The organism is Youngiibacter fragilis 232.1 (assembly GCF_000495435.3).
GTDB lineage: Bacteria > Bacillota > Clostridia > Clostridiales > Clostridiaceae > Youngiibacter > Youngiibacter fragilis.
This window is the reverse complement of sequence record NZ_AXUN02000231.1, coordinates 1-57,671: the sequence shown is the minus strand read 5'-3', so window position 1 is coordinate 57,671 and position 57,671 is coordinate 1. Positions and strand designations below refer to the sequence as shown.

General features: G+C 48.1%; 53 protein-coding genes and 1 riboswitch (1 of these 54 running past the window's edge). Of the genes, 6 read left to right on the top strand and 47 right to left on the bottom strand.

All coding sequences use genetic code 11. From position 1 onward, the window contains the following. The 6 genes from gltB to cytX form a co-directional block, all read right to left on the bottom strand. Positions 1-2,950, bottom strand: partial view of a glutamate synthase large subunit gene (gltB, locus tag T472_RS18305; RefSeq protein ID WP_040908229.1) — the 5' portion only. 1,631 nt of this gene lie to the left of the window's left edge; only the first 2,950 of its 4,581 coding nucleotides appear in the window; it begins with the start codon at positions 2,948-2,950; its stop codon lies beyond the left edge, outside the window. Between the two features lie 260 nt (positions 2,951-3,210). Further along, positions 3,211-4,017, bottom strand: coding sequence for a bifunctional hydroxymethylpyrimidine kinase/phosphomethylpyrimidine kinase (gene thiD / locus T472_RS18300; protein WP_040908200.1), 807 nt, complete (start codon positions 4,015-4,017; stop codon positions 3,211-3,213). A 1-nt stretch (position 4,018) separates the two neighbouring features. Next, positions 4,019-4,660 (bottom strand): HAD family hydrolase, encoded by a 642-nt coding sequence (locus tag T472_RS18295; protein WP_052011861.1) that lies wholly within the window; start codon positions 4,658-4,660, stop codon positions 4,019-4,021. Further along, on the bottom strand, positions 4,657-5,295 hold the full coding sequence (thiE, locus tag T472_RS18290; protein ID WP_023388198.1) for a thiamine phosphate synthase: 639 nt from the start codon (positions 5,293-5,295) through the stop codon (positions 4,657-4,659). Before thiE ends, T472_RS18295 begins: the two co-directional genes overlap by 4 nt. After that, positions 5,282-6,106 carry a hydroxyethylthiazole kinase gene (gene thiM, locus T472_RS18285; protein WP_023388197.1) on the bottom strand — a complete coding sequence of 275 codons (825 nt, stop codon included), beginning with the start codon at positions 6,104-6,106 and terminating at the stop codon, positions 5,282-5,284. Before thiM ends, thiE begins: the two co-directional genes overlap by 14 nt. Then, positions 6,072-7,268 carry a putative hydroxymethylpyrimidine transporter CytX gene (cytX, locus tag T472_RS18280; RefSeq protein WP_023388196.1) on the bottom strand — a complete coding sequence of 399 codons (1,197 nt, stop codon included), beginning with the start codon at positions 7,266-7,268 and terminating at the stop codon, positions 6,072-6,074. The genes thiM and cytX overlap by 35 nt, the downstream gene beginning before the upstream one ends. A 93-nt stretch (positions 7,269-7,361) precedes the next feature. After that, positions 7,362-7,467, bottom strand: a riboswitch (TPP riboswitch). A 437-nt stretch (positions 7,468-7,904) separates the two neighbouring features. Here cytX and T472_RS18275 point away from each other — a divergent pair. Beyond that, positions 7,905-9,275 carry a TrpB-like pyridoxal phosphate-dependent enzyme gene (locus T472_RS18275; protein WP_023388195.1) on the top strand — a complete coding sequence of 457 codons (1,371 nt, stop codon included), beginning with the start codon at positions 7,905-7,907 and terminating at the stop codon, positions 9,273-9,275. Positions 9,276-9,364: 89 nt separating this feature from the next. On the opposite strand, the gene T472_RS18270 is transcribed toward T472_RS18275, so the two are convergent. The 5 genes from T472_RS18270 to T472_RS18250 form a co-directional block, all read right to left on the bottom strand. Next, the gene (locus T472_RS18270) at positions 9,365-10,090 is read right to left on the bottom strand and encodes a 4Fe-4S binding protein (protein WP_023388194.1); all 726 of its coding nucleotides are present in this window, start codon (positions 10,088-10,090) and stop codon (positions 9,365-9,367) included. A 95-nt stretch (positions 10,091-10,185) separates the two neighbouring features. Then, positions 10,186-10,383, bottom strand: a complete 198-nt coding sequence (locus tag T472_RS18265; RefSeq protein ID WP_023388193.1) for a hypothetical protein — start codon at positions 10,381-10,383, stop codon at positions 10,186-10,188. Between the two features lie 126 nt (positions 10,384-10,509). Then, a complete protein-coding gene (locus T472_RS18260) occupies positions 10,510-12,063 on the bottom strand; it encodes a sodium/proline symporter (protein WP_023388192.1) in 1,554 nt (517 codons plus the stop codon). 191 nt (positions 12,064-12,254) lie between these two features. After that, on the bottom strand, positions 12,255-15,320 hold the full coding sequence (locus T472_RS18255; protein ID WP_023388191.1) for a choice-of-anchor I family protein: 3,066 nt from the start codon (positions 15,318-15,320) through the stop codon (positions 12,255-12,257). A 70-nt stretch (positions 15,321-15,390) separates the two neighbouring features. Beyond that, a complete protein-coding gene (locus tag T472_RS18250; RefSeq protein ID WP_023388190.1) occupies positions 15,391-16,386 on the bottom strand; it encodes a zinc-dependent alcohol dehydrogenase family protein in 996 nt (331 codons plus the stop codon). Between the two features lie 305 nt (positions 16,387-16,691). Here T472_RS18250 and T472_RS18245 point away from each other — a divergent pair, with 305 nt between their 5' ends. Beyond that, entirely contained in the window at positions 16,692-18,071 is a 1,380-nt protein-coding gene (locus T472_RS18245) for a citrate/2-methylcitrate synthase (RefSeq protein ID WP_023388189.1), read from the top strand. A gap of 5 nt (positions 18,072-18,076) precedes the next feature. Further along, the gene (locus T472_RS18240; protein WP_023388188.1) at positions 18,077-18,790 is read left to right on the top strand and encodes a DUF434 domain-containing protein; all 714 of its coding nucleotides are present in this window, start codon (positions 18,077-18,079) and stop codon (positions 18,788-18,790) included. Positions 18,791-18,875: 85 nt separating this feature from the next. Here the strand turns inward: T472_RS18240 and T472_RS18235 are convergent, their stop codons facing one another. After that, the gene (locus T472_RS18235; RefSeq protein ID WP_023388187.1) at positions 18,876-19,994 is read right to left on the bottom strand and encodes an NAD/NADP-dependent octopine/nopaline dehydrogenase family protein; all 1,119 of its coding nucleotides are present in this window, start codon (positions 19,992-19,994) and stop codon (positions 18,876-18,878) included. Between the two features lie 243 nt (positions 19,995-20,237). Here T472_RS18235 and T472_RS18230 point away from each other — a divergent pair, with 243 nt between their 5' ends. Further along, entirely contained in the window at positions 20,238-21,212 is a 975-nt protein-coding gene (locus T472_RS18230; RefSeq protein WP_023388186.1) for an MBL fold metallo-hydrolase, read from the top strand. Positions 21,213-21,266: 54 nt separating this feature from the next. Here the strand turns inward: T472_RS18230 and T472_RS18225 are convergent, their stop codons facing one another. From T472_RS18225 to T472_RS18135, 20 genes are all read right to left on the bottom strand, one after another. Further along, entirely contained in the window at positions 21,267-21,605 is a 339-nt protein-coding gene (locus tag T472_RS18225; protein ID WP_052011859.1) for a DUF1801 domain-containing protein, read from the bottom strand. A gap of 8 nt (positions 21,606-21,613) precedes the next feature. After that, positions 21,614-21,919: a DUF960 family protein gene (locus tag T472_RS18220; RefSeq protein WP_023388185.1), complete on the bottom strand. Its 306-nt coding sequence runs from the start codon at positions 21,917-21,919 to the stop codon at positions 21,614-21,616. Positions 21,920-21,979: 60 nt separating this feature from the next. Beyond that, complete coding sequence (locus T472_RS18215) at positions 21,980-24,871, bottom strand: DEAD/DEAH box helicase (protein ID WP_023388184.1); 2,892 nt, start codon at positions 24,869-24,871, stop codon at positions 21,980-21,982. Continuing rightward, on the bottom strand, positions 24,855-25,277 hold the full coding sequence (locus tag T472_RS18210; protein WP_023388183.1) for a (deoxy)nucleoside triphosphate pyrophosphohydrolase: 423 nt from the start codon (positions 25,275-25,277) through the stop codon (positions 24,855-24,857). The genes T472_RS18215 and T472_RS18210 overlap by 17 nt, the downstream gene beginning before the upstream one ends. A 186-nt stretch (positions 25,278-25,463) precedes the next feature. Next, complete coding sequence (locus T472_RS19845; RefSeq protein WP_023388182.1) at positions 25,464-25,613, bottom strand: hypothetical protein; 150 nt, start codon at positions 25,611-25,613, stop codon at positions 25,464-25,466. Positions 25,614-25,652: 39 nt separating this feature from the next. Beyond that, positions 25,653-26,015: a hypothetical protein gene (locus T472_RS18205; protein ID WP_023388181.1), complete on the bottom strand. Its 363-nt coding sequence runs from the start codon at positions 26,013-26,015 to the stop codon at positions 25,653-25,655. A gap of 336 nt (positions 26,016-26,351) precedes the next feature. Then, complete coding sequence (locus tag T472_RS18200; RefSeq protein ID WP_023388180.1) at positions 26,352-27,392, bottom strand: Gfo/Idh/MocA family protein; 1,041 nt, start codon at positions 27,390-27,392, stop codon at positions 26,352-26,354. 22 nt (positions 27,393-27,414) lie between these two features. After that, the gene (locus T472_RS18195; RefSeq protein ID WP_023388179.1) at positions 27,415-28,206 is read right to left on the bottom strand and encodes a sugar phosphate isomerase/epimerase family protein; all 792 of its coding nucleotides are present in this window, start codon (positions 28,204-28,206) and stop codon (positions 27,415-27,417) included. Next, on the bottom strand, positions 28,203-29,267 hold the full coding sequence (locus tag T472_RS18190) for a zinc-dependent alcohol dehydrogenase (protein ID WP_023388178.1): 1,065 nt from the start codon (positions 29,265-29,267) through the stop codon (positions 28,203-28,205). The genes T472_RS18195 and T472_RS18190 overlap by 4 nt, the downstream gene beginning before the upstream one ends. A gap of 29 nt (positions 29,268-29,296) precedes the next feature. Next, entirely contained in the window at positions 29,297-30,985 is a 1,689-nt protein-coding gene (locus tag T472_RS18185; RefSeq protein WP_023388177.1) for a right-handed parallel beta-helix repeat-containing protein, read from the bottom strand. A gap of 17 nt (positions 30,986-31,002) precedes the next feature. Further along, positions 31,003-31,644, bottom strand: a complete 642-nt coding sequence (locus tag T472_RS18180; protein WP_023388176.1) for an SGNH/GDSL hydrolase family protein — start codon at positions 31,642-31,644, stop codon at positions 31,003-31,005. After that, a complete protein-coding gene (locus T472_RS18175) occupies positions 31,634-32,560 on the bottom strand; it encodes an ROK family protein (protein ID WP_023388175.1) in 927 nt (308 codons plus the stop codon). The genes T472_RS18180 and T472_RS18175 overlap by 11 nt, the downstream gene beginning before the upstream one ends. Next, positions 32,557-34,350: a class I mannose-6-phosphate isomerase gene (locus tag T472_RS18170; RefSeq protein WP_242864832.1), complete on the bottom strand. Its 1,794-nt coding sequence runs from the start codon at positions 34,348-34,350 to the stop codon at positions 32,557-32,559. The genes T472_RS18175 and T472_RS18170 overlap by 4 nt, the downstream gene beginning before the upstream one ends. Then, entirely contained in the window at positions 34,304-35,965 is a 1,662-nt protein-coding gene (locus T472_RS18165) for an MGH1-like glycoside hydrolase domain-containing protein (protein ID WP_023388173.1), read from the bottom strand. The genes T472_RS18170 and T472_RS18165 overlap by 47 nt, the downstream gene beginning before the upstream one ends. Beyond that, the gene (locus T472_RS18160; RefSeq protein WP_023388172.1) at positions 35,965-37,653 is read right to left on the bottom strand and encodes a sugar phosphorylase; all 1,689 of its coding nucleotides are present in this window, start codon (positions 37,651-37,653) and stop codon (positions 35,965-35,967) included. Before T472_RS18160 ends, T472_RS18165 begins: the two co-directional genes overlap by 1 nt. A gap of 47 nt (positions 37,654-37,700) precedes the next feature. Next, a complete protein-coding gene (locus T472_RS18155; RefSeq protein WP_023388171.1) occupies positions 37,701-38,810 on the bottom strand; it encodes an ABC transporter ATP-binding protein in 1,110 nt (369 codons plus the stop codon). An 11-nt stretch (positions 38,811-38,821) separates the two neighbouring features. After that, positions 38,822-39,862: a carbohydrate ABC transporter permease gene (locus T472_RS18150; protein WP_023388170.1), complete on the bottom strand. Its 1,041-nt coding sequence runs from the start codon at positions 39,860-39,862 to the stop codon at positions 38,822-38,824. Continuing rightward, on the bottom strand, positions 39,862-40,794 hold the full coding sequence (locus T472_RS18145; RefSeq protein WP_023388169.1) for a carbohydrate ABC transporter permease: 933 nt from the start codon (positions 40,792-40,794) through the stop codon (positions 39,862-39,864). Before T472_RS18145 ends, T472_RS18150 begins: the two co-directional genes overlap by 1 nt. A gap of 77 nt (positions 40,795-40,871) precedes the next feature. Then, positions 40,872-42,170: an ABC transporter substrate-binding protein gene (locus tag T472_RS18140; RefSeq protein WP_023388168.1), complete on the bottom strand. Its 1,299-nt coding sequence runs from the start codon at positions 42,168-42,170 to the stop codon at positions 40,872-40,874. Positions 42,171-42,428: 258 nt separating this feature from the next. Beyond that, positions 42,429-43,436, bottom strand: coding sequence for a LacI family DNA-binding transcriptional regulator (locus T472_RS18135; protein ID WP_023388167.1), 1,008 nt, complete (start codon positions 43,434-43,436; stop codon positions 42,429-42,431). 305 nt (positions 43,437-43,741) lie between these two features. On the opposite strand from T472_RS18135, the gene T472_RS18130 reads away from it, so the two are divergent. After that, complete coding sequence (locus T472_RS18130; RefSeq protein ID WP_023388166.1) at positions 43,742-44,425, top strand: DNA alkylation repair protein; 684 nt, start codon at positions 43,742-43,744, stop codon at positions 44,423-44,425. Positions 44,426-44,492: 67 nt separating this feature from the next. Here T472_RS18130 and T472_RS18125 read toward each other — a convergent pair whose 3' ends face one another. From T472_RS18125 to T472_RS18110, 4 genes are all read right to left on the bottom strand, one after another. Then, a complete protein-coding gene (locus T472_RS18125; RefSeq protein WP_023388165.1) occupies positions 44,493-45,200 on the bottom strand; it encodes a hypothetical protein in 708 nt (235 codons plus the stop codon). A gap of 70 nt (positions 45,201-45,270) precedes the next feature. After that, positions 45,271-47,721, bottom strand: a complete 2,451-nt coding sequence (locus tag T472_RS18120) for a Lon protease family protein (RefSeq protein ID WP_023388164.1) — start codon at positions 47,719-47,721, stop codon at positions 45,271-45,273. Between the two features lie 151 nt (positions 47,722-47,872). Further along, on the bottom strand, positions 47,873-48,682 hold the full coding sequence (locus T472_RS18115; RefSeq protein WP_023388163.1) for a MerR family transcriptional regulator: 810 nt from the start codon (positions 48,680-48,682) through the stop codon (positions 47,873-47,875). 44 nt (positions 48,683-48,726) lie between these two features. Continuing rightward, a complete protein-coding gene (locus T472_RS18110; protein WP_023388162.1) occupies positions 48,727-49,419 on the bottom strand; it encodes a Crp/Fnr family transcriptional regulator in 693 nt (230 codons plus the stop codon). A gap of 123 nt (positions 49,420-49,542) precedes the next feature. Between T472_RS18110 and T472_RS18105 the strand changes: the two genes are divergently transcribed. Then, positions 49,543-49,869, top strand: a complete 327-nt coding sequence (locus T472_RS18105) for a cupin domain-containing protein (protein WP_023388161.1) — start codon at positions 49,543-49,545, stop codon at positions 49,867-49,869. An 89-nt stretch (positions 49,870-49,958) separates the two neighbouring features. Here T472_RS18105 and T472_RS18100 read toward each other — a convergent pair whose 3' ends face one another. The 11 genes from T472_RS18100 to T472_RS18050 all read right to left on the bottom strand — a co-directional run bounded on the left by T472_RS18100 (position 49,959) and on the right by T472_RS18050 (position 57,609). Continuing rightward, positions 49,959-50,555 carry a TetR/AcrR family transcriptional regulator gene (locus T472_RS18100; RefSeq protein ID WP_023388160.1) on the bottom strand — a complete coding sequence of 199 codons (597 nt, stop codon included), beginning with the start codon at positions 50,553-50,555 and terminating at the stop codon, positions 49,959-49,961. A 177-nt stretch (positions 50,556-50,732) separates the two neighbouring features. Then, a complete protein-coding gene (locus T472_RS18095) occupies positions 50,733-51,029 on the bottom strand; it encodes a hypothetical protein (protein WP_023388159.1) in 297 nt (98 codons plus the stop codon). A gap of 97 nt (positions 51,030-51,126) precedes the next feature. Continuing rightward, positions 51,127-51,429 carry a hypothetical protein gene (locus T472_RS18090; RefSeq protein WP_023388158.1) on the bottom strand — a complete coding sequence of 101 codons (303 nt, stop codon included), beginning with the start codon at positions 51,427-51,429 and terminating at the stop codon, positions 51,127-51,129. Then, positions 51,419-52,150, bottom strand: coding sequence for a prolipoprotein diacylglyceryl transferase (locus T472_RS18085; protein WP_023388157.1), 732 nt, complete (start codon positions 52,148-52,150; stop codon positions 51,419-51,421). Before T472_RS18085 ends, T472_RS18090 begins: the two co-directional genes overlap by 11 nt. After that, on the bottom strand, positions 52,143-52,604 hold the full coding sequence (locus tag T472_RS18080) for a DUF4395 family protein (protein ID WP_023388156.1): 462 nt from the start codon (positions 52,602-52,604) through the stop codon (positions 52,143-52,145). The genes T472_RS18085 and T472_RS18080 overlap by 8 nt, the downstream gene beginning before the upstream one ends. A 3-nt stretch (positions 52,605-52,607) precedes the next feature. Continuing rightward, complete coding sequence (locus tag T472_RS18075; RefSeq protein ID WP_023388155.1) at positions 52,608-53,198, bottom strand: methyltransferase family protein; 591 nt, start codon at positions 53,196-53,198, stop codon at positions 52,608-52,610. After that, positions 53,182-54,561: a radical SAM protein gene (locus tag T472_RS18070; protein ID WP_023388154.1), complete on the bottom strand. Its 1,380-nt coding sequence runs from the start codon at positions 54,559-54,561 to the stop codon at positions 53,182-53,184. Before T472_RS18070 ends, T472_RS18075 begins: the two co-directional genes overlap by 17 nt. A 105-nt stretch (positions 54,562-54,666) precedes the next feature. Beyond that, positions 54,667-55,497 carry a nitroreductase family protein gene (locus T472_RS18065; RefSeq protein WP_023388153.1) on the bottom strand — a complete coding sequence of 277 codons (831 nt, stop codon included), beginning with the start codon at positions 55,495-55,497 and terminating at the stop codon, positions 54,667-54,669. Positions 55,498-55,499: 2 nt separating this feature from the next. Further along, on the bottom strand, positions 55,500-56,468 hold the full coding sequence (locus tag T472_RS19650) for a hypothetical protein (protein WP_023388152.1): 969 nt from the start codon (positions 56,466-56,468) through the stop codon (positions 55,500-55,502). Between the two features lie 3 nt (positions 56,469-56,471). Continuing rightward, positions 56,472-56,912, bottom strand: a complete 441-nt coding sequence (locus T472_RS18055) for a SoxR reducing system RseC family protein (RefSeq protein WP_242864833.1) — start codon at positions 56,910-56,912, stop codon at positions 56,472-56,474. A 22-nt stretch (positions 56,913-56,934) separates the two neighbouring features. Continuing rightward, the gene (locus tag T472_RS18050; RefSeq protein ID WP_040908192.1) at positions 56,935-57,609 is read right to left on the bottom strand and encodes a molybdopterin-dependent oxidoreductase; all 675 of its coding nucleotides are present in this window, start codon (positions 57,607-57,609) and stop codon (positions 56,935-56,937) included. Positions 57,610-57,671: the final 62 nt, after the last annotated feature.

The following is a 57,671-nucleotide window of genomic DNA, read 5'->3' as shown; positions in this document are numbered from 1 at the left end:
GCCTTGTCTTGGCGATTGACGGGTAGACCTTCCTGCCAGGCAGCTGTCCGCCTTCACCAGGCTTCGCTCCCTGAGCCATCTTTATCTGTATCTCCCGCGCGTTGACAAGGTAGTTGCTGGTGACTCCGAACCTTCCTGAAGCAACCTGCTTTATCGCACTGTTCTTGCTGTCTCCGTTCTCCATGACGAGGAATCTCTCCTCATCCTCTCCGCCTTCACCTGTGTTGCTCTTTCCACCGAGCCTGTTCATGGCTATGGCAAGGCACTCGTGAGCCTCCTTGCTTATGGATCCGTAGGACATGGCCCCGGTCTTGAATCTCTTCACTATGGAATCAACGGATTCGACTTCCTCTATGGGGATCGTATCTCCCGGGTTTATCTTGAAGTCAAGGAGTCCTCTCAGCGTGTAGATCTCCTCATCGTTGATCTTTCTCGAGAAATCCTTGAACAGCCTGTAGTTTGACTCCCTTACGGCCCTCTGCAGAAGGTATATCGATTCTGGATTGTACATATGCACTTCTCCGTCGTCCTTTACCTGGAAGTGTCCACCTACCTCAAGGGTATCAGTGAATGGCGAATTAGGCGCATATGCGCTTTCATGCCTCATCTGGCTTTCCTGTGCTATATGCTCGAGTCCAATTCCCTCCACCCTGGATGGGGTATTGGCGAAATATCTGTCTACCAGGTCCTTCCTCAGGCCTACTGCCTCGAATATCTGTGAACCATGATAGCTCCTTGTGGTGGAGATACCCATTTTGGTTATGACCTTGAGAATTCCCTTGACCGAACCCTTTATGTAGTTCTTCTTTCCTTCCTCATAGGTGAGGCCGTCAAGCTGGTCCCTGCATGCAAGGTCCCTGATGGACTCATATGCCATATACGGATTGATGGCTGTGACGCCGTATCCGAGAAGGGTGCAGAAATGATGCACTTCCCTTGGTTCTCCGGACTCAAGCACGATTCCCATGTTGGTCCTTATCTCATTCCTTATCAGGTGGTTGTGAAGCCCTGCCGATGCCAGAAGCGCCGGTATCGGAGCATAGGTCTCGTTGACTCCCCTGTCAGAAAGGATGATTATCTTTGCTCCATCCTCAACCGCCTTGTCGACTGCCCTGAACATCCTGTCCAGCGCCTTCTCCATTGCTCTCGGGCCTCCTGCGGCCTTGAAGAGTATAGGGATTACAGCAGACTGGAATCCACCCTCGTTTTGGCTCTTAAGTATCGCAAGCTGCTCATTCGTAAGTATAGGATGCTCCAGTGAAATGCTTACAGATCCTGAATCATCAGGATTAAGGAGATTTCCTGTATCACCCAGCAGCATTGTGCTTGATGTTACAAGCTCTTCCCTGATTCCGTCGATAGGCGGATTTGTGACCTGAGCGAAAAGCTGCTTGAAGTATAGGTACAGAAGCTGCGGCTTTTCTGACAGAACGGCCAGCGGTGAATCCATACCCATTGACCCGATCGGATCGTCTCCGCTCTCAGCCATTGGAATGATGGTCTTCTGTATGTCCTCGAAGGTATATCCGAAGGTCTTCTGAAGCTTCAGCAACTCATCGACATGAGGCTCCTCGAATTCGTCAAAATTCCTCAGGTCCTCAAGCTTCGTGATATGCCTTGCATTCCATTCATCATATGGATGGATCGTTGAAACCCTCTGCTTTATCTCCTCATCAGAGATTATCCTCTTTTCCTTGGTGTCTATGAGAAGCATCCTGCCCGGCTCGAGCCTGCCCTTGTACTTTATGTTCTCAGGCCTTATGTCCACAACTCCGACTTCCGATGCAAGGATCACCCTGTCGTCCTTGGTCACGTAGTATCTTGATGGCCTGAGGCCGTTCCTGTCAAGGACTCCGCCGATGATGTCGCCATCAGAGAAGGCCATTGCTGCAGGTCCGTCCCATGGTTCCATCAGGAATGAGTTGAACTTGTAGAACTCCTTCTTTTCCTTGGACATCAGGACGTTCTTCTCCCACGGCTCCGGAATCATCATCATCACGGAATGAGGAAGAGTCCTTCCAGTCATATGAAGGAATTCAAGGCTGTTGTCGAACATGGCGGAATCGCTTCCAGTCTCATCAACTATAGGATAAACCTTGGTCAGGTCGTCGAAGTACCTGGACTTCATGTTCTTCTGCCTTGCCCTCATCCAGTTGACATTACCTCTTATGGTGTTTATCTCACCGTTATGGACAATGAACCTGTTTGGATGTGCCCTTTCCCAGCTTGGGAAGGTGTTGGTCGAGAACCTTGAGTGCACCATGGCAAGAGCCGATGAAAAATCAAGGTCAGAAAGGTCGAGGTAGAAATGCCTGAGCTGTTCAGCAGTAAGCATGCCCTTGTATACGATGGTCTTTGAAGAAAGGCTCGATACGTAGAAGGTGCCTCCCTTGTCTTCACATAGCGGGACTATCGCCTTCTCTGCAAGCTTCCTTATAATGTAGAGTTTCCTTTCGAAATCCCTTTCATTCTTTATGTCTTCGCTCTTTCCTATGAATACCTGTACGAATCTCGGCATGACATTCTTGGCGGTAACGCCTACCATAGTCTTGTCTATGGGGACTTCTCTCCAACCGAGGATGCTCTGCCCTTCCTCCTTGACGATCTTTTCGAAGGCATCCATCTGAATCCTTCTGAATTCGTCGTATTTGTGCGCGAATATCATTCCGACGCCGTAATCACCTTTCTCTGGCAGCTGGAATCCGAGAACCTCGCATTCACGCTTATAGAAATCGTGAGGTATCTGGACTAGTATTCCTGATCCGTCACCGGTTTTCTCGTCTGCTCCCGCGGCTCCCCTGTGGCTAAGGTTTTCCAGCACTGTAAGCGCTTCATCAATAATGTCGTGCGACTTGTCTCCCTTGATGTTTACGACAAACCCCATTCCGCAGGCATCGTGTTCGAATTGAGGGTCGTATAACCCCTGCTTCTTAGGTAACCCATGATCCATATTCCTCACCCTTTGTCTCCCTAACTCGTCGTTAGAATAATTCCATCATAAGCGGCTTTTTGATCACCCATCATGATTGATACGTAAAATTGTATACCAGAGGTTATGGCAATTCAATATTTATTTTACAAAATATTAATGATTTATGATTAATCTAATGTTAATTTTGACAATTGCCTATCATCGTGCAATTTTGCCTTCATTTCAGGATTCATTTTCCGCATTTTTGCAATACGAACCTTCAAATGTCAAAATACTTATTAGTACGTCCCTGTACGAAGATCTCTTCCGATATTAAAACAATGGTTCAGAGGTCCGCTTCCTTTTCCCAAATCAAGACCGGTTCCCAGTGCTCCTGCAACATATTCCTTTGCCAATATCGTGCTTTCCTCTACACTCATTCCGTTTGCGAGTCCCACGGCTATGGCAGATGACAATGTGCAGCCTGTGCCATGGGTGTTGCTGTTGTCAATCCTCTTCCCATTGATCCATATGAGCCCATCCTTCCTGCACAGTAGGTCATCCGCACTCTCCCTAAGATGACCTCCCTTTAAAAGCACCCACCCGGGGATCATTCGGGATATGGCTTTGGCAGCCTCTTCCATATCGGCCTTGGAACATATCCTTATCCCCGTAAGCTTCTCGGCTTCGGGAATGTTCGGGGTTACCATGTCCGCAAGCGGCATAAGCTCTTTTATAAGAGAAGCAGCAGCACCATCATCCAGGAGGCTGCTCCCGCTGGTCGAAACCATGACCGGGTCAACCACAATGTTTTTCGCACCATATTCCCTGAGCTTTCCTGCGATCACACCGATGAGTTCCCTGTTTGAGACCATACCTATCTTCACCGCATCGGGAAATATGTCCCTGAATATGCAGTCAAGCTGAAGCGAAAGGAATTCCGGATCAGATTCAAGTATTCCATATACACCCGTTGTGTTCTGAGCGGTCAGTGCAGTTACCGCACTCATAGCATACGCTCCCAGCGAAGTCATCGTCTTTATGTCAGCCTGTATGCCGGCTCCTCCGCTGCAGTCAGAGCCGGCTATCGTAAGTACCTTCAACATGTCAAAACCTCCAGTCGGCAAGTGTTTCAAGATATACATCGGCTAACCTTACGATCTCCTTCTGCTCGCCGTTACTTGCCTCATCCTCAACAGCGACAGTTATGAATCCGGCATTTTTAGCTGTCCTAAGCGCATGAATCGCATCCTCGAATACCGCTGTCTCCCCGATTGGCGTACCAAGCATCTTCAGAGCCTTCAGGAAGATCTTTGGATCCTTCTTAGTCGCCCCTGCTTCTCTTTCCGTTATCAGCCCGGAAAGCAAACCTATCACACCAAGCCTTTCAAGGGCAGACTCAGCAAGTCTTCTCTCTGTAGCAGTGGCTGCCACAGCCTTTACCCCGTTAGCCCGCAGCCCCTCAAGGAATTCTGCAGCATAGTACTTAAGCCCAAGCGACTTTGTGTATCCATCCTCAATCATCGCAAGGATCCCTGCATGGATCTTTTCCCTGCCCACAGGCAGGGTATATCTTGTTCTGAGGTATTCACACGCCTCATCGATCCCCATCGGGGCAAGCATTTCAGACAGGCCTTCCTCAGGCCTTATCCCCATACCTTCAAGGTACCTCTTTCCCAGGTCCTTCCACATCCCCATCGAATCAAGGATGGTTCCGTCCAGGTCCACTATGACTCCACTGATCTTCAAGCCTTAATTACCTCCATCCTTGCAGCAAGCTCCTCTGCCGCCTTTTTTGGGCACCCTGCTGAAAATATGGCTGATACCACCGATATCCCTGCAATTCCCGTGCCCGCCAGGAGGTGCAGATTATCCTTCGTTATACCCCCTATGGCTACGACCGGTATCTTCACGCTAAAGCATATTTCTCTGAGGGTTTTCATATCCACAAGACCCGCATCCGACTTCGTTGAAGTTGAAAACATCGCACCAACTCCGATATAGTCTGCTCCTTCAGCCTCAGCCTTCATCGCCTGCTCAACAGTCTCGGCTGACACTCCAAGTATCATGCTGTCCCCGATTATATTCCTTACACTCACGGCATCAAGGTCGCTCTGCCCCACATGCACACCGTCAGCACCGAGCATCATTGCAGCTTCGGCATCATCATTGACTATAAAAGGCACTCCCCGGCTTCTGCAGACTTCAAGCACACCTTTCCCAAGCTCCGCATACTCAGCTGAACCAAGGTCCTTTTCCCTGAGCTGTACCATTGTGACACCGCCTTCTATTGAAAGCTTCACTGCCTCTGCAAGCTCCATCCCGTTAAGACCTCGCCTGTCAGTCACAGCGTACAGTGAAAGGCTTCTCCTATCTTGCTTCAATCCTTGTTCCCCCTTCAAGTACGTCAGATGCAAGTGTTCCCATGGCATCTATGATGTATGACCTGTAGGTCGAAGGACCTCCGCCGGACTTCATGAGCCTCTCATGCGCTATCTCACCAGAAAGGCCCATCGCCGATATTGCCGAAGCGCAGGCAGCCGCCTTGTCATCTGGGCTGGCTGAAACAAAGGATGCGATCACAGCTGTAAGCATGCAGCCGGTCCCTGATACCTTCGACATCATCGGATGGCCGTTTCTGACGACATAAGCCGATCTGCCGTCAGCGATGATGTCTATGGCCCCTGTTATGGCTACCACTGCACCGGTATTTATCGAAAGTCCTCTCGCAAGGCTTATCTTCTCATCCAGGTTATCTTCTGTAACAGCATCACCTATGCTGGCATCAACACCCTTGGTGCTGCCGGTTCCATGATAAAGCGTCATGATCTCCGATATGTTTCCCCTTATGACCGCCATCGGTATTTCACTTATCAGCCTAAGTGCGGTTTCAGTCCTGAGCCTTGTGGCCCCTGCGCCAACAGGATCAAGTACGACCGGATGGCCAAGCTCTGAAGCCTTCTTGCCTGCTTTCAGCATCGATTCCACAGTCCTCTCGTTAAGGGTTCCGATATTCAGGACCAGAGCATCACATATGGTTGTCATTTCCTCGACCTCAGCAGCCTCATCTGCCATTATAGGAGCTCCTCCGCATGCTATCAGCATGTTGGCAACATCGTTGACTGTGACATAGTTCGTGATGCAGTGAACCAGCGGATTCCTAAGCCTGTTCTTTTCCAGATGCATTTTTGACATATTGAATTCCTCCATTCATAATTATCGTCGCTACGCTTATAAGCGCCATTACAGGAAGTGTGCTGCCAAGTATGGTGTCCACGGACATGAATTGCCTGTAGGCCATGAAGCCTGCTGCCCAGAGGCCAAGGTTCATGACGTTGAACGCTTCGCCTGAGCTGTCCTTGCCCAGTATAAAGTGGTCTGTCAGCATGATTGCAGCCATTGGAGCGAAAACTGAGCCTATAAGGTACAGGAAGCCTTCGAACCTGAACACATCGGTGCTGAGTGCGAGGAGAGTTCCAATGACACAGGCAGCTGCCGCGACAGCTTTGCGGCCTGGCCATTTGGATATTGATGCAAAGCTCTCACCGGCAGAGAACACATCAAGGAATGTCGTTGTCACGGTTGACGCAATCACCACATATATGCCGAGAATTCCGAAGCCTGCTCCTGCCATTATTACCGCGATATCTGATTCACCGAGGAAAACCGCAGCGCCAAGACCTATGGCATACATCCATATGCTTCCGGCAGTGTAGGCGAAGGCTGAAGCGAAGGAAACAGCCTTCTTTCTACGTGCACCCTTGGTATAGTCTGCAACAAGAGGCAGCCAAGAAAGAGGCATCGCAGCAGACAGTTCAACCGCAGCTCCGAATGACATGCTTCCTCCTCCACTGCTCCCGGGATTTCCCCTGAATACAGCAAGACTGATCCCGACCGTCATCAGGAAAAGCGCCCCGACTATGACAATATTGATCTTACCCAGGTTCTTCATCCCCATTACCAGCCAGACAAGTATCAGAACACCTATAGCCAGGCTCCATAATGAATAGCCGCCGGCGCCGTTTGCCGCAAGGTTCGCCGCACTCGCCCCTGAGGCTGTCATTATCGCTGTCCAGCCGATAAGCTGCAGCACATTGAGCACAGAAAACAGGGCTGCCCCCTTCTCCCCGAAGGAAAGCTTGGCAGTATCCATGGCCCCTCGCCCGCTCCGTGCTCCAAGGAGGCCCGCGAAATAGATCAGCACCCCTCCGATAAGGTGTCCGGTGATGATTGCCGCAATGCCCTTTGAAAAGCCTAACGGTGAGATGAAAGTACCTGTCAGTATCTCAGCTATCGATACTGACGCCCCGAACCACAGCAGTCCGTGGCTTGAAATTGGATCCTTGTGATTTTCCATCCGATCACTCCTTCATTACTGGAATACCGGTACCTGAAGAGGATTCGGCTATAGGGAACAAAAAAAGCGGGATGTCCTATAAGGTCATCCCACATACCGTGTGAAAGCTTTCCCTACGTTGGCATTATCCAAATCAGGTTCCAGGGTCGGAGCTATAAACTCCCTCTCAGCCTGCACACAAGCTCCCCACATATTCCATTATGTCTCGATGTTACATCAATATCTGGCTGGTGTCAAACAAAGGAAGTCAGAATAATCCATTTCTGCACTCCCGTGCAGTACAAAAGTTCCTCATTGACAAACACTCCACCCTGGATTATCATCATAGATAACATATCACATATCAAAACCGATGATTGAGAGAAGTAACAGTAGCATCCTTTCCAAAGAGAGCCGCACCTGGTGTGATCGCGGTGTAAGGACCCCTGTGAATGGACTCATGAGGGCGAAGCAGAAACCAGAGTTTTGGTAGTATGCAAGCCGGGATCTCGACCCGTTTCAAAGTGAGCGCGCATGAAGGTGTGCAGAACGAGCGGCGATTTATCGCAATTTGGGTGGTACCGCAGAGACTTTGTCTTTGTCCTATGTAGGACAAGGGCTTTTTTTATTTCAAATTTAATTGAAAGGATGATTAGAATGGAAAAGATACCCTACAAGATCTATCTCTCTGAAGAGGAGATGCCAAAGCACTGGTACAATGTCAAGGCAGTCATGAAGGAGCTTCCGGATCCGTTCCTTCACCCAGGGACCCTTCAGCCGATGACTGCAGATGAGCTTAAGCCGATATTCTGCGATGAGCTTGTCGAGCAGGAGATGAACACGAAGGATGAGTATATCCCAATACCTGAAGGAGTCACTGAATACTACAGGATGTACAGGCCTTCACCTCTGGTCCGGGCCTACAACCTTGAGAAGCAGCTCGGGACACCTGCCAAGATCTACTTCAAGTTCGAGGGCAACAACACTTCCGGCTCCCACAAGCTTAACTCCGCTGCAGCACAGGTCTTCTATGCGAAACAGCAGGGAATAGAGAGCCTGACCACAGAAACCGGAGCAGGACAGTGGGGATCAGCCCTTTCAATGGCCTGCGCATACTATGGAGTACCGCTTGATGTATTCATGGTCAAGATCTCATCGGAGCAGAAGCCCTACAGGAAGGTCCTCATGGAGACATACGGCGCAAAGGTCCACGCTTCCCCTTCCACTGAAACAGCAGTAGGAAGAAGGATACTCGAAGAGAATCCGGGCACCGGCGGATCACTCGGATGCGCCATATCCGAGGCCCTTGAAACCGCAATGAGCAGGAAGAACTGCAGATACGTGCTTGGAAGCGTTCTTGACCACGTCATACTGCACCAGACAGTAATAGGCCTTGAGACACAGACAGCCTGCGAAAAATACGGCATAAAGCCTGATGTCATTATAGGATGTGTCGGAGGAGGCTCAAACTTCGGAGGACTCATAGCACCTTTCATGGGCGGCAGGATAAAGGGAGAGAACAACATCGAGTTCGTGGGGATAGAGCCGGCTTCATGTCCATCCCTCACAAGGGGAAGATATGCCTACGACTTCGGAGATACAGGCAAGATGACCCCTCTCATCAGGATGTACACCTTAGGCTCAGGCTTCATGCCTTCACCTAACCATGCAGGTGGACTCAGATACCATGGCATGAGCCCCATAGTTTCAAAGCTTTACCATGACGGCTATATCACAGCAAGGTCCGTTGAACAGAGCAAGGTATTCGATGTTGCCTCTATCTTCGCCAAATGCGAAGGTATCCTCCCTGCTCCTGAATCATCCCACGCAATCTACGGTGCTGTTGAAGAAGCGCTTAAATGCAAGGAGACAGGTGAAGAGAAGACCATACTCTTCGGACTCACAGGTACTGGCTACTTCGATATGACAGCCTACATGAACTACAACAGCGGCAACATGGTTGACCACATACCCACTGACGAGGACCTTGAAAAAGGCTTCGCAACTATTCCTGACATCGGAAAGTAAGAAGAGAATCAAGGGCTTCACCTGGCTCTCAGCAAAAAGCTGAGAGCTCTGGTGAAGCCCTTTCAATTAATTTGATCAGTTAAGTTTCCTCATATCTTCCTTGTCCCGAACCTCAGGACATCCTTTTTGCAGGCTCCGGTGCACTCTCCGCACAGGATGCAGTCCGGGTCCTCTATAGATCCCGTCTTAAGGCCAATAGAAACATCTATATCCATCTGGCACTTCCTGTCGCAGGCTCCGCATGATATGCAGCTCTTCGGCTCGGACAATATCCTGAGCTGCGGCAGCCTGAGCCATCTTCCAAGCCTGTAGCCACCCTCCAGGAATGGCGACATCCAGCAGATGGAATGGCATGCGCCCCTCTTACCAAGGGCGAAGGTCAGCCCAGTGAAGAGAAGCAGGACCATAAAGTAGACAATGTACTTTACCGGTTCATCGACAGATATGACATTCTCGGTCATATGTAAGGGTGCGATGCCTTTTATTCCGCCTGCCAGGACGAACATGGCGATTATCCCACCGAACCAGACAGTGAATATCACAAACCTTATCTTCCTGAGTCTTCCAGTGTTGACGCTTTTACCGTTAACCGAAAGGGCATACTCGCTTAATCCTGCCATTGGACATGCCCAGCCGCACCAGGCCCTTCCAAGGAACATGCCTGACAGGAACAGCATACCGAACAGTATAAGGCTTCCTGAAACCAGACCGTTCATTGCACCATCAAACGATACATATGGTGAGAAATAGTTCAGGGTAACAGGAAACAGAAGCAGCGACACCAGAATTATTGCCTTTCTTGTCCTTTGAAGCATGTTGTCCCTCCGTATGAGCACAAATATTTCATAATGTACTGGCACCTTGCGGTATCAGCAAATAAATACACTGGTCCTTACTACCAATATTTTGCTTACACTCCGTATTTCCTGTTTATTTTCTCAGCTATGATCTTTGCAGAAATGACATTCCCGTTACTAAAGTCATTAATACCCTTTTCAAGTTCAGAATTGAAGTCCTCTTCTGCAAATAATTCACGTATCCTTGGCTTACTATCAGGAGGATCTATCTCAGTTTCAGCCCTGACATACATTTTTGAATCACTTGTCATCGAGCCATCTCCGCATAATGCTACTCTATGCAAACGCATAGCTCGTACCAATCTCAAATATACCATAAATCATGCTGATTTAAGAGGGGCCCGGAAGTGCTCTCAGGCATTCCAGACCCCTCATTATTACATTGCCCTTACTTTTTCGAACTCCTCAGTTATCTCTGAAGAAGGTTCCTTTGTCATAAGCGATACCAGGAGTATGACCACGCATGATACCACGAATGCCGGGAACAGCTCATATATGCCGAACACTCCGCCAAGCTGCTTTATGACAAGCTTCCATATGAACACGGTGGCTCCGCCTGCAAGCATGCCGGCGATTGCACCCTCCCTTGTGGTCCTCTTCCAGAACAGGGAGAAGAGCATGACCGGTCCGAAGGTAGCCCCGAAGCCTGCCCATGCAAAGGATACTACAGTGAAGATTACGCTGTTCTCATCCATCGCAATGAATACCGCAATAATGGCGATGACTACAAGTGTTATCCTGGACATGTTGAGTACCTGCCTGTCAGTGGCATCCTTCCTGAGTATTCCCTGGTAGATGCTCTTTGAAAACGCTGAAGCAGCTATCAGAAGGTATGAGTCAGAGGATGATATCGTTGCAGCAAGTATTCCTGCCATTACTATTCCGGCGACAAGCGGCGGGAAGAAGTGAGTAGAAAGCACGATGAATATGCTTTCCGATGCACTCTGCGTAAGAAGCTCGGTTGGAAACAGAAGTCTTCCTATGATTCCAATTGCAACCGCTGCAGTAAGGGATATTGCAACCCAGACTGTTGCGATCCTCCTTGAGAACTTGAGGTTCTCCGAATCATTGATTGACATGAACTTAAGGAGCACCTGTGGCATTCCGAAATATCCAAGGCCCCATGACAAAGTTGAAATTATAGTAAGGAGTCCGTAACCAGCTGCATCACCGAATACAGGAGCACCATCTACCACCTTCTGCACTCCATTTTCAAGCGCCGGCTGAGCCATTCCGAAGAATTCAAAGAATCCTGGAATTTCCCTGGCGTTTTGAATTACCTCTGAGATTCCACCTGCAGAAGCTATTCCGGAAACCAGTACTGCACTTAGCGCGATTATCATCACGATACCCTGCATGAAGTCTGATGCGCTTTCTGCGAGGAATCCTCCAATGAAGGTGTAGCAGACTACGAACACTGCTCCAGCCACCATCATAACCAGATATGATGTTCCGAAGAGTGTGCTGAACAGCTTTCCTACGGTAACGAAGCAGCTTGCGGCATAGACGCTGAAGAAAACAAGTATGAATACTGCCGCGATAACGGACAGGACCTTCTTCTTTTCCTTGAACCTGTTGCTGAAGAAATCAGGTATGGTTATCGAGTCACCTGCAGCATGAGAGTAATTCCTGAGCCTCTTCGCAACGAACAGCCAGTTAAGGTATGTTCCTATGCCAAGACCAATAGCTGTCCAGGCAGCATCGCTCAGCCCGTACCAGTAAGCCACTCCAGGCAGTCCCATGAGCAGCCATCCGCTCATGTCAGATGCCTCAGCACCCATTGCCACGACCCATGGTCCCAGTGACCTTCCACCTATGAGATAGTTGTCACTGCTTTCGCTAGCCCTTTTGGCGTAAAAAATTCCGATGCCTATTACTACAGATATGTATAATGCCATTGCTATAAGAATTTGAATGTTTCCACCGTCCATCGGTACCCCTCCTTTGTCCCTTCCCCTGAAGGCATATGCAAAACATTTTACCGCATATCTATTCATTTGTACATATATTTATAATCATCCAGCTTATCTTCGTTGTTTTTTATCAATTCAATAATCTTATGCCATTCAAGGAAATGGCAAAGGGCCGCTTTATGCGGCCCCTTCGTTTGAGTGTATAATTCTCAGCTTATGACGTTTATCCTTCCCTCGACAGCCGGCGCTACCGGGCTATGAAGGTTCAGGTACTCTATGAGTATCTCATCGAGTGCCGGATACTCTATTAGTACCGGCGATCCAATAAACATCGTGTAACCATCACCGCCAGCACCAAGGAAATTATTGAGTGCTGCAGTATATTCCTTTGCCTCTTCGATCGGCATTCCTGCAATCATTATGTTTGATACCCTTGAACCTGCTTCCTTTGATGTATCAGCATCAAAGGTGATCCCTCCAACCTGCAGGAACGAGCCTGCGGTACCTGGCAGGAACTCCACGCTGTGCTCAAGGGCAGCTTTTATGATGCTGCCTGTATATTTCCTTGTTTCCACATAGTTCCCGAAAGGCAGTGCAGTGATTACCTCTCCAAGGGTAATGTCTCCGATATTGATCGATGACCTTATTCCTCCGCCATTCATGAACGCAAGCTCCGCTCCGGTCTTCTCAAGCATTGCATCTGCTATGAGATTCCCAAGGTTTGTCTCTTTGGATCTTACGTTATCCCTGATGCCATCAAGGATAACATTAGAATACCCCACCACTTCCTTCAGGATATCAGCCTGCCCGGCATTGATCTCAGAAATTATTGCGGTTACTCCGCTGTCTCCCATTATGGCTGTGGATGCTGCTACATTGACAAGTACCGGTTCCAGGACATCTACGCCCTTTTTACCAACCAGAAGATTAACAACCCCGACATTCTTGTTGTATTCCCCCGCACTGGCGATCATGGTTCCATTGACCACTTTACCATACTCAAATACAGAATGACTGTGTCCATCAAGAATAAGGTCTATTCCTTCAACAGCCATTGCTATGGCAGTCGACCTTTCATCCTCCTCAGTCGACTCGTCAGTGCCAAGATGTGTCAGAGCTATCTGGATGTCACTTATCGGTTCGAGCATTGCCATCATCATCTTCGCAGTTGTCACCGGGTCGTTTATGTTAAGCCCTTCGACATTGCTCGGCAGAGTCTTGTAATAGGTCTCGGGAGAGGTCAGCCCGAAGATCGCCACCCTGATACCGTCGACCTCCTTGATTACATATGGCTTCAGGAAGCTTGCCCCGTCCTCATAGGCAATGTTGGAGGATATTATGTCAAATTCGGCCATCCCCGCAAGTTCAAGCAGCCTGTCCTTGCCGTAGTTGAAGTCGTGGTTTCCCGGTGTCATTGCATCATACCCGACCTCGTTCATAACCCTGACTACGCTTTCGCCCTTCTCAAGGGTCGCGAAGGTTGTCCCGTGAAGGACATCGCCAACATCAAGAAGAAGTACCTCATTACCGTAGCCTGCAAATTCATCCTTAAGGCTTGCTACCCTTGCCATTCCAAGCCCGTCACCAGGGGTGACCCTGGCATGCTGGTCGTTGGTATGGAGGATTGTAATCATCTTTTCCTTCCTTTCATGTATCTCATATAAAGCTACTGTTCCGGATGCTTCGCAGGTGACTGCAAGAAGCGCTTCCCCTGTCGGTGATTTGTCAGCATCAACGAAGATAAGGTCAGTCGGACCTGAATCCTTATTGCCTGTAAAATCTCTCGATGCCGAGTATGATACGAATTCGGGATCAGTTATGTCATCAAGGCAGTATGTTGCCACGCCTCCGATTTCACCGAGCCCTATGAACGCATAAGTGGATTTTCCGATCTGACCTGTTGCCAATGCCTGAGGTGCCGGCCCATTCTCATCTGATTTTATATCCCTTGCGGCATCTTCAGATGAGGCATTGAAGTACTTGTACAGGGATTTTGCCGTGATCTCTTCAAGCTCATCTCCACTGTCATAGACTATCTCCATATTCTTCGCATCAAGGATCGAGAACGACCTGCCGCCGAAGCTGTAAAGTACATCGTACTTTCCGTCGCCGCCAATGCCTTGCAGTCTTGAGACCTTCATTCTCCCAAGTCCGTCCTTGAATGTTGATGCAGCTACCATTGCATCTATTGCCGCCTGTCCCAATCCCTCATATTGTGAGGCATCCAGACCGAGCAGGCCATCGGCCTTGATCTCATTGACTGTAATCCAGTCGGTCCAGGTCCCATAATTCTGCCACGCCCCTTCGTTGGCAGTAAGAAGATACTCCTTCCCCTTTACCGTAACCAGCTCCACATCATCAGGCATGTACATCCCAAGGACTGGATACTGCGCAATGTTTATGTTGTCCTTGTCACTTGCGTCAAGCCTGCTGTCAGGTAGTGAATGATCTTTGACTCCCATGTCAAAGACACCGGTGAATTCCATGGCCTTCAGGTCAAGCACTGCAAGAGCGTTTGATTCCTGGAGTGAAACGTATGCTGTTTTGCTGTCCCTGCTTACAGTAATGTGCTCAGGCTCGAAGCTCTGTTCCCAAGTGGAAGACGGATCGGCCATCCTTACAGTCTCCTCTACAGGAACCCCTGTGAATCCAACATTTACAGCAGAAGCCTTCCTCACCCCGTTCCTGACATCAATTATTGTGACCGATCCCTCCGGATCTGCAGTGTATAAAGTATCAGGCTCCCCCTCGTTAGCTACAAGGAGCGTGTTGTTGTCGGGAGTGAGCGTCATCATTCCAGGCTTACTTCCTGCACCGATAACCTTTAGGACATTACCCTTCATATCAAGGAACACAACCCAGCCATTGTCCTGTGTCAATGCAGCTGTGACCGAGACAGCAATGAAGGACTCCTTTTTATCCACAACCACAGAGGTTATTTCCCCAATCTGTCCCAGTCCGTCCACACCATCAAATTCAATCCTCCTGGTCCTGTCAAGTTCGAAATCATCACCTGCATCAGAAAGGTCAACGATATCCAAAGCCTTCTCTGCTGAGTTCACAACAAACAGTTTCTCCGCCTTGTCGGCATATGCAGCGAAAACTGCTCCGCCATCCCCGCTCCCTGAGTCATACCTTCCAGCAAGCTCAAGAATAACATCCATCGACCCCGGATAAACAACATCAGCGACACTTACAATCTCAGCCTTGACATCAAGCGCGAATACAGAGCATGCAAACAGAGCGGCGGAGAACATGGAAACAAGCTTCTTCACATTCATTCCCCCAATTCTATTTATTGCCTTGTTCCGGACTTTTCCTTCGCAAGGGAACTTTCAGGCTGCTTTAGAACCTTGACACAAGCGATATCTTTCCTTTTGCCTTCCTTTCCTCGAAATACCTGTGAGCATCTCCGATCTCATCAAAGCAGAAGGACCTTACATCCTTGTTTATCCTGAGCTTTCCTTCTTCGATGAGCTTTGCGATAAAATGAAGTATTTCACCTTGTTCCTTCCTGCCATTACCTGTCACAAGAGGAATAGCCATGAAAACGACCTTAAGGGTCAGGGCCTTCTGGTGCATTGGTGAAAGGTCCATAGATACCCTTCCATTGGTGGTCACTACAGTTCCCTTTATCCTGGAAGCTATGAAGCTGTTTGCGAGGTTCTGACCCCCTACAGTATCAAACACAAGGTCGAAGCCCTGTCCGCCAGTGCATCTCTCCTTATATTCATCAGGAGTCTCTGCCCCGGCTATAATGACTTCATCTGTTCCGAATTCCTTAGCCAGGCTGACCTTATCAACTGACGTGACAGTACCATATACCTGCGCTCCGGCCATTTTCGCCATCTGTGCAGCGATGTGGCCTACTCCACCTGTCACCCCATGGATAAGGACCTTAGCAGCTCCTTCAAGCACAGATCCATCCATAAGGGCTTCCCAGGCAGTTATGGAAATAAGAGGATATAGAGCCGCTGTCTCATGGCTTATGCCCTTCGGCTTGAGTGCGATGAGGTCAGCATCTGCCAGCACGTATTCCGCAAGCGCTCCCTGCATCTTACCCACACCGCCGCCGATCCCGAACACTTCATCACCGGCTTTGAACTTTGAGACTCCGCTTCCGACTTCTGCTATGGTTCCTGAGAAATCCATGTTCAGCACTGCCGGCATCGGAGGACAGCTTCCTGCCGCTATTCCAGACCTTATCTTTATCTCAAGAGGATTAAGGCTGCTGGCTGCAACCCTTACTATCACGTGACCCGGTCTAAGCTCCGGATATGGAACCTCGGCCTGCGCAAACACCTCTGGTCCTCCGAATCCTGTCATCACTATCGCTTTCATATACGCACCTCCAAGTCTGATTATTCTGATAATTAATTCCATGATTAATTCGCATCACTATTATACACCAAACGCAACTGGTTTTCATCTTACGCGGCGTGAACACCACCTAAAGTATTAACGTATAATTAATATTTTTTATCAATCAATATTCGTATTGCATATGCGTTCCGATTGATATAGAATAGAGAATAATATTTTGCAATTTTCGAAAATGAATCCGTCAAATTTACATACTAACGCATAACCCAAAGTGAAGGGACATCAACGGAAATCGTTATGCACTGCGGGAAAAGGAGGAACACATGGTAATCAGAAGCAACAGCATAATAGAAGAAAGGCTTGACGAACTTGCAAAAGTCGTTCAAAGCAACAGCTATATCTCACCGGAGCTCTACAACAGGTACAACGTCAAGCGAGGGCTTAGGAACCAGAACGGCACCGGCGTGCTTGTAGGAATTACAAGAGTAGGCTCCGTAATTGGTTATGACCAGACTGATGGAGCAAAGATTCCGGTAGAAGGAAACCTATACTACAGGGGCGTCGACATGAGCGATATTGTCTCCGGATTCCAGAGTGACGGAAGGATGGGCTTCGAGGAGGTAGTATATCTTCTGCTTTTCGGAGAGCTTCCGACAAGGGAACAGCTTGCTGACTTCAATGAATTGCTTGATGCATGCAGGGAACTTCCCCATTCGTACAAGGAAGATGTCATCCTGAAGATACCTTCACAGAACATAATGAACAAGCTTCAGAGGACCATCCTTACCCTTTACTCCTATGATGAGAATCCGGATGACACTTCGGTAAGGAACGTACTTGCCCAGTCGATCAACCTGATTGCAAAGACACCGCTCATCGCTGCCTATGCATATCAGGCCAAAAGGCATTACTTTGACAATCAGAGCCTTGTTCTCCACACACCCAAGGTAGGTGTAGGAACTGCCGAGAACATGCTCCACCTAATAAGGACTGACTCCAACTACACCAGGGAAGAGGTAGAGATGCTTGACCTGCTCATGGTAGTGCATGCTGAACACGGCGGCGGTAACAACTCCTCCTTCGCGACTCATGTCGTATCATCCTCAGGAACTGATACCTATTCAGCAATGGCAACAGCAATAGGAGCCCTCAAGGGACCCAAGCACGGCGGAGCTAACCTTATGGTCGCTTCAATGTTTGAGGAGATCAAGAAGAATGTCAGCAACTGGGAGAATGAGGCGGATCTTTCGGATTATCTTGCAAAGATACTCGACAAGAAGGCCTTCGACGGCAAGGGACTAATATACGGCATGGGACATGCTGTATATACGCTTTCTGACCCGAGAACGGTACTGCTGAAGAAGAAGGCACAGGAGCTTTCAAGGCACAAGGGTCTGGACAGGGAGTACAACCTGATCGCGGATGTCGAGAGGATATCCAGCAAGCTCATACAGGAGAAGACCAACAAGGACTACGCTCCTTCAGCGAATGTCGACATGTACTCAGGCTTCGTATTCGACATGCTTGGGATACCAAGGGACCTTTTCACACCGATTTTCGCAGTGTCAAGGATTGCCGGCTGGAGTGCCCACAGGCTTGAACAGATACTTGATGACAAGATAATGAGACCGGCTTATGTCAATCTGAGCGAACTTCGACCATATACACCGATCGACGAAAGGGTTATACCTTCAGGAGAGTGATTCTGATGGAGACCAAACCAAAAAGGGGCTTTGACAGGGCGGACCGTGATGATTTCACAGGTTCCGCCCTTTTGCGCCTGAAGGCTGCAAGGGAAGAGCTGAAGTGGCTGCTCGATAGGGGCTACTCCATGGATACAGCAGCGACCTTCATAGGCAATCACCACAGCCTTACAGCAAGGCAGAGGAATGCACTGAAGAGAAGCGTATCATCGACAGGGGACCTGCAGAACAGACTAAAAAAGCTTATCACTCCAGCTGAAATCAGTGGGAGGAAAGTCCTTGTTGACGGCTTCAACATCATAATAACCCTCGAGACAGCATTGTCAGGAAGCCTACTTATCCTCTGCGGCGATGGGGTAATAAGGGACCTTGCAGGTCTCCGGGGGACATACCACCTAATCCCTCAGACTGATCTGGCAATAATGCTTATTCTTCAGTCACTGGAAAGTACTGGAGCTTCTTCAGCCAGGATCTATCTTGACTCGCCGGTTTCCAATTCAGGAAGGCTCCGACAAAGGATACTGGAGATTTCCTCATCATTCCAGCTTCCGGTTGAGGTCATACTGGCTGATGACACCGACAAGATGATGGAAGGAAATGAGAACATCATTACAGGTGATTCCATCCTCCTTGACTCATGCATTAGCTGGATTAATTTGACAAGAGACATCATCATGGGCATTGAAGTGGATCCATTCATAGCGGACCTGTCAGAATGAGCACAATCATTACCCCAACATTCCATTTTATTCTTTCACTTCGATCCAGATGTGAACAGCCCCGGAAATTTTCCGGGGCTGTTCCTTATTTCGACAGGTCGCCGTTTATTATGAAATTTCGTATGTCCTTCAGCGACATGTCTGATAGTCCCATTGTCTCGATATTTCTTCCCATAGCCCTGTAATCAGTCTCGTGAAGAAGTGAACCAAGCAGGATTATTGAGTCTATTGTCGGTGTCTCTACTCCTCCGAGCTTTCCAAGCTCCGCAATCGGGACAAGGCTCATCGGTATGTCTTCCGTTATATACCTTGTATAGACAGTCTTCGGTGCTTTGATGCCATCGTAGCCCCTGTTGTTCCTCATGGCCTCGAACAGTGTCCGACCCGCCGCATCATAAGCGATATACAGCCACTCCCGGGCTGTCATCGCCCTGAAGCCAAGTGATTCTGCAACATTCACCCTTTCCTGGTCCATCTTGTCAAGGATCAGGGCCACTGAAGCTGTTATTCCCTCAGTGTAGTAGTCGAAGTCACCGTTTGTACTCTCGATCCTTGCTGCATTAAGAAGCGTCACCGCCGGGTGGAAAATAGCTCCTATGTTGTCAAGGCTGGTCTTCATGACATTGTCTCCGGGTATGAACTGCGGGAGTGCAGCCCTAAGCTTTTTCACAATCTCAGGGGTCCTGTGTGCCGGGATCGCCGCAACAGGAACGCTGTTCTTTACCCTGAAAATTTGAGTCTGGGCAGGATTTATTGCCCTTGAAGCATATAGGAGTGTCTGAGCCTCGCATACGGTAACGTCAGCCATGCAGCCAAGCTTCCTTATGATGTTAAGGACCTCGAGCGCTCCACCGGTCCTGCCTGGATTCAAGACGATGATTTGCCCGTCGACAAGGTGTGGAGCCATATGCTCTGCCATGAATGCGTGTCCAGTCGCAGGAACGACAACCATCAGCACTTCCTTTCCTTCGATCGCTTCCTTCATGTCAGAAGTGACAACATCCAGCTTGGCAAAGCCATGAGGGATACTGTCAGAATTGCTGACAATGTCGAGGCCTCCATTGTCCTGGATTGCCCTGATCCTGTCAGCACTCCTGTTATAAAGGCTTACTTCAATGCCCAGCAACGAGAGATGACCCGCCATTGCGGTACCACCGTGTCCAGCCCCAAGAACTGCAAATTTCGGTTTACTAATATTTCCCAAATCCCTTCCCCCTCTATTTCATTTCCATATAAATCAAGCTTTCATCACAAATAATCCTTACATTATCCATGATACTTCATGCACCTTAAATTTATTATATATTCTATATTGGGTATATTTTATGATGTTACACTCTATTTACAAAAAACTAACCTCTGTGAAGAGATTATAATGATTCTTCTCAAGTTGCATAATGACTTCCACGGAAGTATAATCGAACTAATATGCCAAGGAGGTATAGATATGCCACATGAGGTAATGAAAGACATTTATCTGATCAGGGTCCCTCTTCCGGGAAATCCACTTAAAAACCTTAATTCGTATCTAATCAAGGGTGCTGAGCGCAGCCTTCTAATAGATACAGGCTTCAATATAGATGCATGCCATGAAGCGCTTGTCGAGGGAATCGATGCTTTGGGCGTCAGTCTTGATGACCTGGACATATTCCTGACTCATGTACATTCTGACCATACAGGCTTGATCGGAAGACTTAAAACCGGGAAGAACAGGATATTCATCTCTTCTACCGACCTTCTTGTGCTGGACAGGTTCAGGAGCACTTTGAGGTGGAAGGAGATAGAGGAACAGTCACTTTCATTCGGCTTCAGCGAGGAAGAGATAACCGAGAACAGGAAGACAAATCCCTTCAAGAACTATCTCCCTCCCCAGGACCTCAAGATTGAGACCATTGAGGAAGGATTCATTTTCAGGATAGCTGGCTACAGCCTTGTTGCCATATCCACACCAGGGCATACACCAGGACACATGGTCCTTTACGATGAAGCACATGGACTTCTCATCGCCGGCGACCACATCATATTCGACATCTCACCGAACATAACAAGGTGGCCTGAGCTTCCAGACTCACTGGGTGACTACCTGAAGAGTCTCGACAAGATATACAAGCTGCATGTGACCACAACCCTTTCAGCCCACAGGAACCCCATGGGAGATATCCGCGACAGGATAACTGAGCTGAAGGAACACCATATGCTTCGTCTTGATGAAGCCTTAGAGATAATTAAGGCCGAGCCCGGAATGACAACCTATGAGATCGCTTCAAGAATGAGCTGGTCGATAAGGGCAAAGAACTGGACTGAGTTCCCGCTGACACAGAAGTGGTTTGCTGTCGGTGAAGCTGGTGCACACATAGACCATCTTATCCAGAAAGGCCTCATCGAAGAATATGAGGAAAATGGCAAGAAAAAATACATGTAAGTAATTTATTACCAAGAGGAAATACCAGCCGCCCGGCTGGTATTTCCTTCATATTTATCCATATCTTGCTATTAACTTTTCAATGGCACTTATAAGTATCTCAACTGAAGCCTTGTCATTATAGGGAACCTTGGCTGAACCCTTGCCGAACTTCGCTTTAGGCAGAAGCCCCTTAAGCTCCTCAATCATATCGAAATCAAGTGTATGGAATGTAAAATGGTCACTTGCCGCTGAAAATGCCACATACATTCCATTGAACTTGAACATGGGCATCTGGTAGGATATCCTTCCTGGAATATCAGGATGGTTTTCTCTCATGTAGCCCACAAAGTTCTGAAGCCATTCCCGCTTTTCCCCGTCGAACTTCTCCATGTATTCATTAATGGGATCCATATTCCACCTCAGTACTCTTCAGCATAGAGCATAGTTGAATAATCTACTGAATCGATGACAAATATCTTGCCGTCCTTGTTGTCACCATCAACCTTTATCAGGTGTTCCTTCTCATAATGAGGGACTTCCTGCCTGTGGATTACCTTGAGCCAGTCCCTCCCAAAGGATTCAAGGACAAACACCTGGAGGTAATCCTTCTCGATTTCCATCCTGTCAATCAGATTCCAAAGATAGAACTGAAGTCCGGGGCAAAGTCCAGACATCACTCCTCTTGTAGCATACCTTCCGCCGCTGAACAAAGATTTTTCGCTCATGATAACCCTCCTGCATTTCTTTACTTCATTATGCGGAGGACAAATCATATTATTCAGCGATTACCTGGTGATAAAGTCGTAAATATCTCCCCGTACCGGAGTGTGCAGCGAATAGTAGAGCTTGACCGCTGTAACATTAGTGCCATACATAATGAACTCCTCTGGGGTTCCGATTGCCTTCATGGTTCCGAGAAAATAGAACTCCTTTGAAATCCTGTCATCCTTGTTCTTCCTAACAAAAAGGAGCATCGTTACCCCGTTTGCCTCTGAATTATAAGCCTGGACCACATCATCAGAATTTAAAGTCCTTTTGGATTTTGATATCGCCTCCAGGGTTTCAGATGACAGAAAACGGTCTTCATACTTTGTTGTTGCACTTATATCCTCATGCTTGTCATAATTGATGAACACAGGGTAGGTCCTGGTCTTCTTATCAAACCTGTATCCACCGATATTCAGGGCTACCTCGCTCTTCTCCCAGTCAAGGCACCTGCAGACGGCCTCATAGGTATATTTCTCATAGAGTTTGAAGTTTGTCTGCCTGTATCTTTCCGAGTACCTTTCCTGGTATCGCGACAATCCCACACCAACCAGTTCATCAAACTGCAGCCTGAAGTCAGGATTTTGAAGGCATTCCATGAAACTGTCAGCACATTTGGAACCTTCCATGAACACCGCATCCTTGTAGCTGTCCTTCGCTGAACCAGTGGCGAAATTCTGAGTCATCTGGTTTTCCAGGTTAAGCCTAGTGTTCTCATTGATGACAATCCCATATTTCTCCTGAAGCATAATATCAAGTTCATCCAATGGATTCTTTGAACCTCCTGCAATAAGCTTTAGAAGCTCAAGCTCATGAGGTCTCTTCCCGGATGCATACTTTATTGATATGTATTCAATATACACTTCTTCGAGATTAGATAGTTCGACCTTATATTCATCCTCATATTTCTTGAGGAAATTATGGTAGGATCCGGATTTATGGAATATCCTCTCTATGTCTATCGAGCCGAACTCTGCGAATTCTCCGGGCCTTGGTATCCTGCCAAGCCTCATCTTCAGCATCATGTAGGATTCCTTGATCAGCTTGATGTCGTTGACATTCGCCCTGTCAATTGAAGAATATATCCTGTCCCTTGTTATCCTGTCGAAGTTTATCGTGGAACATCCGGGTATCACCCTTGTTCCTTCGGCAACGAACCTTCTCATGGTGTCCTTGTTGTAGCTCTGGTCCCCTGACAAGGCTACAGGTATCAGGAAATTGTTGTCATAGTTCCCTATGAAATCAAGTACCACCACGTACTCCTTGTCATCAAAATGCCTGAGACCTCTTCCCAGCTGCTGCACGAAGATTATTGCCGACTGAGTCGGTCTGAGCATTATGACCTGATTCACGGAAGGTACATCTATGCCTTCATTGAATATGTCCACCGTAAATATGTAGTCAAGTCCCCCATCACGTTCCTTTTGCTCGAGGCGGTTCACCGCTTCGATCCTTTCTTCCTGGCTGGTTGCTCCTGAAAGCGCAACTGTCCTGTATCCCATGAGATTGAATTTGCCGGAAAGCACCTCAGCCTCTTCTCTGCGACTGCAGAATATGAGACCTCTCACCCTGTGTCCGCTATGGCCATAGAATTCAGCCTTTTCAGCAATGTTCCTTACCCTTTCATCTGAGGTAAGCTTTGAAAAGCTGGTTGAATCATTGATAAGGATACCGTCCACCTTGATCTCCGATACTCCGAAATAGTGGAAGGGACATACCATGTTTTCATTCATTGCCTGCTGCAGCTTTATCTCGAAAGCAACATTATGGTCGAACCACGCGAATACATCAAACCCGTCTGTCCTTTCAGGTGTAGCAGACATTCCAAGGAGGAATGTGGGATTAAAATGCTTAAGAATCTTCTCATATGATTTAGAGCCAGCTCTATGAGCTTCGTCGATTACAACATAATCGAAATCATCTGGTTTGAAGCCATAAAGTACCTCATCCTTTGAAAGAGTCTGAACCGTGGAGAAGAGAAAATCTGAATCTGTACTTTTCGAAGTACCGCTAAGCACTGACATGGACCTATCAGTACCAAATACCCTTTTGAAGCTCTCCATAGCTGCCTTGGCTATCTGCTCCCTGTGTACCACGAAAAGGAAACGCCTCGGATTGAATTTCCTGACATCAAAGGCTGAAAGGTAGGTCTTCCCTGTTCCTGTCGCTGAGATAACAAGAGCTTTGCCTCTTCCTGCATTCCTTGACTCGTCCAGGGCATCCAGTGCTGATGTCTGCATCTTGTTCGGAAGTATCCTCTGGAAATGGATCATTCCGTGATGCGAGGTCTTCTCAAGCAGTCTCCTTGCCTTGGACTGATAATCATAGATTGCCTGGTACTGTTCAAGGTAGGCCTCATCGACCTTAACGGATTTTTTTGCAAGCTGCTCAAATTCATGCAGCGTTTCATGAAGAAGGGCTCCCTCAAATGTGGATGTGACCTTCAGGTTCCATTCCTTGTTGACGGAGAGTGCGCTTTGAGTGAGATTGCTGCTGCCGACTATAATCGTATATTCACTGCCCTTCCTGAATATGTAACCCTTAGTATGCATCTTACCCTGGTCCTCTGTTACGATACCAAGGTCAATATTCCCAAAACCCATGAGCTTCCGGAGAGCTGCAGGGTCAGAAAAATTCTGGTACTGTGATGCGATTATTCGCCCCTTCACACCCTTTTCATCAAGCTCTTTAAGCGTCTCAATGAGAGAAATAACACCGCTCTTTGTTACGAATGCCACTGAAAAAAGGAACTCGTCACAGTCGGACAGTTCCTTAATTATACTGGTGAGTACCTTCTCGCCCTTTTCATTGTCATTGATCAGAAGCCTCGGCCTGTAATTTGCAAGTGCTGGCATGTTTCCATCTATGAATCCCTTGACCAGACCGTCCCTAAGACTATAAGCGCTTTCCATCCAAAACCTCACTGTCTTCAATTGCAATGACTATCGGCACATCCGCAGGTGCCCAGTCAAGCTGCATCAGCTCGCTCTTTCCGAGCCATCTGAAATCAGAATGCTCATTCATCGTGAAGCTGCAGTCATCCACTTTGCATATGAATGCGTGCATAGTGATCGAAAAATCAGGATAATCATGGGAAACAGTCATGAAGTAGTCATCCTCAGCTATCTGAACATCGATGTCCATCTCTTCCTTAAGCTCACGAACCAGTGCTTCCGAGTTTCTTTCTCCAGGTTCGACCTTGCCGCCAGGAAACTCAAATTTCTTCGAAACATATTCATATTTGCTTTCACCACGCTGCATGCAGAGGACCCTGCCACCACAGACGATGATTGCCGCTACAACCTCAAATGATTTCATAGAAACACCTCATAAAAAACCTTATGCTGCAATTATAACATATACAGGTGCTAACTGATCATATATCCATAGTACAATCGGATTTTTGACATGCTTGGTAGCATGAGTTTCCACTTGGTTCTAAAACGGTATTTCATCATCCGTTTCATCACTCACATTTTTATTCATTGTCACATACTTATCTTCCTATATGAAATTACCATAAGGGACTCCGCCTTCAGTGTAACCAGCTATGAAGTCCATGCCATACAGTCCCGCCAAATACTCTTCATACTCTTCACGGGTCAAATAGTCTTTATTCACACTTTTCTTTGCAGTCTTTTTCCTTTTTGCCATGATCCTGTTTGTCCCTTCTTCTATATTCGTCGATCAGTTCTATGCTTTCCGAAATTCATCCTTCAATGCCGATTTCCTGTAGTTGTCGGCAATTATTTTATCATGATATATACTGAATTTATCTTTCTCACCCAAATAGGTGTGGATGTCCTTGACTACCGCGCAATAGTAGGCTGCCCTTTCATACCTGCTTCTCTGCGCCGCATCTATATGGAATTGCACCATAAGCTTTAGATTTACTATCGCACTTCTCAAAAGGAACTCCTTTTCTTCTTGTGACATTGGTTTGTCAACCATGTCCACAATTCCTTCTATCCCTTGCTGCGTTATTGAACTTAGAAAAGCTTTGAGATTAGCCTGACCTGTCTCTACAGCACTTAATGCCCTATAATCAATGTCCATCAGCCAAGCCTCCATAATATTATTGAACTCATCCAAAGTTCCCTTCAGACAAGTATAACTCATGGATAGCCCGTGATGCACGCTTGAATCGGATTGATCGGTTATCCCTTGCGATAGGTTTTCAAAGTGGGGGCTGAATAACACTTGCTTCAAAGGAGAATAGAATTTCAATCAGCTATTTTTCATATGCTGCAGTATTGCTTTTTTGTCATTTGCGTGACATATGCATATAATGAACCCTTTTATTAAATGCGAAAGCTCGTAAAGGGATCTTCTCCTCTACGAGCAACTCAATCGCTATTTTATTCACCATTATAAGTCAGGTCGTATTTTGACTCATAACCTTACAGCTTCTCCACCTTCAGCTGATTTATACAGCGCTTCAACTATCCTCTGTACATACGCCCCCTGCTTTGCGGTGACAAGAAGCTTCTCTTCTCCTCTGCATGCCTTGACGAAATTCCTGAGACTCTTTAGATGAAGGTCTTCATCTATTGCAAATGGATATTGAGTGTCTGTCAGCATGTTTCCTTCCTCACCGAAGGTTTCAGGCGGAAAGAGGCTGGCTCCCAGCCTGTCTCCATAGATCTCAAGGCATTTCCTGTCCTTTTCCTTCATGTTAAGCGCAAATGAAGTTGATATGCTTAGGCTTGCTCCGTTCTTGAACCTGATGAAACCAAAAAGTGAATCTTCAACTTTGAACCTTTCTGGATCCCAGTCACCCAACAGTCCTACACCCTTCCTCTTCCCGATCAGGTCGTGGGAGGCAGCTGATACATGGTCAATTTCAGGATAATCCATCAGGTAGGCGGCTATATCAAGCATATGGACACCGATGTCTATGAGAGGTCCGCCGCCCTGGATTTCACGGTTTGTGAAATTCCCCCAGCCTGGTATTCCACGTCTTCTGAGCCACTCTGCTTTGGCAAAATAAATCTTGCCGAATTCACCATTAAGCGCCTTCTCCTTCATTATCCTTACATTTTCCCCATGCCTGAGATGAAAGCCATAGCTAAGGAGCCTTTTGCACTCATCCGCCTTCTTCATCATCAGCTCCGCCTCATTGTAGGAGATAGCTGGAGGCTTTTCACACAGTACATGGCAGCCGGCGTCAAGCGAATCGCAGACTGCTGTGCAGTGGAATTTGTTGGGGACGCATACATTGACTATGTCAGGCTTCACCGTATCAAGCATTTCCTTGTGGTCTGAAAACCAATGTGGGATCTTGTTCTCTTTCGCCGCTGACTTGGCGGCTTCAATGTTCCTGTCACAAATGCCGACAATTTCAACTTCGTCTTCCATGGAGAGGTAATTCGGAATATGCGACTTCCTTGCTATCTGACCGGCACCGATTATCGCAGCCCTTAGTTTTGCCATTTCCTGCATATCCTCCAATCCATCAGATGAATCTTCTCATGTGTTCAACAGATTCCCTGTATGCTTTTTCCTGGTCCTCGCCTCTGACCCTGCATTCATACACTACCGCCCCATCATATCCTATCTTCTTCAAGGTACCCATCAGGCTTTTGAAATCCATTGACCCGGTACCCGGCTGAAACCTGTGGTTTTCGGCAATGTGGACATGCCCGATCTCCCTTGAATATTTCTCGAGGGATCCTGCCACGCTGTCCTCCTCGATCGCCATATGATAGAAGTCAGCTGTTATCTTCACTGCTTCAAAGCCTCCCGCTTCTATCACGTCAGCTGCGTCCTTCAATGTGTTCAGCATATGGTCCTGGTACCTGTTGAGTGGTTCCAGACAGATGGTGATGCCGCATTCCCTTGCGACCGGATCAAGCTCCTTGAGCGAATCAAGGATTGCCTTGCGGTCACCTTCCTGGCTTCTTGGAGATACCATTGGCGGAAGCCTGTAGGTGAACATTCCCCATGCGGCGGGAACAACAACGCTCTTTCCGCCGACTTCCCTGAGCGCCCTTATTATTAGTTTCAGGTCAACAATGGCATTTTGTCGTCTCTCTTCGATGAAGTCCCCGATCCATCCCCTATAACCACCGCAGGCGGATACTACAGGGAGTCCTGAAGCCATTATGGCTTCCTTCACCAGAGTTGTGTCTTCAGTAAGCACCTTGCCGTCTATCTCGAAGCAGTCAAAGCCCAATCTTTTGACATGGATGAACTTTTCAGTCAGCCCTTTAGGGAAGAAATCCTTGTCCTGTGTGCCTAGCCTCATAGCTTGTCCCTCCTGAAAGCAATTCCCAGCTTTATGCTGAGGTCAGGCTCAAGGTCCACATACTTCTTGAAGCCTTCAGCACAGTCATCAAAGTCCACTATCGGGTCGATTATGTCATCACAATCAAGGTAGCCGTTCATGAGGAGCTCCCAGCAGACGTCTTCTATCCTCTTCCTTGACCACCTTGGATACTCAGGGTTCGGTTCGCTTCCGGCCCTGGAGAACACTATCCTTCCATAATTGAAGTGCGCTTCCTGTCCGAGCCAAAGTCCTGCCGGAAACGGCTTGGCAAAAGCCACATAGGATATTATCCCCCCATATGCGAGTCCCTTTAGCGAGGATTGCAGCGCATGGACGCTTCCGCTGGTTTCAATTATGGAATCAGCTCCTACCTTGCCTGTTAACCTCTTGATCTCAAGCCCTGCGTCACATGATACTGGGTCAAGGGTAAACCGGGCACCATGCTTAAGTGCGATTTCACGGCGTTTGGGTATTGGATCTACCGCTATGACATTTGCTCCTGCCTTTGCTGCCAGCTGGACAGCGATCTGACCGATGGCCCCAAGTCCTATGACAGCTACATTGTCACCTGCCCTTACATTTGCATCCCTTATTCCACCCAGGGCAAACTGAGCCGGGTCATAGCATACTGCGTTTCTTTCGGAGTCATCTGCCTTCATTTTCCTGAGCTTATAGTTGTCCACGGCATTCACTATCTGGGTCTCCCTTATGGACCCATAGGAGCAGACCCTGTCGCCTACCTTGTAGTCAGTCACATTTTCTCCAGCCTCGATGATCATGCCCACGAACATGTTTCCTAGCGGCAGGTCACCATACTCAAGTCCCCTTGGCTCATCCTTGTCACGGCTTTTGAAAATCTGCCACTCCGGATCATATTTCCCGTCTATGAAGGGTGTAGTTCCCCTGAAATCAGCTATTTCAGTCCCGTGTTTGGGAGATGCAAACTCTACTCTGACCTTCACTTCATTTGGTTTTACAGGTAAGTCCTCATAGTCTGTCAGTTCGGCAATGCCTGGTGATTTGCAAATCAGTTTCCTCATAGTCTTGGCTCCTTGTGCTGTAATTATTGTCAACAATCAGAGATCCTGATGTCAGAAGTAGTCTCACTGTCTATGACATATCTTTCCCTGATCTCCTCATAGTTGTTTGACCTTATTAGAACATCCGATGCGTCACGAACCTCCACAGCGATGCTGCTGTTTTTGAACAGGTTCCCTTCAATCAGGACTTTCCTGTTATGAGGGTCATTGAAGCCCTGTGATTTTATTGCTATGCATGCGCCTCCGAATCTTCCATATCTTGGCTTGAAGCCGCAATTATCGAATACGCAGCCCTTTATGACTATATTTATTGCATGACCGCCTTCACTGTGGGTATCAAGCTCCGCACCCATAAGGATACCTGCATTCATCATGTTTTCGTAGCGGCATCCTTCAATATGGACATCCTTGCATCTTAGGAGCTGTCCTGCTCCGGCAATGTTCCTGAACACAGTGTTCCTGCATATGTATGATTCCGGTTCCCAGCATGATGGCGTCATAAGCGTCCCTTTTGAAACGAATCCCTCAAACTCATCCTCAAACGATACCTCATACATGGTGATGAAGTTTGATACCCCGGGTACCTCCCTTCCAGCTGTTTCTCTGTCAACTCTAGAATGGATGACAGGATATCTTCCTGTGGTCTTCCATTGTCCTATCATGTTACGTACAATACGGGTACCGTCATGGAAATCCATTTCCGAGCCCGATTCAAGCGGTATCGGAGCATACTTGCATGAGCAGAGCAGGCTTTTTTGTGACAGCAGCTTTTCAACGACCATGAAGTTGCTGTGGACATTCTGACCGTCCATCCTGACTCCTTCGAAGTGGCATTCGTCCAGTTCTATTTTCCCGCTGCACCTGTATATCTTCCAGCCGTCCCTGGAGCCTGTGAAAAACTGACCTCCATCCGGTTTGATGACAAGCCTTCGCGCATTTATATTCCTGCAATGTTCAGTGAGCAAGGCAAAGCTGTTTGAATTGGATATCCTAACATTATCCAGCCTGATGTTTTCACATTCTCCGAAGAACAGCTGGAAATCAGTTCTCCCCGCCTGGTGCCAGGAAACGCCGTCCCCAACCCTCAGTATCGGGGATAGGTTGTCATCTTCAAGCACCAGCGTACGCTCTCCGGTCCTCTTGAATCGCCTGTCATAGCCAAAGCCGAATGTCAGGCTTGCTCCCTGCAGGCTTCTGTCAGAGAGGTCGAACCTGTTCATGCAGTATGCTCCCATGCCATCGCCAATTGGAAGACCTTCGATAACCTCAATTGTCAGCGATGACCCGTGTATCGCCACTACCCTTCCCGCACTTGCGGTCTCGGGGCTCCTTGTGAACGCAAGGTCCCTTATTGTCAGGTTCCTTGAACCTGTTGCCCAAAGTATCGATGGCAGAAGAGTATCCGGTATCCGGCTGTTTGATCCTGCGAGAACCGTGCCCGGACTGCCATCCTCAAGACATTCCCCCCTTAGAGTCATGCCGGTCATCCCTTCAACTAGCAGGTGCACATCCTTTTCATGTATGTCACCGCAGCCATCATCATGGGCAATGGACAGGGTTTCGATCCTTTGCCATTCGTCAAGATAGTATGTACCTTCACCGAACCTTATCTCATCTGCCTGAATGCTCCTTGCATGATTAATAGCCGCCTGTATTCCAGATGCTGAATGCATTCTGTCCCTGACGAAATCATCTGCATATACTGTCTTCTTCCGCATTATTACACCAGCTTCACCTAAAATATTAGTCTTCTCATTTCATTTTCAAGAATGCTGTGAATCAGCAAATATCCATCCTTATTAGGGTGCACACCATCCTCCAGGTAATATCCTGCATTGCAGGCATGTATCCCCGAAAGCCTCCGCATGTCTATGACAGGAAATCCATGAAGAAGGCTTGCCCTCTCAATCGCTAGCGCATAATCAAGCAGTGTGCTGCCAGTCTTGTTAGGAGTTTCGAATGCATCACCTGCCTTCTCTCCTCCATCTGGCCTTTCCATCCTGTATATAGGGTTAACCCATATGATCCTTGCTTTTGGCAGCTCCCTCCTGAGGGTGTTTATGGCATGGCTTATGGCACCGCAGAACGTAGATGGCTCCCTGTCGCCCAGCTTACCAAGGGGGACACCCCAGTACCAGTCGTTGCTGCCATGCCACACCAATATGATGTCACATGTCTCAGGCAGTTTTCCTTCCTCGATCAGATCAGCCATGCAGCCTGGTGAACCCTTTGTAAGGGAGCTTGAGCCGACAGATAGGTTAAATGTCTCAAGAAGGCCCAGTGATCCCTTCAGCATTGCCTCGTATCCGCCTTCACCATGGGTCCCTGTTGACAGGCTGTCCCCATATATCGCAAGCTTCAAGCCGTTAAAGTCCATCCTTCGATTCCTCCATCAGTGTCTGAAGTCCTAAGAGCACCGAACTGTCAGGATCGTCTGCCACATGAAACCTGAGTTTTCCCCATGGTGTCCAGGTCCTTCCCTCAACGCTTCTTTGTATCGCAGGAAGTATCTTATTCCTTCCCTTCATCACTCCCCCGCTTAGCACAATTACCTCAGGGTCGTACGCATGGACAAGGTTTGTGATCCCTGCGGAGTAGACTTCAATCGCCATCTCAAATGCTCTCTTGCTGAAGATATCCCCTTCCTCCATGCATTCAATTATCTCCTTCATCCCTACCTGACTGCATTTGGAAAGCCTGCTCCCTAAGTAGCCTTCCATCCTTGAAACCGAACGCTCAAGTTCCCTGGAACCGGCCATAGTCTCGAGGCACCCTCTGCCCCCGCAGGTGCATGCTTCTCCATGGATGTCAGCCACAAAGTGTCCCCCGAGGATCCCAGCCTGGTAGTGCTTACCTCTTATAGGCCTGCCGTTTATAATCGCGGCTGTTCCTATACCGGTACCCAGGATCATCATTACCACGTTGTCCTCACCCCTGGCACAGCCTCTGGAGGCTTCGCCGATAAGCGCCGCATTGGCATCATTGTCCATTACAAGCGGACAGCCCAATTCTTCAAGGCACCACTTCTGAAAGTCAAATCCCACAGCATCGGCAAACTTTGCATTTGCCGATGTGATCCTTCTGTTTTCAATATCAACTATCCCTGGAACGGCAATCCCCAACAGCTCCATGTCCTCATTGCACTTGTCCCTCAGAAGCCCTGTCGCCTTATTAAGGTTAGCAAGTATTCCAGCTTCATTATCAGTTTCAACCGACCCTATCTTCAGAAGAACTCCATCAGATACAATCCCGACCTTTATGTTCGTTCCCCCGAGGTCAAAAGCAGCTCTCATAATCTTACCCTTGCCTTTATCGTTGCGATTTCCCTGCCTTCTGATGCCCCATACGGTCTGATTACATACTTACCCGCCGATTCAGGAATCACAAAGGTTTCCGCATAATGTACAACCAGAGGCTCGAAGCTTCCATCCGGCGATTCAACTATCGCCTCTTCTCCCTCTACGAGGTTAAGGACATTCACGCTTCCCTCCGTATCATGCCTTACCGGCTTACTGAACCAGTCCCTTACAGTCTCTATGAACTGGAGTTCATGCAGCCCTGTCCTCTCGCTCCTCCAGCCTTCCTCCTCATGCAGCGATGTCACCCTGTTGACCAGGTTCCTTTCCACCCATTCAGTATCCCTTTCCATCTTCACTACCTCTCTGCCATGACCGATGTTTATCGGCCTTGGCTTGCCGTCAGTACCCAGTCGCCCCCAGTCCCAGAGCTTGAACGTGAATATGAATGGGGTGGAAGATATTTCAAGGACCATGGTATCTCTTCCAGAGCAATGCACCGTTCCCGGCGGTATGAGAAGATGATCGTGCTTTTTGACCCTGATCGTATTTGCATACTTATCAGCCATGAAATCATGACCTCCTGCCTGCGCCTTTTCAAGTTCACTGAAGAATTCATCCTTATCGGTTCCGGTCTTGACCCCCAGGTAAACCAAGGGATCCCTGTCCTCGTATGCGTCAAGGATATAGTAGGACTCTTCCTGTGTATAGTGCATCCCGAACTTATCCTGTATGTATTCCACGGTCGGGTGCACCTGAAGGCTGAGATTCTGTCCGTCCATGGTGTCAAGGAAATCAAACCTTATAGGGAATTCATGCCCGAACCTTGCAGCTACCCTTTCACCAAGGAGCTTAATGGGCTCATAGAGCACCAGGTCCATTGCCGGAAGCTCGATGACTGTTCCCCCAAGATCAAGGAGCATGGAATTCTCTTCAGGCACGCAGTCAAAGCACCATGCATAGTTTGGCTCACCTTCATCAAGTCCCAATACCTTCTTCATCCACTGGCCGCCCCACACTCCAGGATCAAAGAAAGGAACCAGCCTGAACGGTCTTTTAGAGAGATGTGACAGAGAGTACCTGAACGCATCGCCCGTTATCATGACAGGGCTTCCTTTCCTGTTGGTATCGAGCACAAAATCAAAATCAGAAAAATGCCTTCTCTTGTGCCTGTCTGCCACTCTCCACTCGAAGAAGTAACCCCACTTGTACCTTTGAAGGATGTCATCAAAAGAGACCGAGCTCTTCCAGCTGCCTGTCTCATTTCTCCTCAGCCTGCCCTGGATCTCCCATCTGGCAAGGTCAGCATATATGTGGATGTCAGGTTTGACGATCAGGTTTGCTGCAGCCCCGTAGACTATGACAAGCCCCTTTGCTGAGCTGACAAGCCGGGCAGCTGATTTCAGCTTCTCCTCATCCACCAGGTCACCATAGGTTTCAAGGCACATCTGCCCGAATACACGGTCGTCCGTGAGCCTTCCGATGACCCTTGATGTGACCGCTTCCTTGCTAAGGAATATCTCCTCATCAGTGAATATGGAAAGGCTTGGGTCAAGCCTTTTAATGAGCTCCTGTTCCAGCTCCCCATAATTCATTCCGGGATAGCAGTCTATCGCTGCTACCACCCTTTCCCTGGTCTCAAGAAGGGACCTTGAACGGTCCCTTAGTATCTCGCCTATCCTGCCGTATCCCTTCCAGGCCGCTTCACCTTCAAAGTCTATCCTTGTCTTCGGGTACCTGTCATAGCTGCTCATCTTCTTCACCGATGACTGCATTGAATCTTCCATCTATGCGGAACTGTCTTCTTGTTCCCCTGAACCTGATTTCCAGGTCAAATGCTTTCTCTGTCCTGACATCAATCCTAAGACTGCCGCCATTCATGTCTGCCATGAAATCAGCTGCAATGCCGAAGAACCAATAGTTCCTGCATCCAACCTGCCCCTCCTTTATTAGGTCGCTGCTGATGTCCCATATGAGGAGGTTTCTTTCGACGTCAGTCCTAAGGCCAATCCCATACCTCATTAGGAACATTATCGGCCCCATTCCTGACCAGCCCACAAAGTCCCTCTTGTCTGAGTTTCCGCTGGTTATTGAATCCGCAGGATAGTTCTCCCATATGGTTCCGGTTTGTGTGAAGACCTTCGATACCGCATCAAGGTGGTTCAGCCCGATCTCCCTGGCAAGGTCATGATATCCGTTCCTTTCAAGCCCGAGGACCACCATGGTGTTTGTTGGAGCCCAGACGGATCCTTTCCAATAGCCTCCTTCAGGGTCATATCCTTCCTCATTTGCAGCAAGCACCGGAACCCGATGGGGCCTGTTGAAGGTATCCCTGTCATTCAGCCATTCAGCGAGGAGTCTCGCCTGCCTTTTGTCGGCAACTCCTGACACAAGAGCCCAGTATGCCGCGATTGTCTTCATGCCAGTCTGTTTGCCTTCAAATGTCAGGTCATAATAGAAGCCGTCCTCGTTGTTCCACATCAGGCTGTTTATCCGTTCTGACAGTATACTGATGTCTTCCCTAAGCTCTGCCTTCCTTGCCTCATCAGGGTCGATCATGCCGTGCTTCTCAAGTTCAGATAAGATGTCCAGGATGTTCCTTGCAAAAAGCACCATTTCACAGCTGGTGTCTATGGCGAGGCCAAGGTACCTGTTCCTTGGGGAATTGTCCATGCTTGCCCAGTCTGTCACGTATAGTCCGTTCGCATGTCTCAGGTGGTACTTAAGGGCTGCATAATACCTGGAAAGAGGTTCAAGCACAAGCTTAAGCCTGTCAATCTCCTTCGTGTGGCAATAACTCTCCCATTCGGCCATAGCTAGTATCGGATGGTTAAGGTTATCCAGGGTCAGGTATGGGTTCTTCTCTATTACCCTTCCCATATCCGGTTTGTACATCTCCTCATAGGGTACAGGTGCCTGACCCTTCAGCCTTCTGTGGCCGTAATGGTTGTGGAAATATGAATAGAGTGGCTTGTCATAGGCATTTACCCATACAAGGAAATCCTTCCCTGTATCCCTCACCATCTCCCTTGGTATTTCCCCGTCATCGAACTGCCTGGAATAGAAGTTATCCAGGGACCTTATGCCAGGCACATAGGGATGCAGCAGGTTGCAGAACATTGTCATGAAGGCGGTGTCCCAAAGGAATATGTTCTCATTGAAGGCCGCATCCACAAAATTGCTGACATACCCGCTTCCTTTTGCCGGAACGTGCTGATTTGTGAATAGTATTTTGAGCGCATACCAATAGCAGGCGGTCCATTCCTCCCTGCCCGGAAGGATAGGTTCGGGCAAATATGCCTTCACTTCATCAAATGCGTATAGTTCAGTGTCAGAGTATGACTTCTTGTCAAAGTACATGCCCCTTTGCAGATTTTCCAAAAATGCGTAATCTCTTTCCATCATGCCTCCGTATGAACCATTCTTACCGGTTCTCTGAGTCTTATCCATCTGTACTGGTACGGTGAAAGCCTTATGCTTCCATCTATCCCCGATCCATCGACCAGGTCGGTACCTGAATAATCAGTCTTCAGAACCATCTCATCCTTTGAAATATTCACGAGTACCAGAATACTGTCCTTATCTCCCCTGATCAGTGCAAACACCCTGTCATCGAGGAACAGAACCCTCTGCGAACTGTTTGGATCGAAAGCCGGCTGCACCTTCCTTATTGCTATAAGTTTCTTATAGCTGTCCAGTACAGCTCTTCTTAGGGAAGTCTTGTCTTCAAGCTCCTTATTAAGCAAATCGAAATCCAGCTTTGCCCTGTTGATCCTCCTCTTGATCCCAGACTCCTCGAAGTCCCTGTATGAGTTCCTGGAGCCAAGGATGCTGTGGTAATAGATTGCTGGCATTCCAACAAATGAAAGAAGTATGCACTGTGACCCCATGAACTTCCGTGCCATGGTCTCCAAATCAGACTCATCACCCGCTACGGCATCAAGGTAATTGATGTTCAGCTCATAGGCGGTCTGAGAACCATCAGGAAGAGTCCTCCACCCTATCTGTCCTCCCCTTTTCTGAACCTCGTCAATCATTGATTGAACCTCTTCCTTCTCAAGTATCCCTTCTACAGGCCTTACACCAATTCCATCGTGGGATGCAAGGAAATTGAAGAATGTCGTATCTTCCGTCGTCGGTTCCAGAGAATCAGCCCACTTCAATAGCTTAGATGCATTTCCTGTCAGGTATGCATGCAGTGTCAAAGGTGGAAGCGGGAACTGGTATACAAGTCCTGCCTCGTCGTGTCCGTTTCCAAAATAGCTGATGTTATCCTTGTGTGGTACGTTCGTTTCAGTGATTATGGAAACTCCCCTGAAGCATTCCTCAATGACCTCCCTCATGAGCTTCACCAGCTCATGGGTCTGCGGCAGATGCATGCATGTGGTTTTTGCTTCCTTCCATGCGAAGCCAATGGCGTCGAACCGTATAAACCTTGCTCCCCTGGAAGCATACAGAAGAAGGATCCCAAGAATCTCAACAAGGACCTCCGGATCCTTGAAGTTGAAGTCCGCCTGGTCCTCGCTGAAAGTGGTCCAGACATATTTTGTGCCGACTTCTGATTCGAATCTTGTCAGAAGCGGATGTGTCCTGGGTCTGGTCACCATGCTGTAGTCTTCATTAGGATCCCCGGTCAGGAAAAAATCCCTGTACTTCTCCGTACCCTTGATGAATTCCTTGAAATAGTCGCTTGAAACAGATGCATGGTTAATGACCGCATCAAACATAAGGTTATATTTTTCATCAAGCGCACTTATGTCATCCCAGCTTCCAAGCTCAGGATCGATCACCTTGAAATCCGAAACCGAAAAACCATCATCAGAGGTATAGGGAAACATGGGAAGGATATGGACTGTATTCACAGATCCTTCAAGCACCTCATCCATGAACTCCAGCAGAGTCCTCAGTGGAGCTTCACCTTTTCTTCTTATGGCATCCCCGTAGGTAATAAGGACCACATCTTCCTTGCCTACCCAGGGATAACTTCTTGCCTCACAATTTTCGTAGCTTTTTATAAGATTCAGGATCCTTGGATATATTTCTTCAGCTTTTCCGGGATAGAGGAATTCAAGCCTTTGTTTTACACTCATCTTTACCCTCCGATATCTTAGGCGGATCATCTTGTCATTCGCTGCCTCTATGGTTTTCTGATCCTCTTTGTAGTCTCTCTGTCGAAGAACATCACCTTGTCAGGTTCAACATTCAACGCTGCAGTTGTACTCGGTTTTATGTACATATGCGAGGTAGTATGTATCTTTACCTCGGTCTCTCCGATCCTCGTGATAAGTATGGAATGGGATCCCTGGGGTTCCACAAAGCTTATGACCGTATCGCTCAGATGCCACTCAGTCCTCTCAAGCTCTGGAGAAAGACCTATGAATTCAGGCCTGATACCCATGTCTACTTCTTTATCCTCATAAGGCTTAAGTGCTTCTTCAAGCTCATCAGGGACATTGAATTCAAATGAATTGTTCACAGCCTTCAGCCTGCCGCCAATCTCCCTGATCGTGACATCGAAGAAGTTTGTCGGTGGGGTCCCAATGAACTCTGCAACGAACTTTGTGGCGCTGTCCATATAGACCTCCATTGGAGTACCTATCTGTTCTATCCTGCCCTTGTATATGACGACGATCCTGTCCGCCATGCTCATTGCCTCTGACTGGTCATGGGTTACAAATATGCTTGTCGAGTGCTGCTTCTCGTGTATGTTCTTAAGCTCGGTCCTCATGGAGACCCTGAGCTTGGCATCAAGGTTAGAAAGCGGTTCGTCCATGAGGAATATCTTTGGTTCCACTACTATCGCCCTTGATACTGCCACCCTTTGTCTCTGGCCACCTGACATCTGGGCAGGATACCTGTCAAGCATCCCTGTTATGTCAGTTGCCTGGGCAACGCTCCTTACCCTGCGCTCGACCTCATCCTTTCCTACCTTCTGCAGCTTGAGGGGATACGCGATATTGTCAAATACCGTCATATGCGGCCAGATGGCGTAGCTTTGGAATATCATGGATACTCCCCTGTCCTTCGGCTGCTTTCCTACTATATTTTCCCCTTCAATCATTATTTCCCCGGATGTCACATCTTCAAGACCGGCTATCATCCTTATTATGGTCGTCTTGCCGCAGCCAGACGGACCCAGGAATACTATGAATTCCCCCTTGTCCACCGAAAGGTTGACATCGTCTATTACAAGAGGTCCGTTTTTTGTGTACCTCTTCTTAAGGTTCCTTATATCCAGATAACTCATATCTACTCCTCCTATAGCTCTACGCCGCCCCACATCTGGCCGATGTAGCGTCTTATTATGAACGTGAACACCAGTGCAGGCAGAATAAGAACGATGCTTCCTGCTGCTGCGTACTGTATGCCGCTTGAGGTTGTCCCTATCGCCTTGTATACGACAAGAGCCAGTGTCTGGTTCTTGTCAGTCAGTATAAGGGCCGAAATAGTGTCATTCCATGCAGTCAGGAATGAGTACATCGAGCTTGCTGCAAGTGCAGGGAATGCCAATGGAAGCGTGATCTTCATGAAGGTCTGGATCCCGTTGGCACCGAACACCATTGAAGCCTCTTCAAGCTCCCTGTTGATCCCTATGAAAATGCTGCCTGTGATCCATGCTGTGAGAGCTATGTTGGGAACAGAGTAGAGGAATGCCAGTCCGATAAGGGTATCGAACAACCCGAACCGTATAAGCAGAAGCGCCATCGGAATGCTTATCCCTACCATGGGGAACATCCTTACGATGAGGAGCGATACATTGATCTCCTTCTTGAACCTGAAGTTGTACCTCGCTATTCCATATCCTGCAAGGCTTCCTATGGATAATGAAATGATGATCGTATAAAGGGAGACAAGGATGCTGTTCTTAAGCGCTGAGCTTGCATTTGGCACTATCCTGAAGAACTGCTTGAAATTGTTGAATACGTCCTTCCTGTATGTGAATTCCATGGGTCCCTTTTCAAGAGTCTGTGAAAAATCTTCAAGGAGCTTTTCACCCTCTATGGTTACTCCATACTGCCGTGCAAAATGGTTTTCAAGCTTTACGGCATTTTTACTTGTTATTATCGAAGTATATCCATCACCACTGTCATAGAAGAGCTCATATTCACCAAGGTCATTCGGCACTATCTTCACAGTGACGCTGAAGTCCGGAAACAGCTTCTTGGGAAACTGTGACATTTCAACTGCATTTGAAAATGATACTGTAGTGAAGAATACAAGCGGAATTATTATGGTCATCACTGCTGCTGCAAGTATTATGCTCATCACTGTTTTCTGTACTATATTCAGCCTGTCCATTACCTGCCACCTCCTGCTGCATTGCTGCTCTTTGATACCTTAAGGAAAATGACGGTGGCAAGAAGTACGATTATAGTAGTCGTAAACGACAGTGTGAACGCTATTTTGCCGCTTGTGTCAATTCCAGGTACGACATCAACAAAGAAGGCGATCCTCTCGACAAGGAAAGGAACCTTGCTGTATCCGAGCACCATTACGGCAATTGCCCAGACCTGGATCGCAGCGATCAGCCTCATGATTACAGACGTAATTATCGAAGGCTTGAGTATGGGGATCACTATGTCCATGAGGATCCTCCATTTGTTTGCCCCGAACAGGTAGGCAGCTTCCTTCAGCTCCTTCTGCACACCCTGCAGACCTGCTATGAGGATTATCATTACCGATGGAGTCACGGTCCATGTGTCAATCAGGATAATGAGGAGCAGCATGGAAAGTCCTTCAAGGTTCATGAATACGAAAGGCTTGTCGATGATATTAAGTCCTACAAGCATTGTGTTCAGCCACCCGTCCCTTACCAGTCCGGTCTTCCAGATTATGGCGACAGCGGTAGGCGTAATGGCCATGGGGATCATGGTAACAAACATCAGGAGCTTTGATCCCTTGAATTTCCTGGAGAGCAGCACTGCAAGGGTCAATGCGATGAAATACTGTATGACTACTGATATCGCAGCGAACAATGCAGTATTCATGACAGCCCGGTCGAACAGGTCTGATTCAAGCATTAGCCTGAAGTTGCCAAAAAGCGTGAATCTCCCGTCAAGTCCTGTGAATACCTCATTCACACCTGATGCCACAGGCAGGAGCCAGAATACCGCGTAGTAGATAAAAACGGGAAGGAGGAGCAGATATGGCATTGTATCCTTGCTTATGAGCCGTTTGACCTGAATCTGCCCCGGACCTTTATCCTGTTTCGTGTCAAGCCTGTTTCCCACTTGGATTCCTCCATTCTTGATGAGTGAAGGAGGACAGATGTCCCCCTTCTCCCAAGGTCATTGTTCTTAAGTTCAAATTATGGTTTCTTCAATGCGTCAAGCTTTGTCTGCATCTCCTTGAGATAATCGTCTGATGGAACCGCCTTGTTCTTCAGGATGCCATTATAGATATCCCCGTATAGGAGCTTCACAGCATTCCAGTCTGTGTACTTTGTTGCCGGAACACCGGTTACCGTAGTAGTCTTGAGCATTTCAATTCCTGCCCTCATTACAACATCGCTTGATTCAAGGATATCGCCAACCTCTTCTATCGGGCTGAGCGATCCGCCGTAGTTGGAGCAGAAGTCATAGTTGACCTGAGGATCTGCCACATATGCTATGAACTTCTCAGCGAGGTCCATGTGCGGTGCTCCCTTCTGGATCCCATAGCACCATGCTCCTGACGTTGATCCTGCACCATTGCTGCCCTTTGGCGCCGCGCCTATGACAAAGTTGTTTGGTGCTGCCGAATAGCTTACTCCTACCGGTCCCATGTGAGCGAAGGTAAGCCAGACATCTCCGCTGTTAAGCGGTTCCGTAGGTGCTGTATATTGGTCCTGCTCCGCATAGAATCCGTTTGCGGCTGCAATCTTGGCTATGATCCCAAGCGCTGACTTGAAGCCCTGTGATGTGAATTCTGGGAATGCTCCACCGTATGCAAGGCTCATTCCGCCCATTGGATAAAGGAGCTGCGATCCCGTAAGGTTTGCAGGCATCATCGTCTTTCCTTCACCCTCGCCCTTAGCTATCGCTACTGCCCAATCAGCGTACTGCTCCCAGGTTATGCCCTTCACGACATCTTCCTTGGTAAGTCCTGCTGGCAGATAAGCAAGTGCCTTGACATTGGCAACAGTGATGTAGACATCATAGCTCATCGGAGCGAAGTACCTTTTTCCGCCGGAGTTAGTGGATCCGTCAAACATCTTCGTGTAGGTTGACCCTGTCTTTTCAACGATTGAAGTGATATCCTCCATCCATCCGCCATTGACGTAAGGAGCCATGTTTGCGGTGTCAGCATAGATGATGTCAGACACTATGTTCTTCGTCGACTGCTCTGACTCGATCTTCTTAATTGCATCCGCCTGGGCTACGAAATCAACCTCCACCTTGACATTGTACTTTGTCTCGAATCCCTTGAAGAATGAGTTCATCAGGTATTCCTTCTCATGAACCTGAGGTGTTCCGCTGTAGGTAACCTTGAGGATCGTCGATGCAGGCTTCGTTGGTGCTGCGGTAGCTGATGGAGTAGTTGGCGTCGTCGGCTCCTTAGCTCCGCATCCTGATGCGATGACTAGCATACTGGCTGCGAGAAATGCTGCGATGATCTTTTTGTTCATTTTTTCCGCTCCTTTTATTTTTTATAATCAATGTCCGACAGACAGCTGTCCCCCTGAAATATCCCGGACAGGCACATAAGCTTGTATCCAGGTAACCATCCATGCCGGCCATTCACTAACAGATTGAAATGGACCTTACCGTTAACGTTTACTTGCAGCTGATACTTCGACAGATGAAAAAAGGAATAATAATTATTAAATAGACAACGTTGTCATTTTATGGTGCAGACCTCGTTTCCGCAATCTGCTGACTTCAGTTCATGTCGAGTCACGTTCAATTATCCCGCCTGGTACCAGCACCTTCTTCTTGATGTCTTGAGGCACATCACCCCTGAGCAGCACAACAACCCTCCATATGCATTCCCCTGCAAGCTTTTCGAAATCCTGGTCTATGGTTGACATTGGCGGGAACATGTACTCTCCCTGGGGTATGTTGTCTATACCCAGGACAGCCACATCCTTGGGAATACGAAGCGACTTCTCATATATGGCCCTGTATACGCCGATGGCCCTCTCGTCTCCCGAGACGAAGAAAGCATCCACCCTTCGCCTGTCCAGTATTGACAGTGTCTCCCTGTATGCCTTCTCTATCGTGTCGATTCCAGGGATCACCTCGTGATTTATCCCACTGCCTTCAATGGCATCCAGGAAGCCCCTGATCCTTCTCTGATTGGAGAGGAACCTTGTTTCACCAAGCATGAACACTATATCCCTGAAGCCCCTGCCTTTAAGGTAACTTCCTCCCTTGTAGCCGACATCATAGTTGTCCAGGCTTACAGAATATATCTCTTCATCTTCAGGTTCTCCGAATACGACATAAGGTATCCCATGTTCCTCGAGATATTCAACCCTCTTGTCATTCTTTACGTTCTCAAGAAGTATCGCTCCGTCAGCAACTCCGCTTGAGAGCAGATAGAAGCCATCGGTCTCATCCTCAAGGTATTCCTCGCTGTTCGATGGCGAGATTACTATCTTCAGATTGTTCTTCTTTGCGTACTGGATGAGGTATTTGATCATGATGTTGTGCCATAGGCTGAAATGCTCTTCCTGATGCCTGTCTATGAACACGATTATGATATTTGTCCTGCTTCCTTTAAGTCCCCTTGCGAACAGGTTGACCTGATAGCCCTCTTCCTTCATGGCTGCAAGGACCTTATCCCTGGTAGCAGGCTTCACATCAGGACTCTGGTTCAAGACCCTGGAAACAGTCTTTATTGATACTCCGCACTTTTCTGCAATATCGGTTATCGTTACTCTGCTTATCATTATCTTTTGCTCCTCAAATGTCTTACGTTGTCATTATATGCATAAGAAAATCCCCCGTCAAACGGACTAAATGTGTATATCTTCAGAATATTTGATGTTTTATCAATTTTTCAACCGAAATTCCATTACCAATTCCCAATCCTTTCAGATAGATTTACTGAAATCTCTGAATCAATATAATTTCAATATATCAGCAAGGGATATCCTCACCATTTTCTTTCATATGTCCAGAATGTTATGGATATGAATCTCAGGCAATAGAACCTATAATTGGATTGAATGTTAACATGGAATGGAGTGAAGCTATGGTATCAGAAATCAGAAATTCTCTTCTTGAATCTGCGGAAGAAAGATACAGGGAGTTTACTTCAAAGCTTTTGCCCGGTACCGGGAATATCCTTGGAGTGAGGCTCCCGAAACTCAGGAAGATAGCCAAAGAGATCGCTAAGTCAGACTGGAGACCATATGTCGAGTCAGAAGGCATGCTGTATTATGAGGAAACAATGCTCCAGGGGATGGTAATTGGATATGCTGATGCCGTATCAGCTGAAAAGCTTGAGCTTTCCAGATCATTCATACCCAGGATAGACAACTGGGGAGTATGCGACAGCTTCTGCTCTGGTCTGAAGTTCACTGCAAAAAATCCCTCACATGTCTGGGACTTCATCCAGCCATATGCAGCTTCATCAGATGAATTTGAATCACGCTTTGCATCCGTAATGATGCTGAACTACTATATCACCGAGGAGTATATCGACAGGGTCCTCACTGCAGCAGCAAGGCCTGCATCAGAAGGTTACTATGCCACTGCAGCAGCAGCCTGGACACTCTCAGTCTGCTATGTCAGGTTTCCTGAAAAGACATTTTCCGTGCTTTATGATGAAGGAATTGATGAAACCCTTCGAAGGATGGCAATCCGCAAGATAATCGAGTCAAGGCAGGTAACAGAACCTGACAAGGAGCTTGTCAGAAAGCTTAGGAAGAGATGATCAGACTTTTATGGCAAAGGGCCTGCACACAATTCATGTGTGCAGGCCCTATTCTATACAAGTTGAATTATTTTACCAGGTCGAACGACTTGACTATCTGGTCAGGGTTTGCTCCCATTCCCATGTTGTCTTTGCTGGCAGCCTTGAACGACCAGCCGAAGCCTTCAAGCTTAGCGATATCAAGCCCTGCGGCAACAAGCGGTTCAGCCTTGAGCACGAAAATAAGGTCCTCCGCCTGAGCCTTCAGGTCATCCGCCCATACCACTTCAAAGCCTTCTCCCATGAACAGAGCGAAATGGTCCTTCTCCTCATGGTAAGCCAGGATATCCTTGTCTGCCGCCACGATCTTTTCCATTGCCTCCGGCTCATTCCTGGCTTCACCCTTCTCATCCGCTACATTCCAGAGTTTGATAAGTAGCGCCGGTGTGCCATGAGCCGGTTCAGCCTCTGCATACAGCCAGTCTTGAGGATCGAGCTTCGTCACATCAAGGCCTGCATCGATGAATTCCTTTGCCGGCATGACCATTGCAAGGTCGGCCTTGTTCGCTCCCATATCCTTGGACCACTCGAACTTCTCACCTGAGCTCAGCGCAAAGCCATAATGAGACATTTCACCATGGAAGCCAACGCTCTTGGGATCCGATGCAAGCACCCTCTCAAAAGCTGCTATCCCAGGAGCCTTTGCCGCTTCGGGCTCAGCCTTCCTGCCGCAGGAAGCGAGTACAGCCGCGGATGCTACCGCAACAGCTATGATTACAAATATCTTTCTTTTCATGATAAACCTCCGTTTTTTGAATACACTTGGTATTCTAAACGGAGGTTGTGGAGGAATTATGGAGATTTTTTTACCTTCTGTTCCTTCTCCTCATGTCATTCTTCATCCCAGGTATATGCGGCGGCTCAAGGGCCTTCCCGAATTCATGGAGTCTTCTCTCTGCCGCATGGAATACAGTGCCATCAGGGTATATCCCATCCTCCTTTAGCTCCCCGGCAGGCATTCCAGTAAGGATCTCAATGCCTTCTTCGATGTCCTTTACAGCATATATTGCAAACTTTCCGTTCTTTACAGCATCAAGAACCTCATCCTTAAGCATCAGGTCGTCAATGTTCTGGATAGGTATCATCACTCCCTGTGTTCCCGTAAGACCTCTCGAAGCGCAGATGTCGAAGAAGCCTTCGATCTTTTCTGTGGCTCCTCCTATAGGCTGAACCTTGCCCCTCTGGTCAACTGAACCTGTAACCGCAATGTCCTGCCTGAGTGGAATTCCAGAAAGGCTGGATAGTATCGCATACAGCTCAGTGCTTGAAGCGCTGTCTCCGTCGACGCCTTCATAGGACTGTTCAAAAGTTATCTGGGCTGTGAAGCCCAAAGGCTTCTTCTGTGCGAACTTTCCTCCAAGGTAGCCTGACAATGTGAGAACTCCCTTTGTATGGATCTGGCCGCTCATCTGGGTCTCTCTCTCGATGTTGATTATCCCGCCTCTCCCCGAATAGGTCCTTGCGGTGATCCTGGACGGCATTCCGAACATGTTGCCGCCAGTCGATATGACTGAAAGTCCATTGATCTGCCCGACCTCAGTACCTTCAGTCCTTATGAGCATCTTGCCCTTCAGGATGTGCTCCTGTATCTTTTCCTCAAGTATCCCTGCCCTGTACTTCTTATGCCTTACTGCAGTATCAACGTGTGATGCGCTTACTTCTTGCACCTTGTCCGCCTTGGCGAAGGATGCGGCCTCGTAGATTATCTCGGTAACTTCATTGAACCTTGTCGACAGCTTGTTCTGGTTTCCCGCAAGCCTTGAGCCGTATTCGATGACCTTTGCCACAGCGTCCCTGCCGAAAGGCAGAAGAAGATCCTTGCTGCAGGTTGCTGATATGAAATCGGCGTACTGGCAGATGTTTGCAGGAGTCCTCGGCATATCGACATCAAAGTCGACCTTTACCTTGAACAGCCTCTGGAAATCATCATCAAGGGTATACAGCAGGTAATACAGCTGTGGATTGCTTATGACAACTATCTTCAGGTCAAGGGGCAATGGCTCCGGCCGCAAGCTTCCTGCAGGTATAAGCCTGTACTGCTCTCCTATGTTTTCCACAGCTGTCTGCCTGTACTTAAGGGCTTTCTTCAGGGCTTCCCATACGTATGGGTCGGTCAGGATATCCTTTGCCTGGACAACAAGATACCCGCCATTGGCACGGTGTATCGCGCCGGCCCTCAGCATTGTGAAGTCGGTGCTGACAGAGAGCATGTGGCTCCTGTATTCAAGCTTGCCGAAAAGGTTGTAGTAGTTCGGGTTAGATTCTATGATCACCGGTGCACCCTTGCACCTCTCATTGTTTACGAACAGGTTCACCTTATACTTTACGAACGGATCGGTCTCCTCCTTGAAGCCCTGCATTGCCTGCGGTGTCTCAGGAGCCTTTGGAGCTTCTCCTGCCCTGAACAGGTTGTAGTTGTCAACCACATCCTTAAGTACCATGAAAAGGTACTCGACGATCTTGGGGACATCAGCATATTTCGCTTTAAGGATACCAACCCTCTGGGCTGCCGCCGACATTGCCACCTGCCTTTCAAGCTCGGTCATTTCTTCCCTTGCCTGCCTTTCAAGCTCCTGCCCCTGCCGCATTGACTCATCGAGCCTCTTCATGAGCCTCCTGCCCTTTTCATCAAGTACTGCACGCTCCTGCGAAGTGAGCTTCTCGTACTGGTCCTGCGGCATTGGCACGCCGTCCTTTACCGGTATGAACACAAACCGCGGCGGAACCTGCTTCATGGTGAAGCCTTCCCTTTCCGCTTCCTCTTCCACGCTGCCATAAAGACTTTCCATGGTTTCCTGGAGGTTTCTTACAATTGCATCCCTCTTCTGCTCATAGGCACCCTGTTCGAATGCCTTGGGCATGGAAGTCCTCAGCTCTTCTATGAGAATGTCCATATCCTTCTGGAATGACTTTCCCTGTCCCGCAGGAAGTGAGACCGCAACCGGCCTGTCCTTGTCCAGGAAATTGTTGACATAGCACCAGTCCTTCGGTGCAGGTCTTTTCATGGCAGCCTGCTGCAGTATTGTATGGGTATATGTGCTTCTTCCTGTTCCATGCTGTCCGACAACGAAAATGTTGTAGCCTGGAATGTCCATCGAAAGTCCGAAATGCATGGATTCCACTGCCCTGTCCTGACCGATTACCCCCTCATATGATGGAGTATCACCGGAGGAACCGCAGGACCCAAGCTCCCTGCTGCATTCACAGATCTTCCTCAGTTTTTCAATTGGCACCTTGAATCTGTCTAAGCTGTCCATATACTTCACCTCGCATCAATTCTTCCTATTTCCATTATCAGTTATTGAAAACCATTTCTCAACACCGTGCAAATGAAAAGGAGCCCAAAAGGGCTCCTGTGCCTGTTCCTTTAATTGTAAAACTTTGATGAACTGCAGTTTCAGCCGCTTATTACCTCCTTAGCACCGGTATCTGGACCTCTGTAAGCCATTCTGATTCATCTTCCTTGTTCCATATCCCGTCAATATAGCTTTCACGGGGATTGTCTGCAGCGACAAATCCGTTCTCCTCGATGAACTTGAATGCATATGCATAAGCCTTTCCAAGCGAACTGTAAGGTCCCTTGTGCATAACACATACAGCAGGTACGCTTTCCATCTTCTTGAACACCACATCATCGAACTCGACCCCTGCCTTGTCCACAGCTTCACAGTACTCCATATCGATATCCTTTTCCCTGTATTCCCCGGCATGGTAGATTATGAAGCTGTATTCCGGAACCACACATTTAAGTTCCGGATTGTGCTTCTTCACCTCTTCTCCGAGCTTAGGAATGACGCTGAAATAAGCATCGTAATCAGGAACCACCATCCTCTTGGAAAATACGATGCATTCCGGCAGCTCCCTTGTGACAGCCTGATACTCCATGAAATATTCCTCCTTCAGGTGGGAAATGAGGCTTCTTATCCTTCTCATCCTGTCATTGACCGACTCCTGCTCTCTTGAAAGCTCCATGAGCCTTCCGTAAAGAATGCCTTCAAGGTCCTCTCCCTTCAAAGCCCGCCCAATCTCCTCCAGCGACAGACCTGCCTGCCTGTATGAAACGATCCTTGTGAGCCTTGCGAGCTGATCTGTGCTGTAGAGCCTGTAGCCAGTCTCACTGTCTACCGACGCAGGAACAAGGAGTCCCTGCTCGTCATAGTACCTCAGGGTCTTTATGGTAGTCTTTGCAAGTTTAGAGAATTCACCTATCCTGTACATTTTCCCCTCCTGTCACCATGCTACTGTCTCCCCCAACGGGAGAGTCAATACCTTATGTGAGGATTTCCAGCAGCTATTCCTAAAACCGCTTCCATGTCTTTTATTGTGATGCTTCTCCTGTCAAAATCTATGATCCTGTCTTTTCTCATACTGTCCAGTTCACGGCTTAGTGAGGTCCTGTTGATCCCTAGCCTCTCAGCAAGCTCCTTCTTTGACAGGTCCATCCTGATCTCAAGGGACTTCTGCCTCAGGTGCTCACCATAAAGGTATTCCAGGACCTTCTGCCTTATTGTCTTCATGGATATCGACCCCAGCTTGTCAGTCAGAAGAAGGGTCCTGTCTGAAATCTCCATTAGGAGCCATTCTGTGAAGCTGAAGCTTACCCTGCCCATTTCAAGTACCATCTCTCGCGGTATCGAGACAATTACAGACCTCATATCTGCTACTACAGTCATCGGGTACACGTTCTTGGAAGAGAACAAGAGGTTCATCCCGATCACCGAACCCCTTCCAAATGAGGCCACTCTGAGCATACTGCCATCAGGACCTATGCTATCTACAGATATCCTCCCTTCTGTGACAACATCCATTGAAGTGCATTCATCTCCCTGGAGATGGACCACCTGGCCCTTGCCATACTCCCTGACCTTCATTCCGCTGACCATTGAGTCAAGGTCCATTTCATCGAAAGAACTGAACATAGGCATGTCTTTCAAGGTATCCGCAATTCTCACCATAGAATTCAAAAGCCTCCAGGCAAGTGTTTCCTGGGGAACACTCTTCTAAGTGTTTCCTATGAAACACTCTTTGATTATATTTTGAAGTATACTGATTTCCAACAAGGAAAGGAGCAATAAAACATGATTGAAAAACTATACAACTTTACAATTGGCGATGAAAAGAAGATCGAGAAGATAATCGATGATGATGCAGCCCTGATTAACCACTTCATATTCCCAAACGGTGCAGGACTTCCGGAACACTTTTCAAATTCTAACGTATACATGATAATCGTGAGCGGAACACTGTCACTCCAGCTTGGAGACCAGGAAACCCACAAGTATCCTGCAGGAAGCATTGTAAGTATCCCTTACAACATAAGGATGAATGTGGGAAACAGAGACGAAGAGGTCCTCTCCATGTTTGTCATAAAATCCCCGAGCCCAAGACTCTATAAAGAGGCTTAACCACAAGAGCCGGAGAATCACAGCGATTCTCCGGCTCTATCTTTCATGCTGTAAAAATTCTCCGATGAAATATCAGTTCCTGCCTCAAACTAAGCCCTCAGGGAATCTATGCACTCCGTAATGATCTCGATTATTCCGGTCCGTCCCGGTGCTTCCCTGTCATAAGTCACATAGGCAGTAGTAAATCCCTGAAGCAGCATGTTGATGAATTCAGCCATGTCTTCAGCGCTCCTGTCAGTCCTGATGGTTCCTTTCTTCTGACCAGAGGTTATGATTTCAAGTATGATCTGCCTTATCCTGTCGGGATGGGTCTCAGCCCATTTCTCATACTCATCTATCCTCACCTGCATGAATCTCTTGTATAGCTGATAGACCCGTGTCGAGGAATATGCGAAGTAATGCTCGAAGAAAAGCCTCAGGGCTTCAATTTCATCCATAGATGCAAGGTTCTCATCGTAGAAGGTCTGGAAATGCTCATTTGACCTTATATACCTGTCCTTGAGCAGCTCATTCTTTGAGCTGAAATAATGATAGAAGGTACCTACGGTTATATCGACCTCTTTGCAGATGTCCCTTATAGTCATCGCATCAAATCCAACCGTATCAACCATCTTGTCCACAGCGGACCTTATGGCCTCAAGGGTTGCCTTGTGCTGCAGCTGCCTCATGTTCAGCTTCTTTTCCATGCGTGTCACCTCAAAATGCAAACGTTCACTAAACACATTATACTCTATTGTGGCCCATAAACAAAGCGGCCACAACAGAACGCTGCTGACCATAGTAGGATATGCCGGAACTTGCAGGTCGATATCAGCGAAGCTATGGTCACTTTCAAGGCCTTTCCGAATCATCCATATCCTGACTCAGTACCTTGTAATCATACCCCAGCAGCCTCCTACAACAAGCAGACTGATGGCAAGCGCTGCTGTCGCGAACCACAGGGCCTGCCTGCCGCCCCTTCTTTTTGAGACACTGCCTATAGCGATCGAAAGTGGAAGCCATACCACCCATCCTGTTCCAAGCAATCCCGAGAATATAGGCATGAACTCCCCTTCAGCTCCGACCAGCAGCAAAAGGAACATAGATATGACAAGAGAGCTGACCAAATACCCTATTGCACCGAGCAATAATCCAAAACTGAATCTTCCTCCGGTCTCCATCTCTGCTTCAACTCCTTACATTCAAAACTGACTTTTGCAATGTCCCACCTGCATGCCTTATCTGCTATTCTAAAGCATTCCCGAGTTCGTACTGTCGTTAGCCGCCCATTCCTGTGACTATTCCCCAGCATCCGCCGGTTACAAGAAGGCTGATGGCAAGTGATGCCGCTGCGAACCACAGGGCAGACCTGGAGCCTTTCCTTTTTGATACGCTCCCTATGGCAATCGACAGAGGTAACCAAATGAAGAGCCCTGTAATAAACATGCTTCCAAGGATCTCACTGAACTCCCCGACATCTCTCCTGAGCAGCATGAGAAACAGGGTGATGAGCAGTGAACTGGCTGTGAGCCCTATTGCACCGAGCAAAAAGCCTAAACTGAACTTTCCGTTATTTTCCATATGTTTCAACCCCTTTTGTTCGTTCAACCATCATTCTTCCAACAACAAACGCTATTCCAACGAGGCTTACGAGCTGATAGACTGTCAGCCCGAATGAGATCCTTTCATTGACCCTTGCGAACTCTATGAAAAACCTGAATATGAAATATGAGATCACATACCATTTGAAGAGTATTCCGGGCCTCATCTCCCTTTTCCTGAGACGGTGCAATATGATGAATGCCATGAAATGGAAAGCGGATTCAGCAAGCTGCGCAGGAAACCTGGTCAACCCATCCCCGAAGTCAAATCCAAAGAAGCATTCCACCCCGTAGCAGCAGCCATTAAGGAAACATCCTATCCTTCCTACAGCCATGCCCAGCGCTACAGCAGGAGCTATGATGTTGCCCATCCTGAGCTTTATGCCAAGGATCCTCTTGACGAGCAGCACCCCGAGCATTCCGCCTACAAGTCCTCCTACAATGGATTTCCCGAATATTATGGACTCAAGGTCTCCTCCTTCAAGTATAAGCGGTATCTTTGAGCCTAAAAGCCCGAAGATCAGTCCGCTTGATACGATCTCGATAACGCCTTCGCCCTTGACGTTCCTGGTCCTTGCATCAAGAAGGTAGTAGGAGAGTCCCAGTGTTATTCCTAACCCAACGAACAGTGCATATGAACTGAAGCCGAAGATGTTCGGAAGGATCCCGAAGTTATCCGGCCTGAAATGCGAATCAAGCATCTTTGAATTTCCTCACAAACTTCCCTACCCTGCAGCATCTTCCGGAATTCATGCAGCTATAAAGCTTCAGTGCGGAGCAGAATCCAAGTGCCGCAGAAGTCTTCAGCACCGCAAGGAATCCTGTCATTATCCAGCCTGCGTTCCCTTCTGTGAAATACAGCAGGATCAGACACAGTCCGCTGACAACCGCTCCCACGATATGTGCGAATCTTATCCCCTTTTCGTCAACTATGACCTGGTCTGAAGGAAACAGCCTTTCAATGGTCAGTGTATAGAGCGCGATAAGCGGCGCCTTCCTTACCTTGAGCAGTGCAGACAGCACAAGGATGATGAATCCTGCCAGGACCATTTCGCGGCTGCCAAGGATTATCGCGAGCCAGAAGATTACTGCTACAGTATACCTGCAGAATGCAAATGCACCGTTTGATATTGAGACTGGTTTGAAGCCTGCCATGTTTCACCTCCAAAACTTTGGGAAGAACATCCCCACTCTTTTCCTGTAATCCTCGTATCTTTCAAATTCCTGCAGGAGAAAGGTTTCCTCCTGCTTCGCCCTGTAGTACATGAACGGTATGAATACAAATGTTGTGAGGACTGCTGACGCCCAGTTGAGGTAGGCCAGCGACCCGCCATACAGCATCACCATAAGGGATGAGTAAAGAGGATGCCTTACGATTCCGTATATACCTGTCTCCACCAGCGTCTGGTCCTTGTATATCCTTACATGGTCAGCCCAGTTCCCTTTAAGGGACAGCCTGCCAAGTATGTTCATTGCTGAACCCAGGGCCACGAGAACCGTTCCCGCCATCCTTACAGCCTTTATTCCGATGCTGCCTTCAGTTATGATTGCACCTGTCCTGCTCCAGATGACGATAAAATATACGAGATAGAACAGGGTCATCGTTCCTGTAGCTACAATCGACCTCTTCTCCCTCTTCACGCCCCCCTTCTTCTCAAATAGCATGAAGTCCATGGCTATAGCTGCGAAAAGTATTGTCACGCTTGAGGAGATCGCCATTGTCATTATGTTCTCAAAGGTAATACCCATCGTATCTCCCCCTGTGCACCATGTTGAAGGCTGAGAACGGCATCCTCCTGAGGTCAGGGGTTATGACATGCACGCAGTCCTTCTGGATCGACTTCATGTCGAAGTTCCAGGCATCAACGAAGGAGCTGACGCTTATCCTGAAGGTGTTCTCGTCTACGAACTTCATCTTGTTTTCCCTGGATTTGAATATGAACCCTTTGGGTATATGCCTTTTGATGTCAACCAGAAGGTCACAGCAGTCGGAAAGTCCGAAGGTGGCATCCTCATCCTTCAGTGTCTTAATCGTATCCTCAAGTGTAAAAACGAAGGTGTTGCCTATTAGGTTCCTGTACTGGCTCATGTCCTTGCCTCTCGTTATCGGTATGAAGGAACCGTTTTCCTTGAACAGGTAAGTAAGGGCAACCCTTTCAACATCACAGGGAAGAGGCATGAAATCAGACATCTTCAGGAGACCTCCTGTCTGTTCCTCGATCCTCTTAAGGACACCCGACAGTGTCATCCTGTTCCTTTCACCTGAATACCTTCCAAAATATGCCACAGGCTGGAAATTCACCCCCCTGACATATTTCTCTTCCATTCCATATAGAAGGAGCTGTCCTATGCCGCTGTCATTTATCCCCTTGTCAACAGTGCAAACGAGTGTGGTCGGAACTCCATACCTGCCAAGGTTGGCTATGGCCCTCTTCTTCACATCAAGCATCGGCCTGCCTCTCATCTTCCTGTAAATGCCGTCATCAAGTCCGTCGAACTGGAGGTATACCTCGAAACCACCCTTGAAGGTTCCCAATGCCTTGGCGAATTCCTCATCATCAGCTAACCTCAGACCGTTGGTGTTCAGCATTACGTACTTGAAGCCCTTGCCCTTGGCCATTGCAATGACCTTCAGTATCTCAGGGTGCATGGTCGGTTCTCCTCCGCTGATCTGGAGGATCTCAGCCTTTCCGTCCTCTGATTCCATGTAGAAGTCCATCATCCTGCCGATGGTCTCAATATCCAGGTCCCTACCCTTTCCCGCTTCAGCAAAGCAGGTCGGGCAGCTCATGTCACATCGCCTGGTTATCTCCATAAGACCTATGCAGGTGTGCTGGTCATGGGACGGACACAGCCCGCAGTCATACGGGCACCCCTTGTCGACCTTTGTCTGGCAGGTGCTTGCCGTGCCTGGCTTGTCGTAGTCTCCCTTGTGGATATGCCAGTTAGCATCCTCCTCAAGAAGCTCAAGGCTTTCCCCGTGCACCGGACACCGCCTTAATATATATGCACCGCTGTCATCATAGACTATCTTGCCGTCTATCAGCTCCATGCACTCAGGGCACATTGTCCTGGTGTAGCTGTGATAGACGTAATCCCTCTTTCTCCCCATACCTTCGCCGCCTTCCGAATGTTCACCGCAATATGCTGTCCTTACAAAAATTATACAAAACCCAAAACCCATCCGCAAACATATTCAGAATTTTTCGATATTTACCTAAATTATATACGACCTCACATACTCCCATTCAGCCGGTGCCTGAGGATGCGGTCCGTTTACCCAGGTCCCTGCCACTCCCCATTGTGCTGCAGTGAGTTCGAAGTGGCACATGGCTATGCCCATGTCGTTCAGCTGCAGGTCATAGGTCCTGAGGCCATATCCCTTGTCCCTTGAAAGAAAGAAATGGCACCCTTTAGAATCGGTTATCGCTCTCCAAGGCTGCTTGTTTGAGGCTGATGGTCCCAGCCTTACCATTTCAAGTGGTATCCTGAAGTCTCCTGCGATTTCCTTCTGAAGCGGATTCAATATGCTCTCATGGAAGAACAACTCACTCCAAGGCTTTCTTGTATCAGCGCCAACCATTGCCCTTACTGATGAATCCAGAAGGCTGAACCTTTCCTTCCCATAGCCAACAGGCGATACTATCGGAATGTATTCCGAAGGGCCAATGTCAAGCCTGCCTTCAAAATCCTTCCTGTTGAACGAACCTCCAAGCCAGCAGGTATCAAGGCCCAGGTCTGCCAGGTGGAGGACAGCTGTCTCGAAGAGTCTTCCTATCTCAACAGGATCGTTTCCTTCCCTTCTGGCAATTACTGCAATGTAATCGGAAGCTCCGCTTATCATCCCGTAGGTTCCGACCCTTTCCTTTCCGCCCGGACCTGAACCAGCCAGGTAAGTAAGCCTGAATGATGATGCGATGCTTTCAACATCCTTAAGCATTGCCACCACTTCATCCATTACATCGTTCCCTATTTTCCTGTCCGAATATGACCTGCATGACTTTCTGTTCCTTATGATATCCTCTATGTCCCCATTGAACTCTCTCAAGCCTAACCCTCCATTCTTTTTTCTATCCTGCAGACCAGGAACTCGATCCAGCTGGATGGCCCTTTTTTCTGACCGAAATCCCAGCCCTTCCATGCCTTCCATTCTGATTCCGGCCTGTAACGGCCGTCAGACCCCCTCTTGCTCCTAATGAGTCCGACCATATCCAATAGCCTCGGGTCATTCCTCGCGAACTCAAACCTTGAAAGTATGTCAGCTGCGTTCAGGATGTCGTACCAGACAAAGGGAGCCTTAAGCTTCCTGAAGTCATCTCCCATATAAAATATGTATGGGTGCTTCACCCTGCTGTTTTCCCACAGGTCAAGGATGCACGCTGCGCCATTTTTCGCCTCAATACTGTCCTTATAGTCATCGAATTCTGAAATTAGCTTAAGCATTATCATGGTCGCATACGGACAGGGGTCACCCTTTTTTCCAGGCCCTCTGAAGCTTCCGAGCTCCCCGGAAACAACGCAGGGCCACCCGTTATCCTTCGCCAATGCGAGCAGCCTCATGAATCCGGACCTTACCAGCTTGTCATCAGGAGACACTATCTTCGCAAGCGAGTAAAGCGTAGTCGGTGCATCACATAGCGCCCATGCTCCCTTTACCTCGCCAGTCCCTCCATACCTCTCCGGTATCAGTGTCGGTAGACGCGGAATCCCATCTTCAGAGGTCAATTCAGACACTCTGTCGATGATCTCCTTCATCCCCGGGTCATCTTTTTCCATACCAATCTCCGCCAGGAAAGACAGCCTGTGGAAGGCCTGTCCTGCGCTCTTGTGGCTGGAAAGGACTTCACCCGGCCAACCTGAAAGCTCACTGACAAGTCCCCTGACAAGAGGGTCTTCTATCATCCTCGTTCTCGCTTCCCTTACATCAGGATCTTCCCTTTCCATGCCAAGGATGTCCCGCATGGTTCTGTATACTGTCCAGGGCTCGTTTGAATTCAGGAGATATTCCACATCGCACATTTTCTACCTCATATATTTTCTTACTGAGCCTTCAGGAAGCATCCCAACTATAGTATGCTTTACTGAACCTCTTCTTACAGCAATTTTCTCAGCTTCCTTCACAGCGAAATGGGACAGGATTATTCCGACAAAAAGCGCGGCACCTGATACCTGTACCTTATACTCCACAGGTGCGGCAATATAGGCTGCAACAACTGCCAGGAGCATTGCAGCCAAGGAGATACCATACCTCTCCATCTCGGTAATGGATCCCTTTCCCTTCTCCACTAGTATCTCAAGGAGGTCTCCTGTCTTCATGCCCTTAGCCATCTTGACCTTTATGACATCAGATTCTATATAGCAGCCTGCTGAGCATTTCCTGCAGGCGTCCCCGCAGGGAAGCACCCTCTTCACCAGTATCTCCGCATGTCCCTTATCTACCTTAAGTACCTTCCCCCAGTGCATTGCCACCCTATCACCCCCCATATCATTTGATATCCGCATTATTGTCATAACCGTAGTTCTCCCAGTACCCCCTGTAGGTATTGTTGTCTGAGAGCTCTATCTCTGTCACCCATCTCGCCCACTTGTACCCAAGCTTATCCTCAGCTACCACTATGAACGGGAATCCAAGCGATGGAGGAAGCTCGACACCATTTGATGAATAGGCAAGGATCATGTCCCTTTCAAGGATCGTACTGAGGGGCATTGATGTCGTATATCCGTCGTAGCATCTGAAGATTACAGTGTTCGCACTGTTTTTCACGACAGCAAGGTCAATCAGAGACTTTATCCTTACACCCTTCCAAAGTACAGTCGCATTCCAGCCCTCGACACAATGAAGGATAATTAGTTTCTCAAGCGGCTCCATCTCAAGGACGTCGTCATAGCTTATGGCAACCTCCTGATTGACAAGCCCCCTGATCTTGAGGGAATAACCCTCGATCGGGACCTTCTGGATGCCCTTGATCGAATTATCCCTGGGGCCTATAGAAGGATCCAGTCTGGCACCCTTATACTCCCTGATCTCATTTGCCACATACCTTTCTTCAGTAGGTCTTGACATGACATCCGGCTCCTGCGGTTCCTGACTCTTATCTGTGCAGGCAGCTAGCAATAAGAATATGGCAGCAACAGATGCGGCTATCCTGATCCTTTTCATTTCATACCTCCTGTGAAGAAAGAAAAGAGTCCCTATACTTGGATTGAACAAAATCGCTACGC

Coding starts and splice junctions, on each gene's coding strand:
- thiD (WP_040908200.1), bottom strand. CDS start 4,017: ATGTTGAAGGTACTTACGATAGCCGGCTCTGACTGCAGCGGAGGAGCC.
- thiM (WP_023388197.1), bottom strand. CDS start 6,106: ATGTCAAAAATGCATCTGGAAAAGAACAGGCTTAGGAATCCGCTGGTT.
- cytX (WP_023388196.1), bottom strand. CDS start 7,268: ATGGAAAATCACAAGGATCCAATTTCAAGCCACGGACTGCTGTGGTTC.
- T472_RS18275 (WP_023388195.1), top strand. CDS start 7,905: ATGGAAAAGATACCCTACAAGATCTATCTCTCTGAAGAGGAGATGCCA.
- T472_RS18270 (WP_023388194.1), bottom strand. CDS start 10,090: ATGCTTCAAAGGACAAGAAAGGCAATAATTCTGGTGTCGCTGCTTCTG.
- T472_RS18265 (WP_023388193.1), bottom strand. CDS start 10,383: ATGACAAGTGATTCAAAAATGTATGTCAGGGCTGAAACTGAGATAGAT.
- T472_RS18260 (WP_023388192.1), bottom strand. CDS start 12,063: ATGGACGGTGGAAACATTCAAATTCTTATAGCAATGGCATTATACATA.
- T472_RS18250 (WP_023388190.1), bottom strand. CDS start 16,386: ATGAAAGCGATAGTGATGACAGGATTCGGAGGACCAGAGGTGTTTGCG.
- T472_RS18245 (WP_023388189.1), top strand. CDS start 16,692: ATGGTAATCAGAAGCAACAGCATAATAGAAGAAAGGCTTGACGAACTT.
- T472_RS18240 (WP_023388188.1), top strand. CDS start 18,077: ATGGAGACCAAACCAAAAAGGGGCTTTGACAGGGCGGACCGTGATGAT.
- T472_RS18230 (WP_023388186.1), top strand. CDS start 20,238: ATGCCACATGAGGTAATGAAAGACATTTATCTGATCAGGGTCCCTCTT.
- T472_RS18225 (WP_052011859.1), bottom strand. CDS start 21,605: ATGGATCCCATTAATGAATACATGGAGAAGTTCGACGGGGAAAAGCGG.
- T472_RS18220 (WP_023388185.1), bottom strand. CDS start 21,919: ATGAGCGAAAAATCTTTGTTCAGCGGCGGAAGGTATGCTACAAGAGGA.
- T472_RS18215 (WP_023388184.1), bottom strand. CDS start 24,871: ATGGAAAGCGCTTATAGTCTTAGGGACGGTCTGGTCAAGGGATTCATA.
- T472_RS18210 (WP_023388183.1), bottom strand. CDS start 25,277: ATGAAATCATTTGAGGTTGTAGCGGCAATCATCGTCTGTGGTGGCAGG.
- T472_RS19845 (WP_023388182.1), bottom strand. CDS start 25,613: ATGGCAAAAAGGAAAAAGACTGCAAAGAAAAGTGTGAATAAAGACTAT.
- T472_RS18205 (WP_023388181.1), bottom strand. CDS start 26,015: ATGGACATTGATTATAGGGCATTAAGTGCTGTAGAGACAGGTCAGGCT.
- T472_RS18200 (WP_023388180.1), bottom strand. CDS start 27,392: ATGGCAAAACTAAGGGCTGCGATAATCGGTGCCGGTCAGATAGCAAGG.
- T472_RS18195 (WP_023388179.1), bottom strand. CDS start 28,206: ATGAGGCTAGGCACACAGGACAAGGATTTCTTCCCTAAAGGGCTGACT.
- T472_RS18190 (WP_023388178.1), bottom strand. CDS start 29,267: ATGAGGAAACTGATTTGCAAATCACCAGGCATTGCCGAACTGACAGAC.
- T472_RS18185 (WP_023388177.1), bottom strand. CDS start 30,985: ATGCGGAAGAAGACAGTATATGCAGATGATTTCGTCAGGGACAGAATG.
- T472_RS18180 (WP_023388176.1), bottom strand. CDS start 31,644: ATGGACTTTAACGGCTTGAAGCTTGCGATATATGGGGACAGCCTGTCA.
- T472_RS18175 (WP_023388175.1), bottom strand. CDS start 32,560: ATGAGAGCTGCTTTTGACCTCGGGGGAACGAACATAAAGGTCGGGATT.
- T472_RS18170 (WP_242864832.1), bottom strand. CDS start 34,350: ATGGAAGATTCAATGCAGTCATCGGTGAAGAAGATGAGCAGCTATGAC.
- T472_RS18165 (WP_023388173.1), bottom strand. CDS start 35,965: ATGGAAAGAGATTACGCATTTTTGGAAAATCTGCAAAGGGGCATGTAC.
- T472_RS18160 (WP_023388172.1), bottom strand. CDS start 37,653: ATGAGTGTAAAACAAAGGCTTGAATTCCTCTATCCCGGAAAAGCTGAA.
- T472_RS18155 (WP_023388171.1), bottom strand. CDS start 38,810: ATGAGTTATCTGGATATAAGGAACCTTAAGAAGAGGTACACAAAAAAC.
- T472_RS18150 (WP_023388170.1), bottom strand. CDS start 39,862: ATGGACAGGCTGAATATAGTACAGAAAACAGTGATGAGCATAATACTT.
- T472_RS18140 (WP_023388168.1), bottom strand. CDS start 42,170: ATGAACAAAAAGATCATCGCAGCATTTCTCGCAGCCAGTATGCTAGTC.
- T472_RS18135 (WP_023388167.1), bottom strand. CDS start 43,436: ATGATAAGCAGAGTAACGATAACCGATATTGCAGAAAAGTGCGGAGTA.
- T472_RS18130 (WP_023388166.1), top strand. CDS start 43,742: ATGGTATCAGAAATCAGAAATTCTCTTCTTGAATCTGCGGAAGAAAGA.
- T472_RS18125 (WP_023388165.1), bottom strand. CDS start 45,200: ATGAAAAGAAAGATATTTGTAATCATAGCTGTTGCGGTAGCATCCGCG.
- T472_RS18120 (WP_023388164.1), bottom strand. CDS start 47,721: ATGGACAGCTTAGACAGATTCAAGGTGCCAATTGAAAAACTGAGGAAG.
- T472_RS18115 (WP_023388163.1), bottom strand. CDS start 48,682: ATGTACAGGATAGGTGAATTCTCTAAACTTGCAAAGACTACCATAAAG.
- T472_RS18110 (WP_023388162.1), bottom strand. CDS start 49,419: ATGGTGAGAATTGCGGATACCTTGAAAGACATGCCTATGTTCAGTTCT.
- T472_RS18105 (WP_023388161.1), top strand. CDS start 49,543: ATGATTGAAAAACTATACAACTTTACAATTGGCGATGAAAAGAAGATC.
- T472_RS18100 (WP_023388160.1), bottom strand. CDS start 50,555: ATGGAAAAGAAGCTGAACATGAGGCAGCTGCAGCACAAGGCAACCCTT.
- T472_RS18095 (WP_023388159.1), bottom strand. CDS start 51,029: ATGGAGACCGGAGGAAGATTCAGTTTTGGATTATTGCTCGGTGCAATA.
- T472_RS18090 (WP_023388158.1), bottom strand. CDS start 51,429: ATGGAAAATAACGGAAAGTTCAGTTTAGGCTTTTTGCTCGGTGCAATA.
- T472_RS18085 (WP_023388157.1), bottom strand. CDS start 52,150: ATGCTTGATTCGCATTTCAGGCCGGATAACTTCGGGATCCTTCCGAAC.
- T472_RS18080 (WP_023388156.1), bottom strand. CDS start 52,604: ATGGCAGGCTTCAAACCAGTCTCAATATCAAACGGTGCATTTGCATTC.
- T472_RS18075 (WP_023388155.1), bottom strand. CDS start 53,198: ATGGGTATTACCTTTGAGAACATAATGACAATGGCGATCTCCTCAAGC.
- T472_RS18070 (WP_023388154.1), bottom strand. CDS start 54,561: ATGGGGAGAAAGAGGGATTACGTCTATCACAGCTACACCAGGACAATG.
- T472_RS19650 (WP_023388152.1), bottom strand. CDS start 56,468: ATGTGCGATGTGGAATATCTCCTGAATTCAAACGAGCCCTGGACAGTA.
- T472_RS18055 (WP_242864833.1), bottom strand. CDS start 56,912: ATGCACTGGGGGAAGGTACTTAAGGTAGATAAGGGACATGCGGAGATA.
- T472_RS18050 (WP_040908192.1), bottom strand. CDS start 57,609: ATGAAAAGGATCAGGATAGCCGCATCTGTTGCTGCCATATTCTTATTG.